This window comes from Chryseobacterium vietnamense, from assembly GCF_031454475.1.
In the GTDB taxonomy this organism is placed as follows: domain Bacteria; phylum Bacteroidota; class Bacteroidia; order Flavobacteriales; family Weeksellaceae; genus Chryseobacterium; species Chryseobacterium vietnamense.
The window spans coordinates 1-57,671 of the sequence record NZ_JAVDQX010000007.1 but is presented as its reverse complement, the minus strand read 5'-3'; the positions used below and the strand labels follow the sequence as shown (position 1 = coordinate 57,671).

The window sequence follows — 57,671 nt, the reverse complement described above, 5'->3', positions numbered from 1 at the left end:
CACACTCTGGTAATGATCCCGACATTGAAAAAAGCCAATGAAGGAGGAGAACTTATTGATTATGATTTCAATCCTTTCCAAAATACTGATGGCAATCCTTTATCATTAAACTCACGTTCTGTCAAAGGTATAGGAGGAGGAGAAGATGATGATGATGACAAAGGTCTTGGAGAAAACAGCGGTACTCTGATTCCACCATCACCTCCGTTGGGCATATCTTATTAATTACCATTCATATCCTTAAACACAGTATGACTGAGATTCAAAAATTTTTTTCTTCATTTATGTATTGGGGAGAAGCCTTTGCTGCTATAACTTCCCTTATTTATTATAATCGTGTAAAAAAACTACATTGGAAATACCTGGCAATTTATCTGATTGTTATTTTTTTGTGTGAATCAGCTGTAAAATGGGGAGAAAAACCGCTTAAAATAGACAGAATAATTTTTCACAACTATTTTGTGATTCCACTGCAGTTTATATTTTTTTATTGGCTGTATGCAAAAGAATCTCTAAAGAAAACAAAACTATTCTATATCTTAACAGGAACGTATCTTTTAACATATGTTCTCAGGGCACTTTTTTTTCCAGAAAAGAAAGTGATCTTTTCTTTCAACTACAATATAGGTTGTCTGCTCTTAATGGCCCTCGTCATTATGGAGTATTATAAACAAGTTAATTCATCTGAGATTCTAAATTTCAGTAAAAACAAAATGTTTTATATCAATCTGGGGGTAACGCTCTTTTACATTGCCAACCTTCCGTTTATGACATTTAACTCTCTTCTTTGGAAATATATTGATATCTGGGATATTTATTATATATATTTCCAGGTTTCAGGAGCGGTAATGTATATTTTATTTGCAAGTTCATTCATATGGGGAAAACAGAACTCTTAATAACTCTTATTTCATTCAACATCTTTTTTTTGATGTTTGTAATAGCCGTATTTATTTATATCCGCAATTACAGGCAGCGAAAAAAAGAGTATTTGAATGAAATTGAAAGGAAAAATGAACTTCATCAAAGAGAGCTTCTGTCTACCCAGCTGGAAATCCAACAAGCCACCATGCAGCAGATCGGCCGGGAACTGCACGACAATATTGGCCAGAAACTTACCCTCGTAAGTCTTTATGTACAGCAGATGCTTTATGAAAACAAAGTTTCTGAAGCAAGTGAAAGAATTGATCAGGTTTCACAGATTATCAATCAATCTTTGCAGGATCTCAGAAGCTTGTCAAAAACATTGACGGATGACAATATCAACCAGAAGGAAATTGTAACTTTGATACAGGAAGAAGCAGATAACACGAATTCTTTCAAAAAATGTCATGTAAGTTTTGAACACAATTTTAAACAACTGGATTTGGGCTTTGTACATAAAAATGTTCTGTTAAGGATTACTCAGGAATTCATTCAGAACAGTATAAAACATTCCTGTTGTAAAAATATTTTTATCACCCTTAATACGTCTGAAGATATCCTTTGGGAACTTGATATTCGTGATGATGGAATCGGGTTTGACACTTCCCAGATCAAATCCAATGGAATAGGTCTTACCAATATGAAAAACAGAGCTGAAATCATAGGAGCCAGTTTTCGTATGGAAAGCCAGGAAAATATGGGAACTCATATCAATATTATCTTAAAAAAGCAGTCATGAAAAAATCTATTGTCATTGTTGACGACCATATACTTATTGCGAAAGCCCTGGAAGGAATCATTGGTAACTTCAGTGAATTTGAAGTGATCTATGTCAGTGAAAACGGGAAAGATCTTATCCAGAAATTTGAAGAAGGGAATGCAATTCCCGATATTATTCTTTTAGATATCAGCATGCCTATCATGGACGGTTTTGAAACGGCATTATGGCTTACAAAAAATCATCCTGAGATTAAAATTATGGCACTCAGTATGCAGGGAGATGACAACAGTGTAATTAAGATGATCAAGAGCGGAGCAAAAGGTTATTTGCTCAAAAACACCCATCCAAGAGATCTCGAAACCGCACTTACCAGACTTAACAGCGATGGTTTCTTTTACCCGGACTGGGCTTCCAAAATCATATTTTCCAATTTGAACAAAGAGACAGAAACTGAGATTGCCGTAAGAATTTCCGACAGAGAAAAAGAATTTCTGAAATACACCGTAACCGAACTCAGCTATAAGGAAATTGCAGACAGAATGTGCTGCAGCCCAAGAACAGTGGAAAGCTACCGTGACCAACTTTGTGAAAAACTGGATCTAAAAACCCGAGTAGGGCTAGCCGTCTTCGCCATTAAAAATGGTTTTGCCAATTAAGTTTTAAGGTGAAAAATTTCTTTTAAAATAAAACATAAAAGAAAAAAAATCCATTCAAATCGATCAAAAACTAAAAATGAATTAGTTAAATTGTTTAAATTGATTAAAATTCAATAGATATCCAATAACACTATATTAAAACCAATAAAAACATCCAATTATTAGTAATTAATTAATAAAACAAAGAAATCATTTGCATATTAATTTTAAATAATATAATTTCACATTCTCAACCTAAATGATTTTGATATGAAAAAACTATTATTTGGAGCTTTTATGCTCAGTGTAATGGCTGCATGTAACAATGACAGCATCACCAATCAAAACGAAAACACAACTGACGAAGCAGCCACTACGGCAAGCTTAACTCAAAGAGGATGTGCTTCTGAGGAAATCAGACAGGAAGCACTGAAAAAAAGTTCTGAACTTCAACAAAGATTTGCGGCATTGGAAACCAATACAGAAAAATTTGCCAATGATGTGAAGTTTGGAAAAGTTCTTGCCGATGGTACCGTAGAAATCCCTGTTATCGTAAATGTCATCTACAAAACAACAGCTGAAAACGTTTCTGACGCAAGAATTGCAGAACAAATTGCAGTTCTTAATGCCGATTATTCAGGAACTAACAGTGATGTAAACAAAATCCCTACTGAATTCCAGACAGTAAGTTCGGGAGATACAAAAGTAAAATTCAGGCTTGTAAATACCATTAGAAAATCCACTTCAAAAACAAGCTGGGCTACTAATGATGATATGAAAAAAGCATCCAAAGGAGGAATTGACGCCACTAATCCTACCAATTATTTAAACTTATGGGTAGTGGGAAAAATGACCAGCCAGGGCCGCACAATTCTTGGATATGCCACTTTTCCTGAGTCGGCAGGTCTATGGAATGATGGTGTTGTAATTGCAGCTCCCTATTTTGGAAAGACCGGAGCCTCTTCGCCTTTCAACCTGGGAAGAACCGCAACCCATGAGGTAGGTCACTACCTGAACTTAAGACACATCTGGGGAGATGCCAACTGTGGAAACGACCAGGTGAGCGATACGCCTACACAAACTACTGCCAATTACGGAAAACCTTCCTATCCGCTATACAACACCTGCAGTGGTGTACAAAGATCTGTAATGTTTATGAACTATATGGATTATGTAGATGATGCGGCTATGTTTATGTTCTCTGCAGGACAAAAAACAAGAATGCAGTCTGTAGTAGCTTCTTCTGGTGCAAGATCCGGATTAAGAGTGTATTAAGATTATAACCTTTTACATACTTGAAATCTGTCTCAATTTTGAGACAGATTTTTTTTGTCTCTTATTTTACTCTCATTTCAAATAATGAATATTGAAATCAGATCTGCCATTGAAGATAGTAGATAATCTAATAAAAAATAAGGGATTTCTGACTTGTTTTTAAAAAGCTGTTTCAGCCCAATTTATTGTAAAAAATATCCTACAAAAACAGTAAAATGATAAAATTATTTACATTTAAAACACACTTAAATGTGAAATATAAAACAAATATACTTTTTTAACTAAAATTCAATATATATTATATTTAATTGATTTTAATTCAATTAAATAAACGATAAAATGAACATTTAGCAAATAAATCAATAATAATTTGCGTATTAATTTCAAATACTATAATTTCACCACCTCAACCAAATTATATTATAACGATATGAAAAAATTCCTATTTGGAGCCCTGATTCTGGGCCTTATGTCGGCGTGTAACAACGACAGCTTAACCAATCAAAGCGAGACTTCTCCTGGGGAGGAAAACACTGTTCCGAGTGCTCTTAAAAGAAGTTGCCCTTCAGAAGAAATCAGACAGGCAATGCTTCTGAAAAACCCTGCATTACAACAAAAAATAGCCGACATAGAATTCGGTACTGAAAAATTTGCAGAAAATCTTAAAGTGGGAAAAGTTCTCGCAGATGGAACTGTTGAGATCCCGGTAGTTTTTAACGTAATTTACAATACTTCTGCTCAAAACATTTCCGATGCAAGAATTGCAGAACAAATTGCAGTGCTTAATGCTGATTATGGTGCTACCAATTCTGACATTAATAAAATTCCGTCAGCGTTTCAGCCAGCTGCGGCGGGTGATGTAAAAATCCGTTTTAAATTAGTAGCAACCAACCGCAAGCAAAGTACCAAGACAGGTTGGAGATCCGATCTGGAGCAAATGAAAAAAGCAAGTACAGGAGGTATTGATGCTACTGATGTCAATAAAAATATGAATATTTGGGTGGTTAATTCAATCCTTGACGAAAACAACCAGCCTGGAACACTAGGTTACGCTTATTATCCTGAACATGCTGGACAATGGTACGATGGTCTTGTAATAGGATATCAGTATATAGGTAAAACAGGGGCTTCTGCTCCGTTCAATTTAGGAAGAACAGTAACGCATGAAGTGGGACACTACCTAAACCTTCCACACCTTTGGGGATCATCCGATGCCGGATGTCAGACAGATTACTCTAATGACACTCCTACATCTCCTGGCCCTAACTATGGAAATCCTACCTATCCACTAAACAGAGTTTGTGGTGGTGTAAGCCGTTCTCAGATGTTCATGAACTATATGGATTATGTAGATGACAAATCTATGGTTATGTTCTCTGCCAACCAAAAAACAAGAATGCAGGCTGTGGTTGCTGCAGCCGGACCAAGAGCCGGATTGAGATAACCACTAACCTCAACAGAATATTATAAAAATATTAAAATAGTCTATCTCAATTTTTGGGATAGATTTTTTTAATATTTTTACGCGATTTAAATTTCAACACCACTACGATGAAAAAAATAGCATTAGCATCAGGAATACTATTGCAATTATACTGTATTAAAGCACAGGACACTATCCAATCCCGAAATCTCAAGGAAGATCTGGCACTCATCAATTCAGGGTATACAATTCAGGAGAAAACTCCTTTCTTTCAAAAAGAATGGGTAAAAAAATCAGTAGCTCCGGCTCTTCTTTTTACTGCGGCCGCAGCAACATGGGGAGAAAAAGAGAATATTCGTGAGGTAAGAAACCGATATCTGCCCAATTTCAAAGTGAAATATGATGATTATCTGCAATACGCTCCTGCTGTAGCTGTCTACGGATTAAAGCTGGCAGGTGTAAAGGGTAGAAACAATCTCGGGAGGGCTACTTTATCTTATGGTACCAGTTTAGCCATCATGGCAATTTTAGTTAATTCTATTAAATACACCACAAAAGTAGAACGCCCGGATGGATCCAAAAATAACTCTTTTCCATCAGGACATGCAGCTATGGCATTTACTAATGCCAGTTTTCTCCACAAAGAATATGGTTTGGTAAACCCAGCCTATAGTATTGCCGGATATGGTTCTGCCACTCTTACAGGACTTGGACGAAATTTAAACAACAGACACTGGGTTCCGGATATCCTGGCTGGTGCAGGTATCGGGATTATATCTACAGAACTTGGGTACTTTTTTATTGACAAAATTTATAAAAACAAAGGGGATAACTTAAGTATGTTATCCAGAATACAGGGTAACGATTACCCATCTTTTCTTGCACTCAAAATGGGGACCGCTTTAGGGACAACCAACTTCCTGAGAGAATCTGAACTGGATGATAAAAAACAAATCGGTTTCGAGGGAGGACTGGAAGGGGCTTATTTCTTTTCAAAAAAATGGGGTGTGGGTGCAGATATAGCCTTCAGCAGCTTTCCTATTAAATCTCAAAGAATAACATTTGATGACGGGCAGGACTTTGGCAACCATGAAATTAAAACACAATCCATGGGATTCCTTTCTGCAGGCATTGGACCTTATTTTTCTCATGAATTATCAGATAAATGGCAGCTTACTATAAAGCTTACCGGAGGATATGCTGCCACTGCCAGTGGAAAAGTATTTGTAAAAGGAGACGAGATAGATGCTCCCAACCACGAACTTCAGGTTGCCCGATATAAACCAAAACCGGCTTTCCGATGGAATACGGGTGCTTCCATGACCTATAAATTCAATCCGGGATTAGGCCTTACTTTCTATACGGATTACAATCAGATCAATTCTACCATCCGCTATTATTTCAGCGATGAAATTAAAGATAGTGATGAACTGGACCAGGAGCTTAACAACCTGATTGCTAAAGAAAAAATCAATTATATTACGCTAGGTTTACGATTAACAGCCTATTTTTAAAACAAAAAAGCCTTCAGAATCTGAAGGCTTTTAGTTTATAAGTTTTTACGGTTGTCATCCGGAGTATAATCCATAAAGATATCTCCGTCCAGCTGCACCGATTTTATTCTCTTCTTAATAGGAATGACAAGATCGGTCAGTTTCTGATCTTTTTCCCAAACTGAAGGTGAAAAATGGAGCTTTTCTGTAGTTCCGTCATCATAAGACAATATCGCATCAAACGGAATAGCAAAACCTCCTACGTTCGTTACATTTATGGTAAGCATATCATTCATCTGAGAGGCTCCTGTAACTTTTAAGTCAATATAATTATTGGTATAAAACCAATTCTGGAAAAACCAGTTCAGATTTTTTCCTGATCCTGTATTCATAGAATTGAAATAATCCCACGGAACCGGATGTTTCCCATTCCAGTTATCCATGTAGTGATGTAATGCTTTTTTGAAAAGTTCATCTCCTAAATAATCTTTCAGTGCCAGATAAGACAATGAAGATTTTACATAGGAATTGTTTCCATATCCGGCACCGCTTACCTGCGTACTCATGGTAATTACCGGTTGGTCCTGTTCAGCAGAAGGATCATTGATCCATTTTTTAACGCGGAAGTTTTTATAAAATTCCTTAGCAGCAGCCTCTCCGTTTTCATCAATTCCTATAAGATATTCCAGCGTGGTTGCCCAGCCTTCATCCATAAATGCATATCTGGTCTCATTGATTCCCATATAAAACGGGAAATACGTATGGGCAATCTCATGATCTGCCGTGAGCCGGGCATCATTAAGATCATCAGGAATACTGGTATCATTAATCATCATAGGATATTCCATATCTGCATATCCCTGGATAGCCGTCATTACATTGTAAGGATATTCTACACCAGGCCAGTTTTTTGAGAACCAATCCAGATTGTAGCGCATCCAGTCTACATAATGTTCAAAATCTTTAGCTCCGTTTTGATATCCGGCCTGAACGCTGGCTCTCTTTGTTTTTAACTGAACACTGGCGGCATCCCACACATAATGGTTACTCATCGCAAAACAGAAATCTGTAATATGGCTGGCTTTAAACTTCCAGACATTCCATTTATTCTGTTTTGTTACTTTTCCGGACTTCATTTCCTGTTCTGTAGCAATATGCATCAGCTTATCACTTTTCAGAGAAGCTTTATATCTTTTTAAATATTCCGGCTGAAGTACAGATTCCGGATTCAGAAAATCTCCGGTTGCCCAAACTACATAATTTTTTGGTGCGGTAATGGCAAAACTGTAATCATTGAAATCATTATAAAACTCCTGTCTGTCTGAGTGCTGCAGCATATCCCATCCGTTGTAATCATCATACACGGAAATTCTTGGAAAAGAGTATGCCACATAGAATGTTTCAGGATCAATCTGTCCTTCTCTTCCACTCTGAACCGACAGTGGATATTCCCACTCTATTTTAACCTCAGCTTTTGATTTAGATTTTAAAGCTGATTTTAATTTTACTTTTTCAACAGTACTCCAATCGTCACTGTTGATTTCATATTTTACATTGTTTACAGCAAAAGACTTAATTTTCAGTCCGGATGAAAGGAAATCTTTGGATACAAATCCTGATCTTGGCGACTGCGGCTTGTGAAGGTTATTTACAAATCGTATGGCAAGCTCATTCAGATGATCCGGGCTGTTGTTGGTATAAACAATGGTTTCTTTTCCGGAAACCACTTTTGTAGCAGCATCTACTTTCACCTCTACATTATACACTCCTTTATTCTGCCAGTAGTTTTTTCCTGGCGCTCCGGAGATATCACGTGTACCTTTTTCATACGCTTTTTTGATATTCCTCGGCATATACAATTCCTGAGCTGATAATTGCAGTAAAGAGACTGCGATCAGCATTCCGGAAAAAATTTTCTTCATAGCGATCTTTTTAAAGACAGGCATCAAAAATAGCGAAAATGTACCATCAGACGATCATTATTTCACGATAATATTTCACTGTAATTAACTTTTGTATAAAAACATTCTACAATCTATCCTGCTCAGTTGTCTTCTGAATTGTTTTTGCATTTTTAACCGATTGATTTCCAAAGTTGAATTTCAATGAAAATGTCACTCCCTGAGTATCGGTATAATCAAGAAAATAATTATCCTGATTTGCATATTTTGTGCTGACCTTCTGCCCTGTGGATCTGAAGATATCACTAAAAACAAGACTGGCTTCCAGTTTTTTACTAAAGAACTTCCTGTTCATTACAAAATAGGCTGACCAAAGAGAAGATATTCTGAAAGTTCCCTGTATGCCCGGAGAATAATAGCGGTGCCCCATTTCCATTTTCCAGTCGCTGTTTTTATCCAATGTAAAGCTTGTTGAAATGTTGGACACCCAGTTCCAGACTTTATTTTTATACAACATTCCATCAATTCCTTTGAAATAATTTTCATTATGCTCGAGATTTTCAGAAAAGATAATATTCCACCAGGATTTGATCTGGAAATTTTTATATAAGCTTAATCCAAAGGCTTCTCCTTTCTCAATATTGGTAAAATAATAGATCAGACTGTTGGTACTTGGTTCCTGATAGGAGATTTCCATGGACGGATATATTTCTTTTCGATAATACAAATCGAGATTCCAGTCTTTCCAGGAATAAGTAAGATTGAGGTTGTGGGTAATTGTCGCTTTTAATTTCGGATCACCCTGATAATAGGAAAACAGATTGTAGTAAGATTTTGCAGGATTCAACCATGAATAGGAAGGTCTGCTTATTCTCTTTCCATAAGAGAATCCGAATTCCTGTTTATTTTCTGTGGTATACTGTGCATAAAAAGTAGGAAAGAATTTCCAGTAGTTGGTCTTATTCAATTCATAAGGTTCAGAAACTACTCCTTCAAGATCTGTCATTTCCGCGCGCAGTCCGCCTTTGAAACTCCATTTTCCAATATTATAGGCTAATGAAGAATATAGTGCAAAATTGTGTTCTTTATAATCGAAAATGCTGCTTTTCTCCGGCCGGTATTGGAGTATTCCGTTCTCATTATCGGAGAAATCAAGTGTACTACTGGTCTTTACAAAACTATACTTCGTTCCCGATTCAAGTTCCAGTTTATCGCCTTTCCACTGATAATCGAATTGGGTGGAATACAGCTGAACATCTGCTTTATTCCGGGTAAGGAAGTTATCTTCTTTAGGTGGCTGGCCTGCAAAATTCAGATGGGTAATTACATTCTGATATTTATCGGCATTATTTCCGGTAAAATAATTGATCCATGAAAGACTGCTTTTTTTATTCAGTTTTCTGTCTATCTGAAAACTCACAGAGTTGTTGATGGAACGTGAACGATGATCATTGATGGTGGTATAATCAGATTCTACCTGATCCTGCAGGTTATAGATCAATGTAGGAACATTATAAGTTCCGAAGGACTTTGGAGAAAAATACCCTGAGTAGTTGAGGCTTAGATTGGTCAGGCTGTCCAATTCATATTCCGCATTAAAATTCAGGGTATTCTGGTTATTGTTTTTATCCTTCCTGTTCATTGTACTTACCCATCGGGTTTGGCTTTCCGGATAGTTTACATAATCTGTTCCTTCCCGGTAGTACGTTCCCAGCCCTTTATAATAGCTTCCCATTAAGGAAAGTTTATCTTTTTTATAATATTGAGAAACACCAAAAACGCCTTTTGCATATTGTGTCTGCACATATTTGGATGAAAGAATACCGCGGTAGCCTTCAATTTTATTCTTTTTCAGAACAATATTCAGCACTGCACTTCCTGAGGCTTCATATTTTGCTGGCGGATTGGTAATCACCTCCACTGATTTCACTTCATCTCCCTGTGTATTTTCCAGAAGGTTTTTAAGCTCGTCTCCTGTCAGCATTATTTTTTTATCATTAATCGTCACCAGAATTCCGGTACTTCCCTTTACACTCAATACACTATTGTTGATGGTGACACTGGGTGTATTTTTTAGAATTTCCCAGGCATTGAGTGAAGAAATGTTACTGTTTTCCACATTAAATTCCAGACGGTCTACCTTTCTTCTCACCAAAGGTTTACGTTTTGTCATCACGACTCCTTCTATTTCGTTAGATTCTTTTTTAAGAATGATATTGAGTGGTTCAGACTCTTTTACATTCAATTTTTTCTCAAATAAAGAATATCCCTGAGTTTTAATAACAAGCTTCACCTCCTGTTCTACTATATCCTCCAGTACAAAATTCCCGTTCTCATCTGTTTTTAATTCTTTAATTAATGCATTTTGAGCATTATACACCTCCACTTTTACGGAAGAAACCTTTTCGTTTTTGGTGTTTACAACTGTTCCTCCAGCTTTTTGTTTCTGGGCAAGAATCAAAGCTGGAAAACACAGAAAAAAAAGAATTTTATACATGGTTATTTTTTATTCCAACAAAACACTGTTCTGTTTTATGCCTACAAAATTCTGTATTGAAAGGGAGAATTTCGGTTAACGATGGGTTAATGATAGGTTAATGTCTTTTCTTTAAAATAACAAAACCTGAATTCGTAAATTCAGGTTTTAAAATCAATAGAGTATATTTTTTTATGGATAAGGAATGGCTTTATCCAGTTCTATCGGATTATAATATTTTTTGATGTCTATCTGAGTTTGTTTAGTCAAACCTGCAAATTCTTCTTTGCTTTTGATTTGCTGCCCATTAATGCGGACATTCCAGTCCGGCTGAAATTCGGTTCTCATTCTGGCATATGGATCATTGTAAAACTCCAGATTCAGTTTTACCCATTTCTTTAAGTCAATGGCAATAGCATCCAGTGAATAATGCTTTTCAAGAAAGCTTTTTGTATCGTATGTTTTTGGGAGATTTCTATTTCGGGAGAAAGAATATATAAAATCTTTCTTGTCATCTTCCACATACAGAACCAATCCCGGCAACCCTCTGAATTTATAGGGGCCCTCAGGAATGTTGATATCCGGCGTAAACCAAGCAGTCCAGTTTCTTCCTCCAAACACAGCAGTTGCTCTTTGTAAATTATAATTATTGATCTTTTTAGTATCAGCCTCTATTTTCCACCGGATATTATCCTCCGTTTCAAAAACATAATAATAAGGCATCATCATGATCTGAACAAAGTTTTTATTTTTATTGGAATTTCTTTTTCGGATAATAGTTTGTCCGGACTGGCTGGTATGTTGAGAAGAAATACCCCCGTGAAGAATATTCAGGGAATCGCTTGCTAAAAATTCAGATTCATAAAACTTCACTTCATCAGGATTGATATCCAGCACCATTTCTTCTTTATCATAATTTGTCCCGTTAGGTTCAAATCTGTATTGAAGTTCATATATAAAGCGGTGGGTTTGAGCATTGATGTGTATCCCAAGCATCAGAATTACAAGAATGAGTATCTTTTTCATTAAATGGTCATTAATTTTCTAAAATTACCAAAAACACATTAACCATCAGGTTAATAAAAGGTTAATGACAAAAATACTATTTCAGTAAAATGTTAAAGTTTTATCTTTGTTTTAATGATAGCCAAGAGTAAAATTCTGATTTCGGTTTTTGCCGCTTTGTTCCTGCTTTTACTGGGAATTCAGGTGTACTTTATGTATAAGACCTATCAGGTAAAAGAAAGGGATATCTACAGATCCGTAAATGATGGACTTACCAATTACACATACAGTCTTGAAGATATCCAGGAGGTGAAAGAAAGGAATGATGACTCTCTTCAGGAAATCATTATCAAGTACCATAATAAGGAAATCAACAGAAAGGATTTTCTAAATCATTTCATAGAAAACAGAAAATCTGCCAGAGAAAGACTGATTCATTATATCGACAGCCGTCACCAGCAAGACGGTTATGAAATCTCTGCGAGAATAAGATATCTTTCCATTGTTCATCTGCCGGACAGCACAAAAGTAATTACCGAACCTATTATTATTTTTGAAACGCAGGATAAGCTTAAAAATCCGCGTATTGCGAGTAACGGAAGCTGGGAAACCTCAACCACCAAAAGAAATGACACAGATAAAGGGCATGTTGAAAAAAAGAATACTTTTCTTGTTAAAACCCAGACAGATTTTGAGATCAGAAATATAAAAAGTATTGTTTTCAAAGAGCTTACCCTGCTGATCATTTGTTGTATTATACTTCTTGCAGGAGTTCTTTTGCTTTATATCTTCACGATCAGAAATCTGATTCAGCAGCAGAAGCAGGTAGAAGTTCTCCACAGCATTGTGGATAACATTTCGCATGAGTTTAAAACGCCTATCGCTACTTTAAAAATAGCTTCCAAAGCATTAAAAAAAGAATGGAATCCTGAAACGCTTCCTCTTATTGACAGACAGATTTCACGGCTGGAAAGCCTGATGGTTCAGCTTCATAAAGATGAAATGCCGGATGAAATGGTTGAAATACAACCTGAAGACTGGGATTTTTTCATTCAGGATCTTGCGGTGACTTACCCGAACATTGATTTTAACCTTGAAAATACAGTTTCACAAAACCTTTCTTTTGATAAAAACCTGATGGAAACGGTCATTAAAAATCTTTGCGAAAACAGTGTAAAATACGGTGCATCGGCTATTAAAATATATATCCGAAATCTTTCTCAGCAATTGGAAATGGAAGTTTCAGATAATGGCCAGGGTATGGAAACAAAAGAACTGAATCATATTTTTGAAAAATTCTACAGAATACAGAATAACAATATTCACAACAGCAAAGGTCTTGGGCTGGGACTTTATTTTGTAAAAAAAATCATTACCAATTATGGTGGTAAAATAGAGGTTTCCAGCCAGCTTCATGCAGGCAGTACTTTTAAAATATCAATTCCTTATGAAAATTAAAATTCTTCTGGCAGAAGATGATCCGGATTTCGGAATGATTCTTAAACAATATCTTGAATTGGAGGATTTTGAAGTCAGCTGGTTTCAGAACCCTGAAGATATTATACCATTGCTTCATGCTGATTTCCCATTTCAGATAGGAATTCTGGATGTGATGATGCCCAATCTTGACGGCTTTTCTCTGGCCAAAATGATTGTAAAGGAAAAAAGTCATTTTCCATTATTATTTTTAACGGCTAAAAATCAAAAAATTGACCGTCTGATGGGCTTGAAAATAGGTGCCGACGATTATATTTCCAAGCCTTGCGACCCTGAAGAACTTGTTTTACGAATTAAAAATATTCTGAAAAGAACACTTCCCGCGGTTACGGAAAGTCAGATAAAAATCGGAGAATTCTCACTGGATACCACTAAACTTCTGTTGTCGCACCCTAATGGAAACAACCGACTGACCATAAGAGAACAGGAACTTCTTCTGTATCTTCTGAAGCACAACCGATCCATCATTACAAGAGATAATATCCTGGATAACCTCTGGGAAACCAATGATTATTTTACGGGAAGAAGCCTTGATGTGTTTATCAGCAGACTTCGCAAATATTTCATTAGTGATCCCCAAATAAAAATCCAATCCCTGAGAGGAATTGGATTTGAAGTTGATTTTCCAACCAACTGATTTTTTATAGGGAAAGATTCACAATCACAGGGAAATGGTCTGAAGGATACAACAGATTTTCTCTTCTGTCATTGATATGTCTGTGAGATTTTATTTTAAAACCTTGAGTAAAAATATAATCGATTCTGTCTTTCGGGACTGTATTGACATCAAAAGCCGTAAATGTTCCTACCGGGCCATAATGTTTTGTTTCTGAGTGATAAAAAGTATCTTTCATATTCTGAGAAAGGATTTTAATCGGTTCTGAATCATCCGTCAGGTTAAAATCTCCGCTCAATGTTACCGGAAGGTTCTTTGGATTCAGCTCTTTGATCTTTTTCAGGATCAGTTCCGAAGATTTCACTCTTGCTATATTTCCAATATGATCAAAATGAAGATTCATTGCCAGGAATTCCTTTTTCGATTTTTTGTCTTTAAATATGGCGTAAGTACAGATCCTGTTGAGGGCAGCATCCCAGCCTTTTGAGGGTTTTTCCGGAGTTTCGGATAACCAGAACGTCCCGGATTTTACAATTTCCAGTTTGTTGGTATCATAAAAGATAGCAGAAAACTCTCCTTTTTCTTTGCCGTCATCTCTTCCTACTCCTATATAGTCATAGTTTTTTAATCCTGTTTTAATATCTTTCATCTGCTCCGGAAGCGCTTCCTGTACTCCGAAATAATCCGGGTGATAATAGGTTAATAAATCGGCAACGTCCTGTTTCCTTTTTGGCCAGGCATTGTCTTTATCCGACTCTACATTCAGTCTGATATTAAAACTCATTACGGTAAGGTCTTGTGAGAATTCTAATGCAAAAAACATCAGAAACACCATTGAAAATCTGAAATTCATATGTTATTTTATCATTAAGAGACAAAAATAAAACTTCTCTGCGACAGAAAAGCTTTATTGATGTGATTATATTGTTAAATTATCTTTTTCTTCTTCTATAGATATAAAATACTCCTGAAATTCGGACTCTGAAACCGGCAGCTGACTTTCAAGCTTTACGACTCCTATTGTTTTATAGTGAGCAGCCAGTTTTATACCTTTACTTTTGAGAAGGACTTCAAGCTTTTTTAAATTTATATCTTTCTTTAAAACTGCAAGATAAGTGATCATAAGTATATCTGTATTAAACCATTTCCAATATCTCTGTATTTTATGCCCTCAACAGGCCTTGCCTTGTTCTCAATCAGTTCCCAGATCTCTTTTGCTGATTTATCGGGAAACTGTTCCATATACAACGCTGCAAGCCCGGAAACATGTGGTGCAGCCATACTTGTACCGCTCAAACTGTAATATAAATTATTCTTGTTCTTCGCATTTTTAGGATAGGAACTGATAATATCTACTCCGGGAGCACAGACATTGATACTTCCTCCCGTGGACGGATTGAGACCCGCGTTTGAAAATCTGGCGATCTTCATTTGAGCATCAATGGCTCCAACAGCCATAATCGATTTTGAATTGGCCGGCATTGAAACAGGCTGTGGAATCTGTGGCCTGTTGCTGTCATTTCCTGCGGCTGCAATAATAAGACAGTTATTTTCCAGCGCTCTTTCTCCAATGGTTTCAAAAAGAACTGACGGCTGATCATCAAGTTTCACCGGAGAAGCTAATGAAAGAGACAGGATTCTGAATTTCTTCGAAATCGCCCAGTCTATCGCATCAATGACACTGCTGGTGGTACCTCTGCCGTTATCTGCGAGCACTTTTGCTATTTTCAGGTTGCAGTCTTTAGCAATTCCGTAACGTTTTCCGTTATCACTTCTTGTATTTCCTGTAGCCACTCCAGCGCAATGTGTGCCATGCCCGTTGGGATCTCTGTTCCAATCTTCACCATTTATAAAAGATTTTCCTTCCATTACCTCAGCGGAAAAATCCGGATGGGAAGTTTCAAGTCCGGTATCAAGGATGCAGACATCAATCCCTTTTCCCGTGTAGCTGGTATTTTCCAATCCGATTGCTTTTAATCCCCATTCCATTTCAACGAATGATTTTTGAGGTAAAGGTTTTGTGATGATATATTTTTCAAGTTCTGAGATTTTTTCTGCAAGTCCGGCAGACTGTTTTTTAAGCTCATTAATAAGCTGTAATTCATCTGCAGGAAAAAATTCTCTTTCTTTTTCGTAGTATACAATAGAATTCGATTCATCTCTCACAGCACTTTTCAACTGTTCTTCATCCATATTTTCCACCACTAGAACCCCAAGATTTTTGTAAAGGACTCCATTGTCCTTATCAATGATTTCGTAAGAACGGTTTTCTTTCGAGAGAAATTCTGAAGAAGTAATATTCACTTCCAGTTCTTTCTCTATTTTTTTGAGTGCATTTTTCTGCTGGTTCTGCAGCAGAACAATATATCTTCCGGTTTCCATAATAATCTTTTTAAATTAATTTCAGAAATACCTTTTCGAGAATAAGAAAAATATCCTCCGGAATAATGGTTAATCTGAGTTTTTTATTAATTCCGGATATGGCTGTATTCTGTTCAACCAGTGAAGTCCAGAAACGTTCGATTTTGGGAACAGAATTCATGTCTTTTAGTTTTTCATCATCCAGAATACCATTTTGGTATAACGAGACAATGATTCCTGAAATAAGCTCTTCCGCCTCATCAAGTTTTTTGTTTTCTTTGGCATATATTTCCATCAGAATATCATAAATACTTTCCATCCCATTGAACGAGAATCCTCCGAGCATTTCCCTTCTTCCAGTCGTTATTTTCTCCATTTTTATAGGGTTAAAGCCTCTTTTAACGGTGGAAATCATATTCATTACCTTCAGTACTTCAGATTCATGGCTGGTGTTTCCTTTGGTGCGAAAATATTCCAGAACCTCATTGAGAAATGCATCAAACCGGGCATCAAAATCAAATGCTTTTGACAGATATAAAGTCTGAACTTCATTGAACTGTTCCAGCAGTTCTTTGATTTTCTGTACCGTAAAGTGAATAAGTTCCTGCATTACTCAAAAGTTATCTGTTCTATTTCATTACCGTCTTTATCTTTGTAAGACACAATCCTGATTCCTTCTTCCTCCATTTCCACATGAAGGTTGATGAATAATTTATCTTTATCTTCTGCTGCACTGGTATTGGGATCTATATAAATGCTGTTCAGCTTGGCGTTTACCAGCGTATATTTATTCAGTAAAACCTTTGAAAAGATATCTTTCAGTTCATCGGTCTCTTCTGTTGCTCCCTCCTGAGGCCGGAAAATTCCGGAATTGAGAAGCTGGACTTTTTTCCTGAGATCCAGCTTAAGGACTTCAACTGCAGGAAGCTTACCGAATTTCTGATCATTTTTTTCCAGCGTACTGAACAGCGTTTTGAATTCTTCAGTCTGCAGCTGTCTCTTGCTGATTTCAGAAATATTCAGGTTTTTCTCTTTGTTTGCCAGACGGATTCTCTCGTTTATTTCTGTAACGAACTGATCCTGATTCAGTTTAAAATTATATTTGGAATCTGAATCGATATCCGTGATTTTGATCGGAATATCCATCTTTACACTAGGCAAAGCATAGCGCGGAACCTTGAAATATTTCAGATACTCATGACGGGCGTATTCTTTGGCAATAAGAACAGCATTTTCGTCTGCTTTTTTACGAGCCTGAATTATCTCGTTGTTGAGATAATCCAGGTAATCTGATAGTTTTATCATTTTCGTAAAATCTGTTATTGTGAAAGAAGTCCAAGCACTTTTTCAAGCCCTGCAGGCATTTCGTCATTGGTTGCACGCACTTTTACCCCAAGAGAATATTCTTTTTCCACTTTGATTCCTGTACTGGAAGTTCTTTTATATGATACATCCACTTTGAATTTTACAGGTCCCCATCCTCCGGAAACTCCGGCGTTGATCCCAAATTCATCACTTACGTCTTTTGTGTATGTAGAATTAAGCTTCACATTAAAGTCTACTTCACAGGTTTCAATTCTGAAACTTGGAACATTCAACAGCGCAATAAAAGGCACGGAAATTTCTACATCATTCGGAATCGTTTTAGGATTGGTAGCACTTACTGGCTCATCTTCCTTAAAATCCGGATTCGGAATATTTTTTTTGTATTTGAATTCTGCCATTCTCAGTTTTTTAGCACTGGCTGCATTGGCAGGATCTGTAAGTTCAAATCCGACTTCATTGATGAAATTAACCGTGGCAATTGAGGCATTAGACTGTGCTTTTACACAAGCATCCAAAGGCCCGCCAATAATGGTGGCAAAGTCGATACTTCCCAATTCTGCTGCAAAATCTGCACTGGCAGCATCAGAAGTTCTGAAAATCTCGTCATCGGCAGCCATTCTACCGGCAATCAGTTTCATGATCTCTGAGGAGGTACCTGAGAAAGATTTTTCCCACTTTTCATCATAGTTCTTTTTGAATTCGTCTACAATTGCTAACAGTTCTTTATTCGTCAGTGAACTCAGTTCTGAAGTTTCAATTCCTGATACTTTTTCATAGACTGCCGGGGTCAGCACTTTTTCTACTCCTGATAAAAGATCAATTAACTCATTTTTTGTTTTTTTGGCGTGGCTTGCTTCCAGCACCGATTTTAATGTTTCCATGTTTTTTGTTTTTGATTAATATTGTGGGACAAAATTAGATCACTGACCATCAAAACATTTCAGGAGAACACCTCAACCTGTTCAGGAAAAACACCCTAAAAAATAAAAAGCCTGAACTTACAGTGGTAAGTTCAGGCTTTTGTAATGCATATTGCAGAGATCTATTTTATAGACGCAAAGATCATATTAACTATTATTATTCTTAAGTAAGCTAAGAAAGCAACAAGTTGCTGATGAAGCTGCATGAATATGCTCACGCTTAGAAAGAATCAATTCCATTGATACCATCTTTGCCCCCTTAAAAATTAAACATCGCATATCAGATCTTTGCGTTACATCTAAATTATAGATATATATCCAATATCTCTATGAAGGTTTTTTGCTATTGTTTTCCAGGTTGATATCAGGAACTACTGAATTCGGATCCAACTTCACCTCATCAATTTCCTTGTTAGAATCTACCTTGAATGTCCATTCCGTATTTCTTTTCCAGACCTCAACAGGAACTTTTACTGTCTGCGCCGTTCCGTCTTTGAATTTGATCTGTACCGTTGTAGGCATTGGCATTTGTCCAATATTTTCAACCGTAATCTGAACTCCGTTTTTAAAGTCACCATTGATATATTTTACATTTTTAACAGCCTGATCAATTTTCCATTTATTAAAGAACCATCCTCTCCAGAACCAGTTCAGTTCCTCTCCGGAAACATTTTCCATGGTGTGGAAGAAATCCCATGGTGTAGGATGTTTAAATGCCCAGCGATCTATATAGGTTCTGAAAGCTTTGTCAAATTTCTCAGGTCCCAGAATTGTTTCTCTTAAAACCTCTAATCCTGTTCCCGGTTTAAAATAAGCTAAAGCACCAATACTTCTTTCTTTCATATTATCCGGTCCTACCATTACCGGCTCCAGACTGTCTGTCAGCAAATATGTTCCTGATCTTGCCAGATTCGGTTTACGGTAATATTCACCTTTATTGAAAGCTTCGGTGGAAAGTCCGTTAATGAATGTATTGAATCCTTCGTCCATCCAGGCGAATAATCGCTCGTTAGATCCAACGATCATAGGAAACCAGTTGTGCCCGAATTCATGGTCTGTAACACCCCAAAGATCTTCTCCTTTAGAATCCATATGACAGAAAACAATTCCCGGATATTCCATTCCGCCTTCATTCCCTGCTACATTGGTGGCAGCCGGATACGTGTATTCATACCATTTTTTCGAGTAATGCTCTATAGCTGCTTTCGTATATTCTGTAGATCTTCCCCAGGCTTGATCGCCTGCACTTTCTGCGGGATAAGCTGAAATAGCCAGAGATTTCTTTCCGCTGGGTAAATTGATTTTTGCAGCATCTAAAATAAATCCGGCAGAGGATGCCCATGCAAAATCTCTGGTCTGATTAATTTTAAATTTCCAGGTTTTTGTGCCGGATGCCTTATTTTTACCGATCTCAGACTCAGGACGGATCATTACGGTTTTATCACTGTTTCTTGCCTCATTCCATCTGTTGATTTCCTCTTTACTGTACACTTCTTTCTCATTCTGAAGTTCTCCGGATGCTACGACATAATGATTAGCCGGAACTGTAATATTGGCTGTAATATTCCCGTATTCCAGGTAAAACTCCGAAGCTCCAAGGTAAGGAAGTGTATTCCAGCCCATCACATCATCATACACGCACATTCTCGGGTACCATTGCGCCATGGTAAATATCTTACCGTTTTTAGTATCCTGAATTCCCATTCTGTCTGAGCCGTAATCCGGAGAAATAAATGAATATTCAATTTCTATTTTTGCAACTCCTCCATTGGCTTTTAATTCCTTTGGAAGGTCAATCTGCATTCTCGTATCAGTAATGGTATATTTTACTTCTTTTTTGCCATCAAGTTTGACTGATTTAATAGTATATCCGCCATTAAACTCTTCGCCATGAGCTCCATTTCTGCTTCCTGAAAGCGGAACTACTCCATTCCCTCTGGAGTCTTTCGCAAAAAGGTTCTGATCCAGCTGCAGCCACAGAAAACCTAATTTATCCGGACTGTTGTTGGTATAGGTAATTTCTGCTGTACCTGTAATCTCTTTTTTGGTTTCATTCAAGCTGACATTCAAATGGTAATCCGCAGAATTCTGCCAGTAAGCATGTCCCGGCTGCCCGCTTGCAGAGCGGGTTGCCGTACCTGTCTGAGGGTAGAAGAATGGTTTAAATGCTTCTACATAATCATATTTCGGAGTTTGCTGTGCATATGCAGATCCTGAAAAAAGGACAACTGCAAGCGTCGAAACAAGGATTGGAAGTTTAAAATTCATTTGAAAAAGTATTATTTAGTGTATAGGTAAAAAAAACTCCCGGATTTGTTACACATCCGGGAGTTTTTTTACTATAAGTTTAATTTAATTTGACTTTTTAGCTTTAATCATTGCTTCTAAGGCATCCCACATTTCACCGGGAATTGCTTCAAGCATATTGAACTCTCCAGCTCCCTGAAGCCATTCTCCACCATCAATGGTTACCACTTCCCCATTCATATATGCTGAGTAATCGGAAACCAGATAAGCCGCAAGGTTGGCAAGCTCCTGATGTTCTCCTACTCTTCTCAACGGAACTTTTTTCTTCATATCGAATTTCTCCTGAAGATCTCCCGGAAGAAGTCTGTCCCATGCTCCTTTTGTAGGGAAAGGTCCCGGAGCAATCGCATTGAAACGGATTCCGTATTTTGCCCATTCTACCGCCAGTGATCTGGTCATCGCCAGAACTCCTGCTTTTGCACAGGCAGATGGCACTACATAAGCAGAGCCTGTCCATGCATAGGTGGTTACAATATTCAGTACTGTTCCCGGAGCTTTAGAATCTATCCAGTGCTTTCCTACCGAAAGGGTACAGTTTTTTGTTCCTTTTAAAACAATATCGAGAATGGAGTCAAATGCGGAGTGCGTCAGTTTTTCCGTTGGAGAAATGAAGTTTCCGGCTGCATTATTCAACAAAATATCAATCTTTCCGAATTCTTTCAGTGTTGCCTCTTTCATCGCTTCCACCTCATCCCAGTTTCTTACATCACAAGCCACACAAAGTACTTTTCCTCCTGTTTCATCTTCCAGTTCCTTAGCTGTGGTCTGAAGCTTTTCCAGATTTCTGGAAGTGATCACTACTTTGGCGCCCAGTTCAAGAAAGTATTTAGTCATCGCTTTTCCAAGACCGCTTCCGCCTCCTGTTACAATTGCTACTTTATCTTTTAGTGCACCTTCGCGCAGCATAGGTTGTGTATATAGACTCATAAAATATTTTTTCTTAAAAGTAATAAATATTGAAATGCAATCCTGTAAAATAGGTTGATAAATAATGCTACAAATAATTATTCTTTATATTATTCTTAAAATAGATCAGACTATAGAAAAATAAAATAGCCTGATAACAATTACCAGGCTATTTTTATTTGTTAAAACAATATATTAAGAAGCTACTACTCCTTTGAAAGAAAGTGTTTTAGGAGTTTTGCTGTCACTGGTAGTAACGTTTACAGTCTTCATAAACGGTCCTACTGCTGCTGCGTTATAGCTGGCTTCTACAAATCCTTTTTTTCCCGGCTGGATCGGCGTTTTTGTATAATCTGCTGTAGTACATCCGCAAGAAGGAGCCACATTCTGAATAATGATTGGTTTTGAGCTCGTATTCGTAAATTCAAATCTGATCAATTTCGGTTTTCCCTGAGGAATATTTCCTACATCGATAGATTCTGATTTCCATTTAATAGCATCTGCGACCATTTTTACAATAGATGGAGCGTCTGCAGTAATTACATTCGCATAAAAAGGAGAGAATGCCAACACTGCCAAAAGAGCTGTAATTTTTAGTTTTTTCATGAGTATAAATTTTAATATTTGAAACTGATTATTTTCTTTCGATATAACAAATGTAAAGCAGACTGAGATTACAACTTGTTAACCGCTGTCTAACATTTGTTAACGAGTTGTTAATGATAAAAGATAAATAGATATTTTTGGATAATATTGTTTCAGGAAATGAAAATAAAAAGACTCAATATTATCATAACACTGGGATTCATTGCTATTATCGGAATATTAGTAGCACAGCTGATGTGGACCCGCCAGGCTTATAATCTTGAAGATCAAAAATTTAACCAAAAGGTTAATATCGCCTTAATGGAAGTTGCGGAAAAGCTCTCCGGAGGAAAGACATCCTACACTGAAAATCCTGTACAGAATATTGCCAATGACTACTATGTGGTTAATATCAACAATGAATTCCATCCCGTAGTTCTAGAATATTACCTGAAAACAGAATTCACCCGCTTCCAGATCAATACAGATTATGTATATGCATTATACAACTGCCACAGTGATAAAATGATATATGGAAAGTATATGACGACCCATCAGGAAAGCCCCAGTAACAAGGTAATTAATTTCCCGAAGCATAAAAATCTGATCTATTACTTTTCCATACGGTTTCCTGATAAAACCACTTATCTGATCAGTTCATTGAGATTCTGGTATCTGCTTACATTTGCTCTTATCATCATCCTTCTGGTGTATGTGTATTCTATTTATACCATTATTCAGCAGAAAAAGTTCTCGGAACTGCAGCGTGATTTTATCAATAATATGACTCATGAGTTTAAGACGCCTTTATCTTCGATACTTTTGGCCTCAGAAGCGCTCAATAAACAGGAACTGGTACAGAATAATTCCAAACTGCAGACCTATACTTCCATTATCATCAATCAAAGTCATAAGCTCAACAGCCACATTGAGAAAATATTGAATATTGCTAAAAATGATGCAGCAGGACTGTCATTAAAGCCTCAAAAAATCCTGTTACTCCCTTTTATTCAAGAGATTGCAGATAACATACAGCACAAAAATAAAGACCTCAGCATCGAAATCGATATTGAAAACAGCACTTCAGTAATGGCTGATGAATTTCATTTTACCAATATCATTTACAACCTTTTAGATAACTCTGTCAAGTATTGTGAAATGAAACCTGTCATTAAAATTTCAGCTCATAAAGATTCAAAAGGGTTATATTTAAAGTTTAAAGACAACGGAATGGGGATTCCTGCAAAAAATATTCCTCATATTTTTGAGAAATTTTATCGGGTACATACCAAAAGAAGTGAAGAAGTAAATGGTTTCGGGCTGGGATTATTTTATGTAAAAAAAGTTGTTCAGCAGCATCACTGGAAAATTTCTGTAGAGAATAATGAAGACCATGGAATTACCACGACACTTTTCTTTCCGTTTTCAAATTAATCATGTGTAAGTATGGAGAAATCTAAAATTTTATATGCCGAAGATGACCAAACAATAGCTTTTCTGGTGGAAGACAGTCTGGAAAGTTATTACGATATCAGCTGTTATTCTGATGGTGAATCTGCGTTGGAAGCATTTAACAGCCAGGATTTCGATATTTGTCTGCTGGATATTATGATGCCTGGCATGAATGGGTTTGAGGTGGCACAGCAAATTCGAAGTAAAAATTCTGAGATTCCTATTATTTTTATTTCTGCCAAAGCTTTAAAAGAAGACAGGATCAAAGGGCTTAAAATTGGTGCTGATGATTATCTGGTAAAACCATTCAGTATTGAAGAGCTTATGCTGAAAATTGAAGTTTTCCTTAAACGTACTAAGAAAACGGATACGACTCCTCTGAAATATAAAGTTGGCAAATATAATTTTGATCCTAAAAATTATACACTGCAAGGTTTAGAAAACAGTATTACTCTTACTCAAAGAGAATCTGATCTTCTTTTATACTTTATTCGCCATAAAAATCTTGTTGTTAAAAGACAGGATATTCTGAAGGCAATCTGGGGTGATGATGATTACTTTATGGGGCGAAGTCTTGATGTATTTATTTCCCGATTGCGAAAGGTACTGGCCGAAGAGCAGAATATTTTAATAGAAAACCTGCACGGAATAGGTTTCCGTTTTTCTGAAAAAGAATAAATAACCCCTTCTTACTCTAAAACATAACAGCAAATGATGATTTTACTTAATTTTAAACTTTGAAAAATTGTCATTAATGAAAAGTCAAAAGTCTATTGTTTTTCTTTCGCTGGTACTTTTAAGTGCAAACTTTCATGCTCAAAAATTTGAAAAATTAATCCAATACGTCAATCCACTGATCGGAACCGAAAAGATGGGTCATACCTACCCCGGAGCTACAGTTCCTTTTGGTGCGGTACAGCTAAGCCCTGAAACAGACACCATTTCCTATGAACTTAACGGAAAATACAATGGTGAGGTTTATAAATATTGTGCCGGCTACCGATATGAAGACAAAACCATTGTAGGATTCAGTTCTACCCATTTCAGCGGAACAGGGCATTCTGATCTCGGAGATTTTCTGGTAATGCCTACCGTGGGAAAACTTCAGCTGAATCCTGGAACAGCAACCAATCCTGAAAGCGGTTACAGAAGCAGGTTTTCTCATCAAAACGAAACAGCAGAAGCAGGATATTATAAAGTAAAACTGGATGATCATAATATCCTTGCAGAGCTGACAGCAACTCCAAGAGTGGGAATTCATCGCTATACTTTCCCGAAATCTGACCAGGCTCATATTATTCTGGATCTGATGGCTGGCATTTACAATTATGACGGGAAAAATGTATGGACATATGTTCGCGTAGAAAACGGCAATACCATCACAGGCTATCGTCAGACTAATGGCTGGGCAAGAACAAGAACGGTCTATTTTGCGATGAAGTTTTCAAAATCTTTTAAATCTTATGGGCAAAAAAATTATGATGAAAAGCAGGTTTACAAAGGATTCTGGCGGAAATTTGATCAGAATAAAAACTTCCCGGAGATTGCAGGAAAAAATCTGAAAATGTATTTTGATTTTGATACCAATGAAAATGAAGCTATTGAGGTAAAACTTGCCATTTCTCCGGTAAGTCAGACCAATGCTTTGGAAAACCTGGAAAAAGAAGCCGGAAATCTGTCTTTTGATCAGGCTAAAACTCAAGCCCAAAACAACTGGAATAAAGAATTAAACAAAATTGTCATCAAAGGTTCTGATACAGAAAAGACGAATTTTTATACCGCCATGTACCATACCTTTATCAATCCTACCACTTATATGGATGTGAATGGAGAATATAAAGGGTTAGATCAAAATGTTCACAAAGCGGATGGCTTTACCAATTATACTACGTTCTCTTTATGGGATACTTACCGTACGCTACATCCTTTTTTTAATATCATCCAGCCTAAGCGGAACAGTGATATGGTAAAATCAATGATGGCTCATTATAATCAATTCTCAATGAAAATGCTGCCTATCTGGTCACATTATGCCAATGACAACTGGTGTATGAGCGGCTATCACAGTGTAAGCGTTGTGGCTGACGCTATTATTAAAGGAAATTATGACGGTAATCCTGAAGAAGCATTGAAAGCATGTATAGAAACAGCTAATAAAAGAAATTACGAAGGCATCGGACAATACATTGATCTTGGATATATTCCAGCCGAAAAAAATGGGACATCAGTTTCCAATACATTAGAATATGCCTATGACGACTGGGCTATTGCTCAGCTTGCAAAACATTTAAACAAAACAGAAATTTACAATCAGTTTATCAAACGGTCTGAAAACTGGAAAAATAATTTTGACAAAACCATCGGGTTTATGCGTCCACGTCTGGCAGATGGAAGCTTTAAGAAAGATTTCGATGTCTTAAGTACCCATGGACAAGGCTTTATTGAAGGAAATTCATGGAATTACAGTTTCTTTGTTCCTCAAAATCCTGATGAGTTGATCACGATGATGGGTGGAAAGAAAAAATTTGCATCAAAACTTGATGAGTTGTTCACCATGCATTTACCTGATGAATTCTTTGCAGACACTGAAGATATTACAAGGGAAGGAATTATTGGTGGATATGTTCACGGAAATGAACCTGCTCACCATGTTGCTTATTTCTATAACTGGGCCGGACAGCCATGGAAAGCACAGGCACAAATCCGCAGTATTCTGGAAATGCAGTATAAAGCAACACCAGACGGACTGGGTGGAAATGATGATGCCGGACAAATGAGTGCATGGTATATTTTAAGTTCATTAGGATTTTATCCTGTAGCACCAGGTTCAGAAGATTATTCAATTGGAAGTCCTGCCATTGATAATGCTGTACTCAATCTGGAAAACGGAAAAACCTTTGAAATTGAAGCCATCAACCAAAGTCCGAAAAATGTATATGTTCAGAAAGTTCTTTTGAATGGAAAGGAGATCAGAAATTTTACCCTGAAACATTCTGAGATTATGAATGGAGGAAAACTTACGTTCTATATGGGAAATAAAGCGAAAAGGTAAGATATTCCCGCAGATTGGGCGGATTGAGCAGATGATTGGGTTAAAAAAATCTGCGTAATCTCCTACATCTGCGAGAGCTAAGAATAAGTTTTGGCTGAAGCCAATGGAAGTTTTCAAAATAAAAGAGCGGGCTAAAGCCCGCTCCTATTGATTATTATTTTCCAGCACATTTTTCGTTATACAATTTGGCTCCTTCTGTTTGTTCCAGATCGTTTAACTTTTTCAATGCAGTACATGCAATATCTGATTTATTCTGGGCTAGAGAAATAGAAACTATATTATATAGTGCATCGGTATTAGTATTGTCATTGTCATAAGCTTCATTGAAGAAGTAAATTGCATTATCAAACTTTTGTTTGTTGAGGGCATCCATTCCTTTATTGAAATTATCTGTGGAAGCAAACTTATTTTTAGTAAAAACAGGAAATTCTTTAGCATCATTTGAAAAACCATAAAATCTGATACCCATTGTGCTTAATCCACTTCTATTTCCATTCTTAATGCTCATTTCATAAGGAATAATAATTTTTTCAAAACTCTCAAAGCCTGTTAAATCCCAAAGGTGATAATTTTTCTCAATAGTTGTTTTGAAAAAAGCAATCCCTTTTTGATTAGCTTTAGTCTCGTCTTTATATTCAGTTTCTACTTCAACCTTTTGTTTTTTAGGGAAAATTAAAATATTACCTTTTGAACTAAAATTGTAAAAAAAATCTTTTTGTGAATAATTCTCTAATATTTCAGAAATAATATTTCTTTTTAATGAGGGTGTAAAATTTTTAGAAGCAATTATAATAGAATCATTCTTTTTCTCTTTCACAAAATTATTAAGTACAATTGAACTCTTTATAAACCAAGTCTTTTTTATTTTATCTGGAGAATCTATCCCGACAATTCTTTGTATCACAACTAAGGAATCTGCAGTTAATTTTTCAATTTGATACCCCGCAAGATCTGATGTTTTCATTAATTCCTTTTCTAATTTGAAGTCCATACAACTCGCTTTATCTAAAATCAACGCATCTGTAAATAAACAAAGGTTATTTCCTTTTATTTTCCATACTAAAACTTGTGATGGCATTTGCAATAAGTCTCGGCTGCCATCCAGCATACTGAATTTCACCCTTGTCCATGAAGAATTTGCAAGTAACTGAGTATTAATTTGTGAGCTAAGCTGTAAAGAAACTGAGAGAAATAAGATTAAAAAGAACTTATACATTGATTATTATTTTTTCGCACAAAACTAATTAAATAAAACTTCATGAAAAGTATGCCTCCAATATTTTCCCTTTTCTTTTCTCAATTAATATAATTTTTAGCTAAAGCCAATGGAAGATCTGAAATAAAAAGAGCGGGCTAAAGCCCACTCCTATTGAATTATCATAACATATCAGATTAAATCTGAGACGATATTCTTTGATTATATCTTATTAATCTCTAGGCTCAAAAAGTAATCGCTCTCCGAATTTCTCCTCTGCAATTTTTCCATTTTCATACACCAAATGTCCGTTCACAAATGTATGCGTAACCTTAGAATGGAAATTCATTCCTTCTAGTGGGCTCCAGCCACATTTGTACAGTAAATTCTCTTTGGAAACCGTCCAGTCCTGATTTAAATCTACTAAAACAAGATCCGCTTTATATCCTTCTCTCACGAAACCTCTCTTTTCAACTTTGAAAAGGATAGCAGGATTATGAGCCATCTTTTCAACAATTTTCTCTAGGGATATTTTACCGTTCTTATAGTTTTCAAGCATTACCACCAGTGAATGCTGTACCAAAGGTGCTCCCGAAGGACATTTTGTATATACATTATTTTTTTCTTCTGCAGTATGCGGAGCATGGTCTGTAGCGATAACATCGATTCTGTCATCTAATAATGCTTCCCAAAGAGCATCTTTATCCTTTTGAGTTTTAACAGCCGGATTCCATTTGATAAGACCTCCTCTTGTTTCATAATCCTCGTTGGTAAAAGTAAGGTGATGAACACATACCTCAGCAGTGATTTTTTTATCTTTTAAAGGAATATCATTTCGGAAAAGTTCCATTTCCTTTGCTGTCGAAAGGTGGAAAACGTGAAGTCTCGCTCCCGTTTTTTTCGCAAGCTCAATCGCTTTGGATGAAGATTTATAACATGCTTCCTCACTTCTGATCAGGTGGTGGAACTTTACAGGAATATCATCCCCATATTCATCCATGTATTTCTGAGTATTAGCTTTGATTGTTGCTTCATCTTCACAGTGCACAGCAATCAGCATTTTAGTATTACTGAAAATATTTTCCAATGTTTCAGGATTATCAACAAGCATATTTCCTGTAGATGAACCTAAAAACAACTTTATTCCTGGAACATTTCTAGGGTTTGTTTTTAAAACTTCCTCCAGATTATCATTCGTCCCTCCCATCATAAAACCATAGTTGGCATACGCTTTTTGGGAAGCAATCTCATATTTGTCTGCTAATAACTCCTGTGTAACAGCATTTGGAACCGTATTCGGCTGATCAATAAAACTGGTTATTCCTCCAGCTATGGCAGCTCTTGATTCACTTTCAATATCTCCTTTATGAGTAAGTCCCGGCTCACGGAAATGTACCTGATCATCTATTACTCCGGGAAGAAGATACTTTCCCGAACCATCAATAATCTGATCTGCATCTTCAGAAATACCCACAGCTATTTTAGAAATCAGATCATTGTCTATTAGGATATCACTTTCAAAGACTTTTCCTTCGTTAACGATATTTACATTTTTTATAAGAACTTTCATTTCAATTTATTTCCCTGTAAAATTAAGATTTTAAGTTTTAATTCACCCCAAAATAGTAAAACGAATGCTTAAAGTTTTACATTTGCAAAAAAATTCGGCTTTGTATAAGAAACTATTAGGACAAACAATCATCTACGGAGTAGGAGCCATAGCCCCAAGAATCATTCTATTCATCCTTAATCCGCTTTTGATCTATAAGATTCCCAATGAAGGTTTTGCGATTTTCACTCAGCTTTATGCATGGATTTCGTTTGTTAATATCATCCTTTCTTTTGGTTTTGAAACGGCATATTTCCGTTTTTCGGCGGAAGATGATAATGAAAAAAAGACTTTCAATACTTCATTCTGGTTTTTGTTTTCAACGTCCACGGTTTTTCTCGCTTTTTGCTACCTTTTCAATCAGCCCATTGCTGATTATGCGGGCTATCACGACAATCCTGAATATATCAGATGGTTTGCCCTGATTGCATTTTTTGATAATTTACTTGTTATTCCTTTTGCATGGCTGCGTTTTCATAATAAACCTATCAAATATTCCGCAGTAAGAATTGTTCAGTCTATATTCCAGGCCGTTTTTACCGCTGCTTTATTCTTCTGGATTCCGGAAAGTATATCAAAAAGCATGGGATTAGACCAAAATGTAGACTACCCGTTCTTCAGTAACCTGGCAGGAAGTGCACTTGGCTTTTTATTGCTGTTTCCTATCATATTAAAGGTAAGATTCCAGTTTGTTACCTCTTTGTTTAAGCGTATGATCAAATATTCCTTTCCGCTTATGCTGGCAGGTTTCGCTTTTATGATTAATGAAAACTTTGATAAATCGATCCAGAGAAATCATATTTCGGACGAAGAAGCCGGCGCTTATGGAGGTTGCTACAAGCTGGCCGTACTGATGACATTATTTGTTACCGCTTATAGAATGGGTATAGAGCCTTTCTTCTTTAAGCAAATGGATAAAGGCGATGCTAAAAAGACATATGCCAAAGTAGCAGAATATTTTGCCTTTTTCGCCTGTGCCGTAGCGCTGGGAATTATTGCCAATATCTCCTGGCTGAAGGCTGTTTTCATTCCAAATAAATCCTATTGGATCGCTATAGATATTATTCCGATTATTGTGATTGCCAATCTTTGTTTTGGGATCTATTATAATTTTTCAACATGGTATAAAGTAACAGACAGAACCAGTATGGGAACTGTTATTTCATGGCTTGGCGCAGGGATCAATATAGGACTCAACCTTCTTGCTTTAAATTACTATCACAGTATGATCGGTTCTGCATGGGCCACTTTTGGTGCTTACGTTGTTATGATGATCGTATCTTATCTCTTAGGTCAAAAATATTATCCTATCCCTTACAGAATGAAGAAAATGTCTTTCTTTCTGATACTGCTTGGCATCTTTAGTTTCATCATTGTAAAGTATCTTAATTATAACATTATTACCAGTAACCTGCTCTTTTTGACCTTTACCGGAATTTTGATTTATTCTGAGAAAAACCTGATTTTATCGAGAATCAGAAAGAATTAAACTTTGGTCTTTATTTTGCTTGTACACAAACCTATTGTTATTAAACAATTATTTAAAAAGATATAAATCATAACTTATCAAAGGTTTTTAATTATTATCTTTAACCTAAATATTAAAAACAACTAACAAAACATCTTTTATACATATAATTTATGAAAATTATTGTCCCAATGGCTGGACGTGGTTCCAGATTACGTCCACATACACTGACAGTTCCAAAACCTCTTATTCCTATTGCAGGAAAACCTATCGTACAGAGATTAGTGGAAGATATCGCTAAAGTTGCAGGAGAAAACATTGAAGAGGTAGCTTTTATCATCGGAGATTTTGGACCTGAGATCGAAAGATCCCTTATTCAGATTGCTGAAAAGTTGGGAGCAAAAGGAAGTATATATTATCAGAACGATCCCCTTGGAACCGCTCACGCCATAAAATGTGCAGAACAGTCTATGCAGGGAGATATCGTTATTGCCTTTGCAGATACTCTTTTCCGTGCAGATTTCCAGTTGGACAAAAATTCTGACGGTGTAATCTGGGTGAAAAGTGTTGAAGATCCATCCGCATTCGGAGTAGTGAAATTGGATAATTACGGTTTCATTACCGACTTTGTTGAAAAACCAACGACTTACGTTTCAGATCTTGCTATCATCGGTATTTATTATTTCAACAGTGCTGAAAAACTGATGGAAGAGATCAACTATATCATGGACAATGATATTAAAAACGGAGGTGAGTATCAATTGACAACAGCACTTGAGAACCTTAGAGCTAAAGGTGCCAAGTTTACCCTTGGAAAAGTAAATGACTGGATGGACTGCGGTAACAAAAATGCTACTGTAGAAACCAACAGCAAAATCCTTGAGTATGAAAGAGAGGAAATGAAGAATCATCCTGCTTCTGCCGTGATTGAAAATTCTTTGATTATTCAGCCTTGTTTCATTGGGGAAAACGTAAAAATCTCCAATTCAAAAGTAGGACCAGGAGTTTCATTAGGAAACAATACAACTGTTGTGAACTCTAATATTGAAAACTCCCTGATCCAGGAAAACACAAGAATCAACCATGGAAATCTTTCCAATTCTATGATCGGTAATTCTGCACAATATTTTGGAGTTGCCAGAGAAATTTCTTTAGGTGATTATTCCGTTTTAGATTTTTTATCTAAATAAGGATAGGAAAATATTTAACTCAAACATCATATCATCAGGCCACACAAAATGTTTTGTGTGGTTTGGCGTTAATATTGCAACGTATTTTTTATTTAAAAGATAAATACATGAAAAACTGGATCCCATTTCTTTTATTACTTCTCGCCTTATCATCCTGTAAGACCCGCAACACTGCCCAAAATGACTCAGATCATACCCGGGACAGTATTAGTACTACAAAAGACAATGGAAATCCAAAAGACGTCAACGAACCGGTAAGCGATAAATTTACGTTCTTTGAACATGTATTGATTCCGCCTAAATTCGAACAGATTAAAATAGACAGTAAAATAAAGGTAGAAACAGGAAGCTATGTTCCTACTTTGGATGCTACAATCTATATTGAAAATGATAAAAAGGTATGGATGAATCTCAGAGCTTTGTTTATTAATGCAGCCAGAGGTATCGCCACTCCCGAAGGGATAAAAGGACAGGACAAGATCAATAAAACCTATATAGATTCCGATTTTGATTATCTTAATAATTTACTGAACGTTAATTTCATTGATTATAAATCATTGGAAAAAATATTAATGGGAAGAACTTTTGTGAAAATTAATGACAAACAGTTTACCCTGACCCAAAACGCACAGGGATTCAAGATGGTTTCTAACATCAATCAGAAAATTGTGACGGATGAAAAAAACAGGGAATATCAAATAGCCCTTCAATACGACACTAATTACGATTTATTAAATGTCAATTTAAAAGATATTTTGTCTTCAGACGAGCTGGATGTTTCTTACAGCGACTGGAATGAATACGAAGGAATACGCCTTCCGAAAAATGTTAAAATAATTATAAAAGGCTCAAAATCTAGTCAGATTTTAATGGAAAATACGAAATTTGACTTTTCGAGGATGGAAACACCTTATTCTGTACCATCCAGTTATAAGAAAATTGAGATTAAATGATTAAAAAATTTAGCTTTTTAATAGGTGTTTTGATGTTCGGACTGCATCAGGGACAGCAGACCAAAGAACAGCTGCAAAAGCAGAATGCCGAACTTAAAAAACAAATTGCACAAATAAATACCGATTTAGCCAAAACCAGAAGTGAATCTAAACTTTCCGTAGCTTATCTCTCTAATGTCAACCAAAAATTGGTATTAAGAGAAAAGGTTTATAACAACACGCAGAAAGAAAAAAGATTCATTGAAGATGATATCTATTTACGTCAGCTGGAAATCAACCGTCAGAATAAAGAACTGGCCGTTTTAAGAAAAAACTATGCTGAAGTTTTGGTGAATGCTTATAAAAACAAAGGAGTACAGAACAAAGTAACTTTTATACTTTCTGCTAAAAATTTAGGAGAAGCCATACGAAGAGTTCAATATCTGAAACAATACTCAGACTACCAGGATAAAAAAGCAGCTGAAATCACAGATGCCGCTAACCTCATCAAAAAAACCATCGCCCAAAAACAAAACTCTGTAAAAGCGAAGGAAAATCTGTTGGTTAACCAGCAAAAAGATCTGGCAACAATCAATGCTGAAAGAGCCCAGAAAGAACAACTGGTAGCTGATTTCAAGAAAAACGAATCTAAACTGACGGCTGAACTTAAGCAGAAGCAAGTTCAGTCTAAAGCATTGGAAGGGCAGATCAGAGCTATTATTGCAGAAGAAATCAGAATCGCCAAAGCAGAAGAAGAAGCCAGAAAAAAAGCAGAAGCAGAAAAAATACGTTTAGCAAAATTAGCTGCTGAAAGAGAAAAAGCAAGAATTGAAGCGGAAGCTAAAGCAAGAGCAGAGGCCCTTGAAAGAGAAAGAAGACTTGCAGAAGCAGAAGCTAAGAGAGCAGCAGATCTTGCAGCAAAAAGAGCTGAGGAAGAAAGAAAACGTAATGAAGAAGCTGCAAAAGCAGAAGCCAATGCAAGAGATGAAGCCAGAAGAGTAGCCGCTAAAAAAGCTTCAGATGAGGCGAATGCAAGAGCTAAAGAAGCTGCTGATAAATTAACTGCAGCAAGAGCAGCAGAAGCCGCTCTTACAAAAAGAAAAGAAGAAGAGAAAAAAGCAGCTGAGACCAAAGCCATGACAAGCTACGGAGTTTCCACCGCTACTGGAAACAGCTTTGCAGATAACAGAGGAAGACTGGGTTATCCTGCAGACAGAGCCGGACAAATTACTCACCGTTTCGGAAGACAGCCACACCCTGTTTTCAAAAATATTACTGAAGAAAATAACGGGATCAAAATTTCCGTTCCTTCAGGTACGCGTGCAAAATCCGTGTATCCGGGATCAGTATCTTCAGTTCTAGCCAACAATGACGGAACAAAAACAGTAATCATCAAACACGGAAGTTATTTTACCATTTATTCCAACTTAGGAAATGTAAGTGTTTCCAAAGGACAGCAGGTTTCATCAGGAACTCCGGTAGGTACAATAGCTCAGGATTTTGATGGTGCTTATACACTTGATTTCCAAGTATGGAACGGAAGTACACCAGTTGATCCATTAGGTTGGATTTCATATTAAAAAAAGTGTAACTTTGCAAAAATTTTAAGAGATGAATACACTAACAATACTTGCCTTATCTTGGCAACACATCCTTATCGTAGCAATACTTTTGGTATTACTTTTTGGAGGAAAGAAGATTCCGGAATTAATGAGAGGAGTAGGTTCAGGAATCAAGGAATTTAAAGATGCAGTAAAAGAAGAAGACAAACCAGGTTCTGAAAACAACAAATCGGCTTCCAACAATAACAATTCTTCCAGCAACTAAAATTCCGTAGAATTAATGAAATTTACTGAGACTGCATGGAAAGTCTTCAATCAAGCTATTGAAGACTATCACGTGTCTGATGACGTTAACACTCTAATTAATAACCCGTTCGAAAAAGATAGTTTGGAACGGATTTTGTATGCAAAGAACTGGATTGATACCGTTCAATGGCATTTGGAAGATATAATTAGAGATGAAAATATTGATCCGGCTGAAGCTCTTCAACTGAAGAGAACGATAGACGCCTCCAATCAGAAAAGAACTGATCTGGTAGAATATATTGATGGCTGGTTTCTTAATAAGTTTGAAAATATAACTCCTAAACCTGAAGCAAAAATAAATACAGAAACTCCCGCTTGGGCAGTAGACAGGCTATCAATTCTTGCATTAAAGGTTTATCATATGTCGTTAGAAGCTAATAGAGAATCTGCTTCTGAAGAACACAGAAACAATTGCCAGGCTAAACTGGATGTTCTGCTTACTCAGAAAGAAGACCTGTCAACTTCTATAGATCAGTTGCTTACTGATATTGAAAACGGTAATGTTAAGATGAAAGTGTACAAACAAATGAAAATGTACAACGATGAAAGTCTTAACCCAATCCTTTATCAAAAAGGGCAACAAAAATGAAACGACTATTTTTCTTTGGAGTACTTATCATATTAACATCTTCCTGTGCAACGGAAAAGCTTAATCTTTCTCCGTTGTCAAATAATTTTTATAGTGATGCTAAAGGGTCTGATTCAGACAGAAGCTCAAAGAAGAATTTTAATATCAATATCAAGCAGAATGTCAATGCTTCTGAAATTTCAAATATGATCTCTACTTTTCCCAAGTTTAAAAACAACGGATTAAATGAGGAGATTACCAGCTTGAAATACAGTCTTCAGAATTATTTATATGCTATTGATGCCAGCAATTCTGCAGGAAAAAGCAGAGCCCTTAAAAGCTTCGAAAAATCATATAAAAAAATTCAAAAGCTAAGGCAAAATCTTGACAGAGATGACGATGAAGTTCTCAACAGATATCTGGTGCGTTTAAAAACCAATATTTCTGTTATTGAAGATACTTTGCCAGGAAGTTAAAAATTAATTGAACTATCAATGATTAAAATTCAGGCGGAAGCCAATGTTCCCACAGAGCACGGCACTTTCCGAATGATCGCTTTCTCCGAAAACGAAAATGACTGGATGCCGCATATGGCCATTGTTGCTGAAAATACAGATTTTTCAAAACCGGTCAATGTTCGTTTCCATTCAGAATGTATTACGGGAGAAGTTTTCCATTCAAAAAAATGTGAATGCGGCCAACAATTGGATGCTGCAATGAAATACATCCATGAAAACGGTGGAATTATCATCTACCTTCGCCAGGAAGGAAGAAACATCGGGATCATCAACAAACTGAAGGCATATTCCCTGCAGGAAAAAGGTTTGGACACTGTACAGGCCAATCTTGAACTGGGACTTCCTGCAGATGACAGAAACTTTGGCGTAGCCATTGAAATTCTTAATCTATTGGATGTAAAAGATATCAACCTTCTCACCAATAATCCTGAAAAGGTAAAATATGTTGTAGACAGCAATATTCACCTTAATTCAAGAGTACCCTTACAGATTCCTGCGAACGAAATAAGCAAAGGATACCTGCAGACAAAAAAAGATTTCTTTGGGCATCTTCTTGATGACAATGATAATTAATTTTCCAAAAGATATAATAAAAAGCTCCAAGAAATATTTTTTTTGGAGCTTTTTAATTACTGAAATTAGTAGAACATTCCATTTCTATAACAATTCACCAATTAGTGTGTTTTTTATAAAGTTTTATCTTTGCGATGAAATTATAATTTTATGAAAAAAACACTATTCGTCATTTCTTCTCTATTTTTAATTGGCTGTGCAAATAGCAATGATTTAATTAATTCTGAAGTTGAAGAACAAAACTTAAAAACTAAAGAAGGTTTGTCTTCAATGTCAAGTAGAATGTCAGCTTTAAATGGAGGAGAGGCTCTTTTAATGGATATAGAAATCGCAAGTTCAATACAAGTTTCTAGTGGAGGCTGTCCATATGAGGATGAAGTTTTTGAGGGCATTTATTCAACAACACGAGCATTTGGACCTAATCCTATCGAGCAATATGGTTATCAAATTAGAGGGTATGGAAGACCTAATAAATCATTGGCATGGAAAGGAATTAGACTACAAAATTCGAATCGTCCTTAAACGATTAGTAGCAGCCGAGGTCAGACCACAATTATTAATGATCCTACTTAAAGCGCACTTTCTATTGAATTTCCATTTGAGGGAAATGCTACTTATCAAATTATACTAACATCTTGGTTTGAAGATTCCATTTATGAAACAAAACACAATGAGTTTCATCTGGACGACGATAGGTATGATATTAATAAAAGTGAAGGTTTCCCGACAGTTGGCATAGAACTAAGTAATAGTCCTGAAATTAAAGGAGTCGATCCTTGTGCAGAAAGACCTTTTGTTCAACCCTCTGGTTTTCTCAACAGAAATTACCATAAAGATCAAAAAATAATATTAACAAAACCATTAAGGGATATAAAAGAACTGACTTACAACTTTTCTATAACTGAGCCCAAAAATGCAATGATAATTTATTTCATGCCAGAGCGTTCAGAAAATAGAATTTCAGATTATATCCCGAAAAATGTTTTTACTATGTTTCTTTATAAAATAAAAGTGATAAAAAAACCATTTGATCCTTCTCATGTAGTACCACCTAGGGTTACTACGCCAGACCCAGATTTACCATGTGGTTTTAGAGGAGGCTGCTAACCAATTATCATAAAAAAATCAAAAGCCCCGGAAGAATTTCTCCCGGGACTTTTTTAATTATAAAAAACTGAAAAGATATTTCTAAATTATTTAGTCTTGATTTTAGACTCATCAATATTGTAATATTTGATTACACTATTATAGTCTGAATAATCAACTGCAGCAGCTGCTGCACTCTTAGATGTACCAGTTTTGGCAGGAACAATTACTACTCTGAATTTTTTGTTCGTGTAATATACTGGATTATTATCAAGGTTAACTCCAGTAGTTGATCTCACATCAATTCCTATATCAAACTTACTGAAGTCATATGAATATTCAACTTTATCAGCACCATTGTTAGGATATTCTGTATAAGTAAGCAATTTCCAGATTGGAGAATTATTATTGGTAAGACCTGTCTGTAAATAAATCAGAACTACATCAGATTCAAGTAAAGGACTTTTAAATGCGTCATCAAAATGATATGTATAGCTATCCTGTTTATTAAATTTTGGAATAATATCATAAGCTGTTGAATACGTATCATTATCCTGACCTTGTACCACAACATCATCACTATTATCACAGCTATAAGCGGTAAAACCTACAGCACCCAGGAATAAGAAGAGAAGTATTTTTTTCATTTTTAGTAAAGTTTAGTTATTATTTATATTGCGTATTCAAATCATATACCAAAAATCTCAAAAACTTTGTTTTCCTCACTTTTTTAATTGTATTTTTGTTCTTATTCAAAAAAGTCATGAAGAAATTATTATATACTTCACTCTTTATTGTCGCACTGATAAGCCCTAACGTGAAAGCCCAGTATCAGCCCAAAAATGCTTCTAAGGAAGATCTGAAAAAGGCTCAGCAATGGGTTGATACCACCTATAAAAATCTTTCTCAGGATGAAAAACTAGGACAGCTTTTTATTGTGGCATTATATACCAATAGAGGAGAAGACTATATCAGCCAGGTTAGAAATATTGTTACGAATGATAAAATAGGCGGTCTGATTTTAATGCAGGACGATGCCGCAAGGGAAATCAATCTGGTCAACGAATTTCAACAAAAGTCTAAAGTTCCTTTAATGATCGGAATGGATGCAGAATGGGGAATATATCAGAGAATTGCTACAGCTCACAAATTTCCATGGGCTATGACATTAGGTGCTATTCAGGATAAAAATCTTGTGTATCAGATGGCAGCAAAAATTGCAGAAGACTGCCGCAGAATGGGAATCAACTGGGATTTCGCTCCTGTAGTAGATGTCAACACCAATCCTGATAATCCGATTATCGGTAACAGAAGCTTCGGATCTGAAGTGGATAATGTCATCACCTCTGCCCTATCCTATTCTAACGGTCTTCAGGATAACAATATCTTAGCGGCTATCAAACACTTTCCGGGACACGGAGATACCAGCACAGATTCTCACCTTGATCTTCCTGTAGTTTCTCACAGTACTGAAAGGCTTGACGCCGTAGAACTGGCACCTTTCAAAGCATTGATGAATAAAGGAATCGGTGGTGTAATGGTTGCTCATTTATATGTTCCAAGCTTAGAATCAGGAAAGGGAATTCCTGCTTCTGTTTCTAAAAACATTATTACAGGATTACTGAAAGATAAATTAGGATATAAAGGTTTAATTATTACAGATGCTTTAAATATGGGCGCTGTAGCCAATAAATACCAACCGGGCGAGCTGGATGCTATGGCTTTTAAAGCAGGAAATGATATTATGCTTTTCTCACAAGGCGTTTCTGAAGGTAAAAAACTGATCCAAAAAGCTATTGATAAAGGAGAAATTCCACAGTCCAGAGTGGAAGAAAGTGTGAAAAAGATCTTGTTAACCAAATATTTTCTTGGTCTTACCCAATACACTCCTAAAAACCCTGAAAACATCAATAAGGATTTAAATAATGATTCTCACACCCAATTGGTACAGAATCTTTACTCCAATGCATTGACTTTATTAAAGGATGAAAAGAAATTATTGCCTCTTAAAGGAAAACAGATTTATTATGTTCCTCTTGAAGAAGCTCCTTACCAGACTTTCGCCAACAGATTGGGGAACAATATTATCATTAAAAAAGCCGGGGAAATTAAAACTATTCCGGCAGGATCTACAGTGATCATAGGTTTCCACAAAGACAATTCAACAGCTTATAAGCCTTATAAAATATCAGCAGAATCCAAAAAAATACTTTCTGATCTTACCAAAAACCAGAATGTTATTCTGAATGTATTCGGAAGTGCTTATGCATTAAAGGATATTGATATCTCAAAAGTTTCAACAGTTCTTGTTTCTTATGAAAACAATGACGATTCTATGAATGCAGCTGCAGATGCTTTAAACGGAAAAACAAAAATATGGGGAAAACTTCCGGTATTGGTTAATGACCAGTTAAAACCGGGAATGGGTATAGAATTTAATACAACTCCCCAGACAAACACCAAATAATACAAAATTAAAACAACAATAATCTAATGAAAATAGGCATACTTTGCTATCCTACCTATGGAGGAAGCGGAATTGTAGCAACAGAATTAGGCATGTCTCTTGCCAATAAAGGCTACGAGGTACATTTCATCAGTTCTGCACTTCCAGCAAGATTAGACATTACCAACCCGAATATTTTCTTTCACAGGGTAAATGTTCAGACCTATCCTCTTTTCCAGTACCAGCCATATGATATTGCGCTAAGTTCGATGATCTATAGGGTTGTCAATCTTTACAAACTGGATCTTCTTCACGCACATTATGCCATTCCTTATGCGTATGCTGCTTTTACAGCAAAACAAATGCTTAAGGAAGATAATAATGATATCCCGTTGGTGACTACTTTGCATGGAACAGATATTACCCTTGTAGGTCAGCACCCAAGTTATAAACATGCGGTAGAATTTTCGATCAATCAGTCTGATGCGATTACTTCAGTTTCTGAAAGTCTGAAAAAAGATACTCTTCAGTTTTTTAATATCAAAAAAGACATTCAGGTGATTACCAATTTTATTGATAATTCTGAATTCGATGACTGCTCTGAGTGCCAGAGAACACAGTTTGCCAATCCGGATGAAAAAATTCTGATCCATGTATCCAACCTTCGTCCGGTAAAACGTGTAGACGAAGTCCTGCAGATCTTTAAAAATGTGGAGAGAAAAGTTAAATCCAAGCTCATCATTATTGGTGAAGGTCCTGACATGGAAAAAGTAAATCAGTTTCTGGAAGAAAATCCGGAACTTATTTCCAAAATCCGTCTTTTAGGAAAGGTAAATGATCTTTATAAAATTTTACAGCTTTCAGATGTATTTCTTCTGCCTTCTGAACAGGAAAGTTTTGGTCTTGCAGCTTTGGAAGCCATGGCAGCGTATACACCGGTTATCAGTTCCAATGCAGGAGGAATTCCTGAGGTGAATATTCAGGGAGAAACAGGTTATCTGGCTGAAATCGGAAATGTGGAAGCCATGAGTAACTACACCATCAAGCTGTTAAGTAATGATGAACTTTTAGCCAAAATGAAGCAAAACGCGAAAGATCAGGCAATAAAGTTCGATTTGAAAAACATTCTTCCTATCTATGAGAAAATGTATAGAACAACTATAGAAAATTTTAATAAGGAGCTGACGAAAGTATAATATTTCTATTATATTTACGTCACACTTATGACGGAAAAACTACTTCAATATCTTTGGAACTATAAGATTTTCACCTATTTTGACTTCAAGGATATTGAAGGAAATTCCGTTGAGATCATAAATTTCGGAAAATGGAATAAAAATGCAGGACCCGATTTTCTTGATGCTAAAATCAAAATCAACGGCTTACTTCTCGCAGGAAATATAGAACTGCATGTACGCTCTTCAGACTGGATTTTCCACAATCATTCCCAGGACCCCAATTATTGCAATATCATTCTTCATGTGGTGTTTCAACACGACATAGAAATTCATGAACTTACCGGAAAGCAGGTTCCAACCTTGGAACTGCAAAATTATATTGATGAAAATATCGTCTGGAAGTACGAGAAACTTATTAATGGAGACGAATTTATTGCCTGCGAAAAGATTTTTGACCCAAAAAAAATGCCTGTCAACTTTTATGAAGAAAGTATACTAAAAAAACTGGATGAAAAATCTTTAGAACTTGAACAGAGTTTACATCAATATAAAAATAATTTTGAGGCCGTCTTATTCCACAGTTTTGCTTATTCATTCGGGTTAAAAGTAAATGCTGCAATTTTCCGGCAGATTGCAGAAAGTGTAGATTACAGTATTATTAATAAAATCCGCCAGAATCCTCTGCAGCTTGAAGCCTTGTTATATGGAATTTCAGGATGGCTGGAAATTCCTAAGGATGGCCAGATGAAAATATGGAAAAGAGAATTTGATTTCATTAAAAGCAAATTTTCCATTTCTGATGTAAAGCTTCATCCTAAGTTTTTAAGATTAAGACCACCCAATTTCCCAACTATCCGATTGTCTCAATTGGCAGACCTTTACAAACATCAGAACTTATTCTCAAAAATTATGGAAGCGAGAAGTTTGGAACAGCTGTACAGTATTTTCCACTCTATAAAAGCCTCTGAGTATTGGGATTTTCATTTTAATTTCGGAAGCATTTCCAAAGTACAGCCTAAAACATTGAGTAGAGATTTTGTAGATCTTCTTATTTTAAACACGGTAATCCCCTTACAATATGCTTATTACAAATATCATCAGGAAGAGATTGCAGATGACATTATTGAGCTTTACAGGTCTATTGCGGGAGAGAAAAACACCATCATTACAAGCTGGAAAAAACTTGGGGTGCGGGTTACCAATGCGCTGGAAAGTCAAAGTCTTATTTATCATCATAAAACCTGCTGTGAGCCGAAAAACTGTTTATCCTGTGCTATCGGTTTCAAACTTTTAAAAGAATAGTTATATTCTACAGCATTACTATCCGATAAAAAGTAAATACATTGAAAATATTTACAGCATGAATTAACAGATCGCTCCTAGGGAGCTTTATTTTTTACAGAGACTTCATTTTTTCTACTAACAGCAGATCCCGATAGGCTCAAATCCAGCTCCAGCGGGTGCTGACTGTTAATAGGACGTATTTGTTTCAAAATTATAGCTCCAGAGGAGCGACCTGTTAATTATTCTTTAATGTAACCGGACAAGAATGATTTTACAGATAAAATCAGGCAAAAAATGTATCAAAAAAAATCCTTAACTTTGAGTATTAGATTAAACTATTAAATAACAATCCGGAAATGCTGAGTAATATCCGTCATAAAATGGAAAGAGAGTGGTTTGGTGTACTGACAAGAACTGGTGCCAAACTGGGAATTCCTGTTTCTAAATTGAGAATTTTCTTTATTTATTCTACTTTTGCAACGGCAGGTTTTTTCTTTCTGATCTACTTAGGATTGGCATTCACCCTTTGGATTAAAGATATATTCATCACCAGAAGACCAAGTGTCTTTGATTTATAAATTATGGAATTTTCACCAATTACTTCCGCACAAGATCGTAGAGTTCAGGAAATCTATACTTCTTATACTACCACTTTTCCTGCAGACGAACAAAGAGATAAAGATAAGTTTGAAAGTTTATTTTCAAATCCTTATGTAGAATTCATGTCTGTTATCCACGAATCTGAAGCTATTGGATACCTCATCCTATGGAAACTGGATTCTTTTGTTTTCGTAGAACATTTTGAAGTGTTTGAAGCATTCCGAAGTAAAAAACTCGGATCTCACATTATGAATCATTTATCGGAAAGTTATCCAAGTATTATCCTGGAAATTGAGCCTGCAGAATTGAGTGAGGATGCTTCAAGACGGTATTCTTTTTATCAGAGAAATAATTTCAGTCTGATTGACACCAACCATGTACAGCCTAGTTATGGTGAAGGAAAAAAATCTTTGAACTTATGGCTGCTTGCCAACTACACTCCTGAAAATGTAGAGGAAGCTAAAAAAGAGATTCATAAAATTATTTATGCTTAAATATAAAACGCCGGAATAACTTTCCGGCGTTTTTCTTTTACTGATATTTATATTAATTTACTTCATATTCCAGTTTGATGGTAATACTGGCTTCCTTTTCTTTGGATGAAGTATTAAAAGTTCCGCCGTAAGAATAATCTTCATTGGAGTTGGGGGCTGTAATCTGAATCACACCCATGGTTGCTTTTTTAAGATTTCCAAGGCTGCTTCCTGAGTTTTCTGCAATTTTTTCAGCACGTTCCTTGGCATCCTTCGTTGCACTGGCAATCATTTCCTGTTTCACTGTAGCCAGTTTGGTGTAGAAATAAGCGGGTGAAGAAGAAGTGAATTCAATACCGCGGTTGATAATTTCGGTAATATTTCTGGATAGGTTTTCAATTTTTCCTACCTCCTTACTTTCAATAGAAACTTTTTGGGTAAGATTATAACCGGAGAATTCACCCTGAACATAATTTCCGTTTGAATCATTATAGCTTCTGAACTGTTTCTGAATATCTACCGAAGAAAATACGATTTCCTTCTGTTGGATTCCCTTTGACAGCAGATAGTCATTGATTACTTTTCTATCCATTGCCAGCTCATCATAGGCAGACTTCAGATCCACATTATTTTTGGAAAAACTTCCGGACCAGGTGATCAGATCAGATGTAAACTGTTTGGTTCCTAAACCTGTTACAGATATGGTATTGTCAGATTTATTTCTGTTTTTAATTGCGTTTCCTAAAAATGCGAGACCAACGATAAAACCTAATGCTGCAATAGCTACTGCAAAAATGTTTTTATTCATAAAATTTGTGAATTTGGATTGTTATTTACTATTGTATCAATTTCTATTCCAATATTTTAAGAATTTATTAACATTTAAATTACTTTTGATTCTGTTTTAATCGCTCTATAAAAAGAGGAGCTGTTTCTTCCAGCCTCAGCATCACACCGGAAAGATTTCTTGCTTTTACATAAGTTCGTACCTGGGGTTTTGCTAAAAATGAAAACTGAATAAATTCTGAAATTCTGTCACCAGGAATTCCGGCTTTGATGAAATATTCATCATCTATTCTGTCCCGGACCCAGGTAATATGTTCCTGAAGATCATCATATCTGTATTGTCTTTTCTGCCTTCGGGCTTTCCCGCTAATCAGATCATACACTCCCTGAACATTGAGGCTTCCAAAAAGTATGGGTAAAAGAACACTTTTCACTTCTGCCGGCTTCTCTCTCATCTTTCCTACCGGCTGCGGAAGGCCAACGGCATCTCTTACCTGCTCTCCTTTATCTACTTTAGCTACAATCCGGGAATCTGTTTCCAGATCTCCGGTGAGTTTTTTTACAATTTTTACTTCCCCCACATCTCTCGGAATCTGGCGAAGCGTAATATACAGAGGCAAGTTGGTACCATTGGTAAGAACTTTTCTGGAGACTCTGTTGAAATCTTCTTTTACAAATCTTAATTCATCATTAGAATTGGCATCAATAGAAAATATACCTTCGGAATCAGAATATACTTTCTTATCAGTAGCCATATTAATCACGATTACCTTACTCAGATTTTCACCATTGTCATCCACTATCCGTCCCGTTACTTTTTGTTGAGACAAAACAAAAGTACTGCAAAGAAGCATCAGGAAAAGAAAAATTCTTCTCTGTGATATTTCAATATTTTCAGTGATATAAGCCAACTTTTAATTTATATATATTATTCCCGAGTTCCTTCTAAGGGATGTGTTTTACTGTATTCCCCAAAGGCAACTTTAAGTTCATATTCAATGACACTGACACTAAAATCTTTACGGTATTTTTTCGCCAATGAACGCGTTTTATCCGCATAAAGAAGAAACGCTTCAATCTGTTCTTCATCCATTCCGTATTTCTTCAGGAAATTCAGATTCACTTCATTTCTTACTCTCCTGAGGAAATCCTGGGTTTCAATGTAATTCGCTTTGGTAATTTTAGGTTTTGTTGCCTTCTTTACCAGGTCCGATACAGCATTAAATACGCCAAACAGATTTACCTGGCCCACATTAAAATCATGTCCGGTAAAAGTTTTTGATGTGGTATTATTGGGTAAGGGTTCAATCAACGGACTTCTCATATAATCCTCCATATCAGATTTTAAACTCTGAAGCTTTCTGGATTCATTATAATGCTGATTATCTTTTGCCAGATTTCCGGTAGGTCTGTACTTAATTTTAACCTCCGGAATTTGAATTTCCACTTTCTTCAGGATAATATTGAACGGAGTATTGATCTCTTCTCTGGTCAATTTTTTATCAACACGATAATACCCTTCTTTTACAAATCTGATCTCATCATTTTCTTTGGCTTCGATTTCAAATCTGCCGGACATATCACTTAGTACACTTCTATTTTCCGAAATATTTACAACGAGCGCAGGTGCTAAATCCAGTTCATCACCTGTAATTACCTTCCCGGATATTTTTTGTTGCCCCCATAATTCTGATGCGATACAAAAAAGCACAAACAATAAAACTCTTTTGATATATTTTGTTCTCATATTATCTTTGAGTTTGTGGAGCACGATAGGATGAAATTCTTGTCAGGACAAAACGTTGAAATCTGTTCAGATCCGCATCACTGCAGAATCCATATTTCAGAATTTTTTTCCTTTCAAAACCACCTGCAAAAACGTAATAAATAAAATGGTCTATCAGAGGTTTTTCTATTTTAAGATTGGTAAAATAATCATCACCAAGGCTCGCTCTGATGTATTTCATTAAATCTACATCATCCCATTTATTTTTCACTTTCCCTATAAAAAAACCTTCCCCTTTCGGCTGTACAAATTCTCCGGGTTTTGCGGCCAGTATTCTGGGATCTGATTTCTGAGCAATATACCGATCCATATCTTTGAGCAGTTTTTCAACCTTTTGGGGTTTATTATAAAGTTTCGAATCAATTTTAAGGTTTCCTGTAAGCCCTTGTTTTATTTCCACCTCAGGAATCTGAATGGTCTGGCGTACAAGACTTATATTCATAGGAGACTGTGTATTTTCCTGAGAAACTATTTTGGTGAGACGTTCATAACCCGCTTTTATAAAACGTAATTCATCTCCCTGTCTTCCGGAAATCATAAAATGGCCATCCCGGTTTGAAACTACTATTTCATCGGTTCTGATATTTACAACATTCACATCCTGCATTTCAGTACCATTTTCGGAAATAATTTTACCAAATATATAACTTTGGGCATGGGTATGGATAAAAAGAATAAAGGATAAGAAAAAGAATAGTTTGAGTTTCACGGGCTATTTTTTATAAAGCAAAGCTAAAATTATTTTTAATTTATCCCATAAGTTTAACCACAGTTAACGCGTTTTAATATTTCTTTTTAATTTTTGCCATCTAAACTGTTAAATCAGCTGATTAAATTGTTAAAATTTCTTTTAAATTTTAGCTAACTTGCAGTCTCAATTCTCTTTCAACAATGCAAAATTCTTACACAGTCATCAATGCTTCTGCCGGATCCGGGAAAACATATGCCCTGGTACAAAGGCTTTTGATGATCTGTCTCCGCTATCCTAATCAACAGCAGTCGATCAGGAATATTCTCGCCCTGACTTTCACCAATAAGGCAGCGAATGAGATGAAGGAAAGAATTTTATCGTGGTTGGGGAATTTTTCAGCTAAAGATTATGCTGAAAATACAGATCTGAAAAATATTCAGAAAGCATTTGAAGAACAGGGTCTGAAAATTACCATTGATGACCTTCATCAACGTTCTAAAAAACTGCTGGATTACGTTCTCCACAATTATTCTACACTGAATATCGGAACGATTGACCGTTTTAACTCAAGACTGGTAAGAAGTTTTTCCTATGAATTGGGACTGGCTAAAAATTTTAATCTTGAAATTGAAGCTGAGCCGTTTCTGATAGAGGCCGTAGATAAAATGCTGGATCAGATTGGTGAAAATGAAACGATCTCCAATTCTTTCATGGATTATGTAGATTACAGTCTCGAAAACAATGAAAGAATCAATCTTAACAAAAATCTTTATGATTCTGCGAAGGAATTTGTAAAGGATATTCACTACGAGCATCTGAAAAGCAATAAAAGTTTTGACGATGCCAATTATGAGAATATAAAGAATGCGCTGCGTAAAGAGATTGTTCTCAATAAAAAACAGTCTGCAGAACTGGCAGCCGGTTCCATTGAGTTATTCAAATCAAGAAATATTGATATTGAGGATTTTGCTCAGGGTAAAAACGGAATCGGAGGCTTCTTCACAAAGGTTATAGATTTTTATCAACAGAAGAGAGCCGGTTTTCCTTTTCCTACAACTCAGGAAGAGTCTGTGATCAACAATTACAGAAAGGGAGCGTCTTCAAAGTCAAAACATAAAGAATCTGAGATTTTTGAAATTCTGGATCAGCTTCTGGACAACCGGATGAAACTTATCATTCTGTATATTGAGACTCAAAAGAAAGAGAAAGTTTTGTCTGCACTTCTTCCTTTAAAGGTAAATAAGGATATTCAGGATGAGCTTCAAAAAATTGAAGAGGAAAATGATCTTGTCCTTCTTTCCAAGTTTAATATTCTGATCAATGAAAATCTTAAAAATGAACCATCAGCATTTATTTATGAAAAAGTAGGTTCACAATTTCAGCATTATTTCTTTGATGAGTTTCAGGATACCTCAGAACTGCAGTGGCAGAATTTTGTTCCGCTAAGAGATCACAGTGTTTCTACCGAATACACCTCATTTACATTGGTGGGAGATCCCAAGCAGAGTATTTACAGATTCCGTGGCGGCGAAAGTAAACTGATGCTGGATATCATTAACAAAAAGGAATTTTCACCAAAGGAAGCTGATCTTCTGGTATTAAAAGACAACTGGAGAAGTGCCAGAAACATTGTACAATTCAACAACGAGTTGTACCGTTTCCATTCTGAAGGACTCCTGGAAGAGCATCAAAATATTTTCGGGGCAGACGCTGAGCAAAATCCAAAATCCCAAAAGGATGGACGTGTTAAGGTTAACCTAATCGAAAATCTTACGAATGAAGAATTTTATACCGATACTTCTGAAAGAATGCAGAAAGATATTCAGGAATGTCTGGATAATGGTTTCAAGTTTTCTGACATCACTATTCTTTGCCGGGGAAATTTTGATATTTTCAGCTATTCTCAAAAACTGGGAAGTTTAAAGGTAAACTACAAAGGAGAAGAAACCAATATCAAAACGATCTCAGATAAAGGTCTTACTCTGGAACTTTCCAATACGTTAAAGGCGGTTATTGAATTTCTTCGCTGGGAGCTTAATCCAAAGAATAAACATTGCCTGATCATGATGATGTATCATCTGAATACGTTGGGAAAAATTCATATGCCGGATTTTACTTTAGGAATGAAAGAAATTCTGGATATTGAAGGCCACGAAGAAATTCTGCAGTTTATTCAGCAAAAATATTCGCTGCAGCTTAAACAGGACAACTTCCCGAGATTCAATCTTTACAATTTTATAGAATATTATATCAACGAATTCTCTGTCGAAAATAAAGAAACAGACTTTCTACTGAACTTCCTGGAAATGCTTTTCAACTTTACGCAGAATGCAGGTGCCAGTACCAAAGAGTTTTTAAAATACTGGGATGAAGAAGCTGCTTCCTATACCATTCAGGCTTCAGAAAATATTGATGCTGTCCAGATCATGACCATCCACAAGTCTAAAGGACTGGAATTTCCCATTGTTTTTATCCCAATGATGAATAAGAATCGGGACAGTGAGTTCACCAACTGGTTTGATACCAATGAGAATGAAGCTTTAAAATCGGTCAACATTAATCAATTCAGCAAAAACCTGGAAGCTTACGATGATGAAATTCTGTTTTTCAACACTAAAAATTCTTATAAAAACCTGATTGACAGATTATGTCTTCAGTATGTAGCGACGACAAGACCTGTTGAACAATTATTTTTTTATCTTCAAAAAGCGAATAAAACTTCCAATAATCTTGAGCTTTTGGAATTCCTTCAGACAAAAAATCCTGAACAGGCTGATGCGTTTGATGTTTATGAAGTGAATCCTGAAATGCTTAGGAAATATTCGAAAGATAAAAGTTCCTCTTTTAAAACGCAGAATATTCAGAACCTGAAGAATGTTAATGAAAAAAGTACTTCTATCAAGATTGCAACGCCTTCAAAAAACTATCAGGTGCGAAATGAAAAGGTAAGAATCGGGCTATTTGTTCACGAACTTTTATCAAAGATCAATACAGAAAATGACATCGTGAAGGTATTGGATGGTTATGCTTTAGAAGGACAGATTACACTGGAGGAGAAAAATGAGATACAGGTTACGCTGCAGGAAATTATCAGAAAATATGCAGAATTCTTTGATGAAAAATGGGAAGTGATCAACGAGAAAGATATTATGATCTCTGAAAGAGGAGAAAGCCATATCTTCAGGCCGGACCGTATCTTGAAGAATGAAGAAGGTTATATGATTGTAGATTTCAAAACCGGTGAACAAAAAGCGAAGGATGAAGCGCAGGTAGAAGGATATAAAAACATTCTTGAACGTTTGGGCAAAAAAGTACTCAAAACTCAGATCATTTATCTATAATCTGAACATTTACAAAACATTACTATACAATTTTTGTAAAAAATCTTTCAAAATATGAAAAGGTTTTATTATTTTTATTCTAAGATGAATATAATTATATAGTCTCCGATTATATTTTGATTACAACTAACCAACCATGAGAATATATTTAAACTCCTTTTTTATAAGTCTGATCATCATGTTATGTACTACAGTGGTCACTTACAATATTGTCGATTGTTTAGATCCGCCCGTTACATCAGAAGGGCATCATTATATGCCCGCTGAAAACATAGCCAACTCTTTATTTCTAAGTTTTGTATTGGGAGCGGTGGTTTTTATTTCCGCTGTGAGAATCCAGAGGCAGCCATATAGGAAATAGCTCTATTGTTTTAACAAAAAAAACCGCTATTCCTGAGGATAACGGTTTTATATTTTGAAGAATTTTCAATCTTAAGCGGTTGTATTGGGAGTAAATACTCTCTGTGACAATTCCTGGTCAAAAAGATATAATGCGGATGGATTATCACATACCATTTTGATTTTTGTTACGTATTGAGAAGCACTCGCTTCTTCTTCTACCTGTTCGTTGATGAACCACTGCAGGAATGATGTTGTTGCAAAATCTCCCTCATCGTTTGCATTTTTTACAATATTGAAAATACTTTTAGTTACCACTTTCTCATGTGCTAATGCTTTCTCAAAAATATCTGTCGCGTTTTCGAACTCGTGTGGAGGTTTTGGAATTTCTCCGATGATAATTTCTCCTCCTACATCATTCAAATAATCAAACATTTTGTCTGCATGCATCAATTCTTCTTTGCTCTGTACTCTGAAATAGTTGGCAATTCCATCCAGATCTTTTCCGGAAAACCATGCAGACATTGAAAGATAATATTGAGCGGCGTATTGTTCGTGGGCAATTTGTTCGTTAATTAATTTTGCAATTTTTTCGCTAACCATAAGTATTAAATTTATAGTCAAAAATAGGGAATAAAAGCCCGAAATCAAAAGTTTTAAAGAAAATTAATACAAAAAGGATGGAAAACCATCCATCCTTAACACATTAAAAAACTAAAATTACAAACTGTTATTTTACTTCAGCAGTTCCTGTATTCATCGACTTTTTCATCATTTTTCTTTCTTTCATAGCCATTTTCATTTTCTCTGCTTTAGCTTTTCTGTCAGCCTGCCATTTATCATATTGATCAGGAGTAAGGATTTTTTTCATATCTGCATCCATTTGTGCTCTTTTGGCCTGCATTTCCTGCATCTTAGCTTGTCTGTCTACTTTATTTTTGTCGAACTCAGCCTTCATTTCAGCTTTTCTTTTGTCTTGAAGAGCCTTTATCTGTGTTACCTGAGATGGGTTAAGATTAAGGTCCTTTTGCATCTGATCCAGACGTTCCTGCTGTCTCTGCTCCATTTTCTGCTTCATTTCAACTGCTCTTGCCTGTCTGTCTTGTGGAGTTGTAGTTTGTTGCGCCATTGCAAAACTTCCCATTCCGATAAATGCTATTGCTAAAACTAATTTTTTCATCTTTTTAAAATTTAATTAATTGTTATTTTGTTAGTATACCTTTTTGATTATGAATTAAAACACAAGTTAAACTAACATATTCATAAATAATGTTAAATTTTAATAAAAATAAATCAATAAAAGAACAAAAAAAAGGACAGATTATAAAAACCTGTCCTTCACACCACTTAAATATAATATATGAAAATTAATTCCTTACTAAACTGCCTCTAAAACCGCCACCGCTATTCCCACGGCTCTCCTGTCTTGGTGCAGAATTTTCAGATCTCTGTCTGAAACCTCCTCCATTGTTTCCTCTGAATCCACCATTATCTTCTCGTTTCGGAGCTTCTCTTCTTACTTCACTATTTCCTCTGAAGCCACCTCCATTGCTATTTCTGAAGCCTCCGTTATCATTATTTCCTCTGTTTCCTCCATTATCAGAATTCCCTCTGAAACCGCCTCCATTACTATTTCTGAAACCGCCGTTATTATCATTTCTGAAACCGGAATTATTGTTATTTCCATTGTTTCCCCGGAAGCCACCTGAATTTCCATGGTTTCCCGTGTTTCTGAAACCGTTATCCGGTCTGCTGCTTCTTCTGACAATATCGAAAGTAGGATTATCCATTCTTCGGAATCTTGATCGGTCTACCCTGTAAATATTGATATTAATATTTCTATATCTCGGCATTACCGTATATCTCGGTACATAATAGGTTCTTCTGTAATTCTGGAAATAAACTATTGGGCTGGAACCTCTGTAATAGTTATTCTGGAAAACCACGAATACTCTTGGTCCTAAAATTCTTTCCAAGGCATAAAACCTGTCATAATACCATCTGTCCGGATTATATCTGTAGAAATTATTCCATGAGCTAAAACTTGCATACAGATTATTCAATCTCATAATCTGGTCTACCTGCCATCTGCTTAATCTGTTCTGAACGAAAAATCCGTTCCAGTCGATATTAATAATACTTCCTCTGTAGTCGTTATAATAGCTTTGGTAATAATTACTTGGATAATAGTCCTGAGGATAATTGTAATAATAATCGTCAGGAAAATAATTTCTGTCATCTTCATCACTGTAATAACCTCCCTCATTCTGATAATAACCATCATCATCCCAACCATTATTCGGATACTGCTGAGCCGACGTCAAAACGCCTAACCCAATAGCTAATCCCAAAAATATTTTTTTCATTTCTATAGTCGTTAATTGGTTAATATATAGCAGAATATCTTAATTCTATCTTTTTGATATAAATAAAAAAAAGAAGTTAAATCATAAGATTAAGCTTCTTTCAAAATATTTTTAACTAATTGATAATCAGATGTTAAATTTACGCTCTTCCACTATCTTTTATCCAATGAGCAATTTTTTGGTTGAAAGATTTCTTCTCTTTCAGGTCTTCAAGGTTGATGTGCATTCTGTAGCGCCAGTAATGTGGGAAAACTGCAGGATTGTTGATCCTTTCGTTATCCATTTTCTTATTGGTAAGCTCTGCATCTGTGGCAAGGAACTCCTGAATCGGGAAAATAGCAAGCATAGCCTCATTATACAGATGTTGTTTCATGATGATCTCTGCAAGATGCGGATTGAGATCTTCGGGTGATTTTCCATACTGTATTAATTGTTGATTGTAATATTTCTGTGTGAGTACAGGATCTTCCTTCCACCATTGTCTTAATGTTGAACTGTCGTGGGAGGATGCTGTCACTACATTCATATAATTTGCATTCTTAGGATTATAGAATGGAATATTATCAGAAGGCATTCTTTGTACTTTAAGTGCTATAATAGCCAATTCATCCATCACTATGGGAACGCAGGCAGGAACCATTCCAAGATCTTCACCGCAAATAAGCATTTTGGTAGCATTCAGGATGACCGGAAGTTTTTCCATGGCCTTTTCAAACCACAAATGGTCCTGTCTTCTGAAAAAGTAATCATGGTAGAGGTCATAAATACTCTTTTGTTCTGCTTCCGAAAGGTATTTATAAGATTCTGTATTGTAAACATTGAATCTCGGATGATAAACTGTTTTCCCATTTCTTTCCTCTGTTAAAAACAAAACATTGGCACAAAGGGAAACCAGTTTCTCTTCAAGAGAGCCGTATGATTTTTTCTTAAAGAAGTTAACAAGTTTTCTCTGGGTATCAAATTCTTCCTTGAAAGTATAAGTACCGTCTTCATTACGGTTCATAAACTCAAGAGCTTTTGCGCTTTCTTCTCCGAAATTATCCCATAAGATCTTATTGTTGATAAAAGGCTTACAATATCTGTCAAAATCGAACGGAATCTGCCACGCTTTAAATTCATCCACGACAATAGGAACAGCCGGATAAAAGTACCCTAAAATTCCTTGTACAGCAGAAATCGGCATTCTCCATATTCTGAAGAACCCTAATATATGGTCAATTCTCATGGCATCAAAATACTGTTCCAATGCTTTGAATCTGTTTTTCCACCATTTGTAATCGTCCGCTTTCATTGCTTCCCAATTGTAAGTGGGGAACTCCCAGTTTTGTCCAAGTTCTGTAAACTGGTCAGGAGGTGCGCCTGCCTGGAAATCCATACCGAATAATTCCGGTTCTGTCCATGCTTCTACTGAGTATCTGTAAATTCCGATGGGAAGATCTCCCTTCAACGAAACTCCCAGGTTATGGGTATAATCAACAGCATCTTTAAGCTGTACATGCAATTGATATTGTACCCAGGCATGAAGCATTGAGGTATCATAATCTTTATTTTTCGTCGTAAAAAACTGTGAGATCTTACCTGCAATATATTTTTTGTGGGTCTTCCACTCGTTGAAATTAGGTGTTTTATATCTATCTCTTAAAACACAGAATGCAGAATAAGGAACAAGCCAATATTCATTATCCTTGATAAATTTCCTGAAGTTCCTGTCTTTATAGATTTTGTCTTTTTCTTTGTTGAAAACAGCGGTCAGATATTTCCACTTACCGTCTATCATCTTTTCATAATCAATCAGGTCCAATGCATTTAACTTCTCTTTTTCAAGCAGATACTCATTAACTAATTCTTTCGGTAAAGAATAATCAAGGTTTTCTAAAGAAATATATTGTGGATGCAAAGCATAAACAGACACTGCGGCATATGGATAGGAATCCGTCCATGAGTAATTAGCAGTTGTATCATTGATCGGGAGAATCTGAATAATTCCCAGATTGGTTTCTTTGGTCCAATCTGCCAGTTTTTTAATATCTGTAAATTCTCCAACTCCAAATCCATCCTCACTTCTCAGAGAGAATACAGGAATTGCCACTCCAGCATCATGATACATCTGATATCCTTTAAATCTGAAATAATGATTGGAGACCACCTGCAGCACATCACTTATTGGATTGGCAACTGTAAATCTGTTTTCGCCGGTCTCTACATCGATAACCCTATTTTCTTTAGTATCGTAAATACAATATTTAAACTGGATAAATTCATTCTCCGGGATTTCAACAGAAGTTTCCCACATTCCAAAATCTGTCTGATTCAGATGAACAACATTATCATAGCTCCAGTTTCCTAAAGACGCCGTGCTTCCAAAAAGAACAATCCTCCAATCCGGATTATAAATAGGAGCTTCTATCCTAAAGAGATGGGTATGCTTTTTTAAAACCGTAACTTTTTCAGGAATAAAATCGTGTAGTTTATTATAAAGAATTTTGTTATTTAAATAATTCTCAGGAAAGTTTTTGTTATTCCATTCATCAAAAATGATAAACTCCTTATAATTGTGTGGAAAGCTCAAATGATGCCCCTCGAATTCTTCCCTCAATACATCTCCTTTTTCGTTCACAACTCGATAATGATAGGAAATGGATTTTGAAAAATAGTCTACTTCACATTTCCATAGACCATTCTCCGCATAAAACATAGTATGGATATGTAAGGTATTCTCCTCTTCACCAAATACCAGCTGCAAATTTTCTCCGGCATTTACAATATATCCTACATTAAAGTATAGTTTCATCTATATTTTTTTATAAAAGTACATTTTAATATCGAAAAATAAAACTTATTGGATGTCAAATAATCATTAAAAAACCTTCTCAAAACAATTTGAAAAGGTTGTTATATGATGATTCACAGTACACTATTATCTCGTTACCAGAATCTTCTTGTTGAATATTATTTTTCCGGATTCATCAGCAATATTTACAATATACGCTCCAGTCACCAATCCTTTAAGGTATACTTTTTCATCCAATGAGCTATCTTTTACAGATAAGCTCTGAGTCATTACATTTTTGCCTGCCATATCAAAGATATTCAATTTAATGGTACCTTTTACATTGTTGTTAACATGAACGTTGATATAGTGCTCATCAACCCTTGTTGGATAAATATCGAGATTTGTAGCCAGAGTATTAACCGTTGAAGATTTATCATTAGCAAAATATTTACTTGCCAAATCATAAATATGAAGTCCCTGTTCTCCCGGAAGCTGCTTAGCCTGCAATGTTACCAGATCAACCTCATATAAAGCTCCTCCTTTTGCACTTGCTACAACAACTTTACCCTGAGCATTTACTGCAGAACCATTTACTGAATAGTTATCAGGAATCCCCGTAATTTTACCTATAAATTTAGCTTTCAAATCCTTTGTCACAACTTTAAAGACATTCCCTGAAGCAGCAAATACATAGAAGTTATTATCTGCATCAGCAATCATATCACCTCCGAAACCGGTTTCCATAGCAGTAAAGGAATTTCGGCCATTAGAAGCATCATCTTTAATAATTCCAAGATCATTTACAATATATTGTCCCGCTTCTTTTCTTATTTCCAAAAACTGTGTTCCCGCATTATTTACAGCATAAATATTTCCGTTATATCCGGTTGCCATCCTGGTAATATGAGAATTGATATCGCATGATGATACTCTTGCCACTTTATTTTCCACTAAAGTGATTTCTTTTGTCTTCGGATTCAAAACGTAAATATTTGAAGAAAACATAGGCATATAAACCAGATTGTTATTCGAAGAATCATATGCAAGAGCTGCTAATGTCACGGCTTGAGAATGATTGTAAGAATTTCTGTCTTCTGCTACAACACCTTTTCTCGTTTGTGAAAATACTTTTGCTGAAGAATCAGCTGTAAAAAACTTCTCTCCTGATGTTCCATTAGTCCCATCAATGGCACGAAAATCATTGAAAGTAATACTCTGAGTGTCTTTTCCTGTAATCGCAAAGAAATCCTGTTGTGCTTGTGCATTCACACCTAATAACAGTAAAAATAGAGGGAATAAATGTTTTTTCATACTATATATATTTAAATTTGTAATTGTTTTAATTCTACTAAGTTACACAATTTTCAAAATACAAAAACAAAAAATCTCCGGTAATTGAATAAAGTGAATTACAAATCAAAAAATATCAGCCAGCATAAAGACTGTGTATTTTCGTTTACTTCTGTAGATTAGAATATAACAGAAATCTAAAAATTTCAGGAGCTTTTTCCCGCTATTCATTCATACTCCTCGCACCTAGTGCTTTCCTATGCGCGAAGCCGGAGGGCCTACACCCCTGCTGCGGGGTAACCATTGCTATCGGGGCTAGGGAGAAACATGAATGATAAGTGATAATTGATGATTGCTTACTACGCGCATCTATTATCTATTATCTATTATCTATTATCTATTATCTATTATCTATTATCTATTATCTATTATCTAT

At 35.9% G+C, this 57,671-nt stretch carries 51 protein-coding genes (1 of these 51 running past the window's edge); 27 read left to right on the top strand and 24 right to left on the bottom strand.

Features of this window, described 5'->3' with window-relative positions; genetic code table 11:
* From J2786_RS21170 to J2786_RS21140, 7 genes are all read left to right on the top strand, one after another.
* Positions 1–225: the end of a hypothetical protein gene (locus tag J2786_RS21170; protein ID WP_047429148.1), read on the top strand. 318 nt of this gene lie to the left of the window's left edge; 225 of the gene's 543 nt are visible here — the last part of the coding sequence; its start codon lies off the left edge, out of view; it ends in the stop codon at positions 223–225.
* 59 nt (positions 226–284) lie between these two features.
* Positions 285–899 (top strand): hypothetical protein, encoded by a 615-nt coding sequence (locus J2786_RS21165; protein WP_310022284.1) that lies wholly within the window; start codon positions 285–287, stop codon positions 897–899.
* A gap of 92 nt (positions 900–991) precedes the next feature.
* Entirely contained in the window at positions 992–1,663 is a 672-nt protein-coding gene (locus J2786_RS21160) for a sensor histidine kinase (RefSeq protein WP_226798768.1), read from the top strand.
* Complete coding sequence (locus J2786_RS21155; protein WP_047429142.1) at positions 1,660–2,301, top strand: response regulator transcription factor; 642 nt, start codon at positions 1,660–1,662, stop codon at positions 2,299–2,301. The genes J2786_RS21160 and J2786_RS21155 overlap by 4 nt, the downstream gene beginning before the upstream one ends.
* 249 nt (positions 2,302–2,550) lie before the next feature.
* Positions 2,551–3,555 (top strand): zinc metalloprotease, encoded by a 1,005-nt coding sequence (locus J2786_RS21150; RefSeq protein ID WP_047429140.1) that lies wholly within the window; start codon positions 2,551–2,553, stop codon positions 3,553–3,555.
* A 430-nt stretch (positions 3,556–3,985) separates the two neighbouring features.
* Positions 3,986–4,999 carry a zinc metalloprotease gene (locus J2786_RS21145; RefSeq protein WP_047429138.1) on the top strand — a complete coding sequence of 338 codons (1,014 nt, stop codon included), beginning with the start codon at positions 3,986–3,988 and terminating at the stop codon, positions 4,997–4,999.
* A 107-nt stretch (positions 5,000–5,106) separates the two neighbouring features.
* Entirely contained in the window at positions 5,107–6,492 is a 1,386-nt protein-coding gene (locus tag J2786_RS21140) for a phosphatase PAP2 family protein (RefSeq protein WP_047429136.1), read from the top strand.
* 35 nt (positions 6,493–6,527) lie between these two features.
* Here J2786_RS21140 and J2786_RS21135 read toward each other — a convergent pair whose 3' ends face one another.
* From J2786_RS21135 to J2786_RS21125, 3 genes are all read right to left on the bottom strand, one after another.
* Complete coding sequence (locus J2786_RS21135) at positions 6,528–8,393, bottom strand: M1 family metallopeptidase (RefSeq protein ID WP_047429266.1); 1,866 nt, start codon at positions 8,391–8,393, stop codon at positions 6,528–6,530.
* Between the two features lie 106 nt (positions 8,394–8,499).
* Positions 8,500–10,869, bottom strand: a complete 2,370-nt coding sequence (locus tag J2786_RS21130; RefSeq protein ID WP_310026667.1) for an outer membrane beta-barrel protein — start codon at positions 10,867–10,869, stop codon at positions 8,500–8,502.
* Positions 10,870–11,040: 171 nt separating this feature from the next.
* Positions 11,041–11,874: a GLPGLI family protein gene (locus tag J2786_RS21125; protein ID WP_052186895.1), complete on the bottom strand. Its 834-nt coding sequence runs from the start codon at positions 11,872–11,874 to the stop codon at positions 11,041–11,043.
* Between the two features lie 114 nt (positions 11,875–11,988).
* Here J2786_RS21125 and J2786_RS21120 point away from each other — a divergent pair, with 114 nt between their 5' ends.
* Positions 11,989–13,311, top strand: coding sequence for a sensor histidine kinase (locus J2786_RS21120; protein ID WP_310026665.1), 1,323 nt, complete (start codon positions 11,989–11,991; stop codon positions 13,309–13,311).
* The gene (locus tag J2786_RS21115; RefSeq protein ID WP_047429130.1) at positions 13,301–13,987 is read left to right on the top strand and encodes a response regulator transcription factor; all 687 of its coding nucleotides are present in this window, start codon (positions 13,301–13,303) and stop codon (positions 13,985–13,987) included. Before J2786_RS21120 ends, J2786_RS21115 begins: the two co-directional genes overlap by 11 nt.
* Before the next feature lie 4 nt (positions 13,988–13,991).
* On the opposite strand, the gene J2786_RS21110 is transcribed toward J2786_RS21115, so the two are convergent.
* The 9 genes from J2786_RS21110 to J2786_RS21070 all read right to left on the bottom strand — a co-directional run bounded on the left by J2786_RS21110 (position 13,992) and on the right by J2786_RS21070 (position 22,392).
* Positions 13,992–14,819 (bottom strand): endonuclease/exonuclease/phosphatase family protein, encoded by an 828-nt coding sequence (locus J2786_RS21110; protein WP_310026662.1) that lies wholly within the window; start codon positions 14,817–14,819, stop codon positions 13,992–13,994.
* A gap of 66 nt (positions 14,820–14,885) precedes the next feature.
* On the bottom strand, positions 14,886–15,089 hold the full coding sequence (locus J2786_RS21105) for a hypothetical protein (protein ID WP_047429126.1): 204 nt from the start codon (positions 15,087–15,089) through the stop codon (positions 14,886–14,888).
* Complete coding sequence (locus J2786_RS21100) at positions 15,086–16,348, bottom strand: S8 family peptidase (RefSeq protein ID WP_052186893.1); 1,263 nt, start codon at positions 16,346–16,348, stop codon at positions 15,086–15,088. Before J2786_RS21100 ends, J2786_RS21105 begins: the two co-directional genes overlap by 4 nt.
* A gap of 10 nt (positions 16,349–16,358) precedes the next feature.
* Positions 16,359–16,937 carry a hypothetical protein gene (locus J2786_RS21095; RefSeq protein ID WP_047429124.1) on the bottom strand — a complete coding sequence of 193 codons (579 nt, stop codon included), beginning with the start codon at positions 16,935–16,937 and terminating at the stop codon, positions 16,359–16,361.
* Positions 16,937–17,632, bottom strand: coding sequence for a hypothetical protein (locus J2786_RS21090; protein ID WP_047429122.1), 696 nt, complete (start codon positions 17,630–17,632; stop codon positions 16,937–16,939). Before J2786_RS21090 ends, J2786_RS21095 begins: the two co-directional genes overlap by 1 nt.
* Positions 17,633–17,646: 14 nt before the next feature.
* Positions 17,647–18,534, bottom strand: coding sequence for a DUF2589 domain-containing protein (locus tag J2786_RS21085; RefSeq protein WP_310026658.1), 888 nt, complete (start codon positions 18,532–18,534; stop codon positions 17,647–17,649).
* Positions 18,535–18,900: 366 nt separating this feature from the next.
* Positions 18,901–20,841, bottom strand: a complete 1,941-nt coding sequence (locus J2786_RS21080; protein ID WP_047429120.1) for a M1 family metallopeptidase — start codon at positions 20,839–20,841, stop codon at positions 18,901–18,903.
* 84 nt (positions 20,842–20,925) lie between these two features.
* A complete protein-coding gene (locus J2786_RS21075; RefSeq protein WP_047429118.1) occupies positions 20,926–21,807 on the bottom strand; it encodes an SDR family oxidoreductase in 882 nt (293 codons plus the stop codon).
* Positions 21,808–21,981: 174 nt separating this feature from the next.
* Complete coding sequence (locus J2786_RS21070; RefSeq protein WP_047429116.1) at positions 21,982–22,392, bottom strand: DUF1573 domain-containing protein; 411 nt, start codon at positions 22,390–22,392, stop codon at positions 21,982–21,984.
* 159 nt (positions 22,393–22,551) lie between these two features.
* On the opposite strand from J2786_RS21070, the gene J2786_RS21065 reads away from it, so the two are divergent.
* The 3 genes from J2786_RS21065 to J2786_RS21055 all read left to right on the top strand — a co-directional run bounded on the left by J2786_RS21065 (position 22,552) and on the right by J2786_RS21055 (position 26,875).
* A complete protein-coding gene (locus tag J2786_RS21065; protein WP_047429115.1) occupies positions 22,552–23,805 on the top strand; it encodes a sensor histidine kinase in 1,254 nt (417 codons plus the stop codon).
* A gap of 12 nt (positions 23,806–23,817) precedes the next feature.
* On the top strand, positions 23,818–24,501 hold the full coding sequence (locus J2786_RS21060) for a response regulator transcription factor (RefSeq protein ID WP_047429113.1): 684 nt from the start codon (positions 23,818–23,820) through the stop codon (positions 24,499–24,501).
* 76 nt (positions 24,502–24,577) lie between these two features.
* Positions 24,578–26,875, top strand: coding sequence for a GH92 family glycosyl hydrolase (locus J2786_RS21055; protein WP_082001923.1), 2,298 nt, complete (start codon positions 24,578–24,580; stop codon positions 26,873–26,875).
* Between the two features lie 154 nt (positions 26,876–27,029).
* Here the strand turns inward: J2786_RS21055 and J2786_RS21050 are convergent, their stop codons facing one another.
* Entirely contained in the window at positions 27,030–28,091 is a 1,062-nt protein-coding gene (locus J2786_RS21050) for a hypothetical protein (RefSeq protein ID WP_047429111.1), read from the bottom strand.
* Between the two features lie 211 nt (positions 28,092–28,302).
* A complete protein-coding gene (locus J2786_RS21045) occupies positions 28,303–29,640 on the bottom strand; it encodes a dihydroorotase (protein ID WP_047429108.1) in 1,338 nt (445 codons plus the stop codon).
* A 100-nt stretch (positions 29,641–29,740) separates the two neighbouring features.
* Between J2786_RS21045 and J2786_RS21040 the strand changes: the two genes are divergently transcribed.
* From J2786_RS21040 to J2786_RS21000, 9 genes are all read left to right on the top strand, one after another.
* The gene (locus tag J2786_RS21040; protein ID WP_047429257.1) at positions 29,741–31,168 is read left to right on the top strand and encodes an oligosaccharide flippase family protein; all 1,428 of its coding nucleotides are present in this window, start codon (positions 29,741–29,743) and stop codon (positions 31,166–31,168) included.
* Positions 31,169–31,320: 152 nt separating this feature from the next.
* Complete coding sequence (locus J2786_RS21035) at positions 31,321–32,337, top strand: sugar phosphate nucleotidyltransferase (protein ID WP_047429106.1); 1,017 nt, start codon at positions 31,321–31,323, stop codon at positions 32,335–32,337.
* A gap of 107 nt (positions 32,338–32,444) precedes the next feature.
* Positions 32,445–33,290 carry a lipoprotein insertase outer membrane protein LolB1 gene (gene lolB1 / locus J2786_RS21030; RefSeq protein WP_047429105.1) on the top strand — a complete coding sequence of 282 codons (846 nt, stop codon included), beginning with the start codon at positions 32,445–32,447 and terminating at the stop codon, positions 33,288–33,290.
* Entirely contained in the window at positions 33,287–34,849 is a 1,563-nt protein-coding gene (locus tag J2786_RS21025; protein WP_047429101.1) for a peptidoglycan DD-metalloendopeptidase family protein, read from the top strand. Before lolB1 ends, J2786_RS21025 begins: the two co-directional genes overlap by 4 nt.
* A gap of 31 nt (positions 34,850–34,880) precedes the next feature.
* Positions 34,881–35,096 (top strand): Sec-independent protein translocase subunit TatA, encoded by a 216-nt coding sequence (locus tag J2786_RS21020; protein ID WP_047429099.1) that lies wholly within the window; start codon positions 34,881–34,883, stop codon positions 35,094–35,096.
* A 15-nt stretch (positions 35,097–35,111) separates the two neighbouring features.
* Positions 35,112–35,726 carry a DUF4254 domain-containing protein gene (locus J2786_RS21015; RefSeq protein ID WP_034695722.1) on the top strand — a complete coding sequence of 205 codons (615 nt, stop codon included), beginning with the start codon at positions 35,112–35,114 and terminating at the stop codon, positions 35,724–35,726.
* Positions 35,723–36,181 (top strand): hypothetical protein, encoded by a 459-nt coding sequence (locus J2786_RS21010; RefSeq protein WP_047429096.1) that lies wholly within the window; start codon positions 35,723–35,725, stop codon positions 36,179–36,181. The genes J2786_RS21015 and J2786_RS21010 overlap by 4 nt, the downstream gene beginning before the upstream one ends.
* Before the next feature lie 18 nt (positions 36,182–36,199).
* Positions 36,200–36,796 (top strand): GTP cyclohydrolase II, encoded by a 597-nt coding sequence (ribA, locus tag J2786_RS21005; RefSeq protein ID WP_034695719.1) that lies wholly within the window; start codon positions 36,200–36,202, stop codon positions 36,794–36,796.
* 150 nt (positions 36,797–36,946) lie between these two features.
* Positions 36,947–37,318: a hypothetical protein gene (locus J2786_RS21000; protein WP_310026648.1), complete on the top strand. Its 372-nt coding sequence runs from the start codon at positions 36,947–36,949 to the stop codon at positions 37,316–37,318.
* A 671-nt stretch (positions 37,319–37,989) separates the two neighbouring features.
* Here J2786_RS21000 and J2786_RS20995 read toward each other — a convergent pair.
* Positions 37,990–38,529: a hypothetical protein gene (locus J2786_RS20995; RefSeq protein WP_047429092.1), complete on the bottom strand. Its 540-nt coding sequence runs from the start codon at positions 38,527–38,529 to the stop codon at positions 37,990–37,992.
* Positions 38,530–38,645: 116 nt separating this feature from the next.
* On the opposite strand from J2786_RS20995, the gene J2786_RS20990 reads away from it, so the two are divergent.
* The 5 genes from J2786_RS20990 to J2786_RS20970 all read left to right on the top strand — a co-directional run bounded on the left by J2786_RS20990 (position 38,646) and on the right by J2786_RS20970 (position 43,884).
* Positions 38,646–40,349 (top strand): glycoside hydrolase family 3 protein, encoded by a 1,704-nt coding sequence (locus tag J2786_RS20990; RefSeq protein ID WP_052186890.1) that lies wholly within the window; start codon positions 38,646–38,648, stop codon positions 40,347–40,349.
* A gap of 26 nt (positions 40,350–40,375) precedes the next feature.
* The gene (bshA, locus tag J2786_RS20985) at positions 40,376–41,524 is read left to right on the top strand and encodes an N-acetyl-alpha-D-glucosaminyl L-malate synthase BshA (protein WP_047429091.1); all 1,149 of its coding nucleotides are present in this window, start codon (positions 40,376–40,378) and stop codon (positions 41,522–41,524) included.
* 27 nt (positions 41,525–41,551) lie between these two features.
* Positions 41,552–42,808 carry a DUF2851 family protein gene (locus J2786_RS20980; RefSeq protein ID WP_047429088.1) on the top strand — a complete coding sequence of 419 codons (1,257 nt, stop codon included), beginning with the start codon at positions 41,552–41,554 and terminating at the stop codon, positions 42,806–42,808.
* 338 nt (positions 42,809–43,146) lie between these two features.
* Complete coding sequence (locus J2786_RS20975) at positions 43,147–43,368, top strand: PspC family transcriptional regulator (RefSeq protein WP_034695702.1); 222 nt, start codon at positions 43,147–43,149, stop codon at positions 43,366–43,368.
* Between the two features lie 3 nt (positions 43,369–43,371).
* Positions 43,372–43,884, top strand: coding sequence for a GNAT family N-acetyltransferase (locus J2786_RS20970; RefSeq protein ID WP_047429086.1), 513 nt, complete (start codon positions 43,372–43,374; stop codon positions 43,882–43,884).
* Positions 43,885–43,936: 52 nt separating this feature from the next.
* On the opposite strand, the gene J2786_RS20965 is transcribed toward J2786_RS20970, so the two are convergent.
* The 4 genes from J2786_RS20965 to J2786_RS20950 all read right to left on the bottom strand — a co-directional run bounded on the left by J2786_RS20965 (position 43,937) and on the right by J2786_RS20950 (position 47,144).
* A complete protein-coding gene (locus J2786_RS20965) occupies positions 43,937–44,671 on the bottom strand; it encodes an SIMPL domain-containing protein (protein WP_047429084.1) in 735 nt (244 codons plus the stop codon).
* 79 nt (positions 44,672–44,750) lie between these two features.
* A complete protein-coding gene (locus tag J2786_RS20960; protein WP_226798766.1) occupies positions 44,751–45,560 on the bottom strand; it encodes a carboxypeptidase-like regulatory domain-containing protein in 810 nt (269 codons plus the stop codon).
* A 17-nt stretch (positions 45,561–45,577) separates the two neighbouring features.
* Complete coding sequence (locus tag J2786_RS20955) at positions 45,578–46,396, bottom strand: hypothetical protein (RefSeq protein ID WP_047429083.1); 819 nt, start codon at positions 46,394–46,396, stop codon at positions 45,578–45,580.
* A 1-nt stretch (position 46,397) separates the two neighbouring features.
* Complete coding sequence (locus J2786_RS20950; protein ID WP_047429081.1) at positions 46,398–47,144, bottom strand: hypothetical protein; 747 nt, start codon at positions 47,142–47,144, stop codon at positions 46,398–46,400.
* 182 nt (positions 47,145–47,326) lie between these two features.
* Between J2786_RS20950 and J2786_RS20945 the strand changes: the two genes are divergently transcribed.
* On the top strand, positions 47,327–50,467 hold the full coding sequence (locus tag J2786_RS20945) for a UvrD-helicase domain-containing protein (RefSeq protein WP_047429079.1): 3,141 nt from the start codon (positions 47,327–47,329) through the stop codon (positions 50,465–50,467).
* A 432-nt stretch (positions 50,468–50,899) separates the two neighbouring features.
* On the opposite strand, the gene J2786_RS20940 is transcribed toward J2786_RS20945, so the two are convergent.
* The 5 genes from J2786_RS20940 to J2786_RS20920 form a co-directional block, all read right to left on the bottom strand.
* Positions 50,900–51,409, bottom strand: coding sequence for a ferritin (locus tag J2786_RS20940; protein WP_047429076.1), 510 nt, complete (start codon positions 51,407–51,409; stop codon positions 50,900–50,902).
* Between the two features lie 127 nt (positions 51,410–51,536).
* The gene (locus J2786_RS20935; protein WP_047429074.1) at positions 51,537–51,986 is read right to left on the bottom strand and encodes a DUF4890 domain-containing protein; all 450 of its coding nucleotides are present in this window, start codon (positions 51,984–51,986) and stop codon (positions 51,537–51,539) included.
* A gap of 187 nt (positions 51,987–52,173) precedes the next feature.
* Positions 52,174–53,172: a hypothetical protein gene (locus tag J2786_RS20930; RefSeq protein ID WP_047429072.1), complete on the bottom strand. Its 999-nt coding sequence runs from the start codon at positions 53,170–53,172 to the stop codon at positions 52,174–52,176.
* A gap of 139 nt (positions 53,173–53,311) precedes the next feature.
* Positions 53,312–55,963 carry a 4-alpha-glucanotransferase gene (locus tag J2786_RS20925; RefSeq protein WP_310026635.1) on the bottom strand — a complete coding sequence of 884 codons (2,652 nt, stop codon included), beginning with the start codon at positions 55,961–55,963 and terminating at the stop codon, positions 53,312–53,314.
* 126 nt (positions 55,964–56,089) lie between these two features.
* Positions 56,090–57,256, bottom strand: coding sequence for a T9SS type A sorting domain-containing protein (locus J2786_RS20920; RefSeq protein ID WP_047429067.1), 1,167 nt, complete (start codon positions 57,254–57,256; stop codon positions 56,090–56,092).
* Positions 57,257–57,671: the final 415 nt, after the last annotated feature.

What these genes read in the sequence shown, in the direction of transcription:
- J2786_RS21125 (WP_052186895.1), bottom strand. Translation starts at nt 11,874, where the DNA reads ATGAAAAAGATACTCATTCTTGTAATTCTGATGCTTGGGATACACATC.
- J2786_RS21080 (WP_047429120.1), bottom strand. Translation starts at nt 20,841, where the DNA reads ATGAATTTTAAACTTCCAATCCTTGTTTCGACGCTTGCAGTTGTCCTT.
- J2786_RS21045 (WP_047429108.1), bottom strand. Translation starts at nt 29,640, where the DNA reads ATGAAAGTTCTTATAAAAAATGTAAATATCGTTAACGAAGGAAAAGTC.
- J2786_RS21100 (WP_052186893.1), bottom strand. Translation starts at nt 16,348, where the DNA reads ATGGAAACCGGAAGATATATTGTTCTGCTGCAGAACCAGCAGAAAAAT.
- J2786_RS20965 (WP_047429084.1), bottom strand. Translation starts at nt 44,671, where the DNA reads ATGAATAAAAACATTTTTGCAGTAGCTATTGCAGCATTAGGTTTTATC.
- J2786_RS20990 (WP_052186890.1), top strand. Translation starts at nt 38,646, where the DNA reads ATGAAGAAATTATTATATACTTCACTCTTTATTGTCGCACTGATAAGC.
- J2786_RS21050 (WP_047429111.1), bottom strand. Translation starts at nt 28,091, where the DNA reads ATGTATAAGTTCTTTTTAATCTTATTTCTCTCAGTTTCTTTACAGCTT.
- J2786_RS20955 (WP_047429083.1), bottom strand. Translation starts at nt 46,396, where the DNA reads ATGAGAACAAAATATATCAAAAGAGTTTTATTGTTTGTGCTTTTTTGT.
- lolB1 (WP_047429105.1), top strand. Translation starts at nt 32,445, where the DNA reads ATGAAAAACTGGATCCCATTTCTTTTATTACTTCTCGCCTTATCATCC.
- J2786_RS21010 (WP_047429096.1), top strand. Translation starts at nt 35,723, where the DNA reads ATGAAACGACTATTTTTCTTTGGAGTACTTATCATATTAACATCTTCC.
- J2786_RS21130 (WP_310026667.1), bottom strand. Translation starts at nt 10,869, where the DNA reads ATGTATAAAATTCTTTTTTTTCTGTGTTTTCCAGCTTTGATTCTTGCC.
- J2786_RS20970 (WP_047429086.1), top strand. Translation starts at nt 43,372, where the DNA reads ATGGAATTTTCACCAATTACTTCCGCACAAGATCGTAGAGTTCAGGAA.
- J2786_RS21020 (WP_047429099.1), top strand. Translation starts at nt 34,881, where the DNA reads ATGAATACACTAACAATACTTGCCTTATCTTGGCAACACATCCTTATC.
- J2786_RS21150 (WP_047429140.1), top strand. Translation starts at nt 2,551, where the DNA reads ATGAAAAAACTATTATTTGGAGCTTTTATGCTCAGTGTAATGGCTGCA.
- J2786_RS21060 (WP_047429113.1), top strand. Translation starts at nt 23,818, where the DNA reads ATGGAGAAATCTAAAATTTTATATGCCGAAGATGACCAAACAATAGCT.
- J2786_RS21015 (WP_034695722.1), top strand. Translation starts at nt 35,112, where the DNA reads ATGAAATTTACTGAGACTGCATGGAAAGTCTTCAATCAAGCTATTGAA.
- J2786_RS21065 (WP_047429115.1), top strand. Translation starts at nt 22,552, where the DNA reads ATGAAAATAAAAAGACTCAATATTATCATAACACTGGGATTCATTGCT.
- J2786_RS20995 (WP_047429092.1), bottom strand. Translation starts at nt 38,529, where the DNA reads ATGAAAAAAATACTTCTCTTCTTATTCCTGGGTGCTGTAGGTTTTACC.
- J2786_RS21025 (WP_047429101.1), top strand. Translation starts at nt 33,287, where the DNA reads ATGATTAAAAAATTTAGCTTTTTAATAGGTGTTTTGATGTTCGGACTG.
- J2786_RS21155 (WP_047429142.1), top strand. Translation starts at nt 1,660, where the DNA reads ATGAAAAAATCTATTGTCATTGTTGACGACCATATACTTATTGCGAAA.
- J2786_RS20975 (WP_034695702.1), top strand. Translation starts at nt 43,147, where the DNA reads ATGCTGAGTAATATCCGTCATAAAATGGAAAGAGAGTGGTTTGGTGTA.
- J2786_RS20930 (WP_047429072.1), bottom strand. Translation starts at nt 53,172, where the DNA reads ATGAAAAAAATATTTTTGGGATTAGCTATTGGGTTAGGCGTTTTGACG.
- J2786_RS21120 (WP_310026665.1), top strand. Translation starts at nt 11,989, where the DNA reads ATGATAGCCAAGAGTAAAATTCTGATTTCGGTTTTTGCCGCTTTGTTC.
- J2786_RS21095 (WP_047429124.1), bottom strand. Translation starts at nt 16,937, where the DNA reads ATGCAGGAACTTATTCACTTTACGGTACAGAAAATCAAAGAACTGCTG.
- J2786_RS21140 (WP_047429136.1), top strand. Translation starts at nt 5,107, where the DNA reads ATGAAAAAAATAGCATTAGCATCAGGAATACTATTGCAATTATACTGT.
- J2786_RS21000 (WP_310026648.1), top strand. Translation starts at nt 36,947, where the DNA reads ATGAAAAAAACACTATTCGTCATTTCTTCTCTATTTTTAATTGGCTGT.
- J2786_RS21110 (WP_310026662.1), bottom strand. Translation starts at nt 14,819, where the DNA reads ATGAATTTCAGATTTTCAATGGTGTTTCTGATGTTTTTTGCATTAGAA.
- J2786_RS20920 (WP_047429067.1), bottom strand. Translation starts at nt 57,256, where the DNA reads ATGAAAAAACATTTATTCCCTCTATTTTTACTGTTATTAGGTGTGAAT.
- J2786_RS21075 (WP_047429118.1), bottom strand. Translation starts at nt 21,807, where the DNA reads ATGAGTCTATATACACAACCTATGCTGCGCGAAGGTGCACTAAAAGAT.
- J2786_RS21145 (WP_047429138.1), top strand. Translation starts at nt 3,986, where the DNA reads ATGAAAAAATTCCTATTTGGAGCCCTGATTCTGGGCCTTATGTCGGCG.
- J2786_RS20935 (WP_047429074.1), bottom strand. Translation starts at nt 51,986, where the DNA reads ATGAAAAAATTAGTTTTAGCAATAGCATTTATCGGAATGGGAAGTTTT.
- J2786_RS21115 (WP_047429130.1), top strand. Translation starts at nt 13,301, where the DNA reads ATGAAAATTAAAATTCTTCTGGCAGAAGATGATCCGGATTTCGGAATG.
- J2786_RS20980 (WP_047429088.1), top strand. Translation starts at nt 41,552, where the DNA reads ATGACGGAAAAACTACTTCAATATCTTTGGAACTATAAGATTTTCACC.
- J2786_RS20940 (WP_047429076.1), bottom strand. Translation starts at nt 51,409, where the DNA reads ATGGTTAGCGAAAAAATTGCAAAATTAATTAACGAACAAATTGCCCAC.
- J2786_RS21105 (WP_047429126.1), bottom strand. Translation starts at nt 15,089, where the DNA reads ATGATCACTTATCTTGCAGTTTTAAAGAAAGATATAAATTTAAAAAAG.
- J2786_RS21035 (WP_047429106.1), top strand. Translation starts at nt 31,321, where the DNA reads ATGAAAATTATTGTCCCAATGGCTGGACGTGGTTCCAGATTACGTCCA.
- J2786_RS21070 (WP_047429116.1), bottom strand. Translation starts at nt 22,392, where the DNA reads ATGAAAAAACTAAAAATTACAGCTCTTTTGGCAGTGTTGGCATTCTCT.
- J2786_RS21055 (WP_082001923.1), top strand. Translation starts at nt 24,578, where the DNA reads ATGAAAAGTCAAAAGTCTATTGTTTTTCTTTCGCTGGTACTTTTAAGT.
- J2786_RS20945 (WP_047429079.1), top strand. Translation starts at nt 47,327, where the DNA reads ATGCAAAATTCTTACACAGTCATCAATGCTTCTGCCGGATCCGGGAAA.
- ribA (WP_034695719.1), top strand. Translation starts at nt 36,200, where the DNA reads ATGATTAAAATTCAGGCGGAAGCCAATGTTCCCACAGAGCACGGCACT.
- J2786_RS21165 (WP_310022284.1), top strand. Translation starts at nt 285, where the DNA reads ATGTATTGGGGAGAAGCCTTTGCTGCTATAACTTCCCTTATTTATTAT.
- J2786_RS20925 (WP_310026635.1), bottom strand. Translation starts at nt 55,963, where the DNA reads ATGAAACTATACTTTAATGTAGGATATATTGTAAATGCCGGAGAAAAT.
- bshA (WP_047429091.1), top strand. Translation starts at nt 40,376, where the DNA reads ATGAAAATAGGCATACTTTGCTATCCTACCTATGGAGGAAGCGGAATT.
- J2786_RS21085 (WP_310026658.1), bottom strand. Translation starts at nt 18,534, where the DNA reads ATGGAAACATTAAAATCGGTGCTGGAAGCAAGCCACGCCAAAAAAACA.
- J2786_RS21090 (WP_047429122.1), bottom strand. Translation starts at nt 17,632, where the DNA reads ATGATAAAACTATCAGATTACCTGGATTATCTCAACAACGAGATAATT.
- J2786_RS21135 (WP_047429266.1), bottom strand. Translation starts at nt 8,393, where the DNA reads ATGAAGAAAATTTTTTCCGGAATGCTGATCGCAGTCTCTTTACTGCAA.